Origin of the sequence: Halomonas sp. ATBC28, from assembly GCF_005937175.1 — a bacterium.
Lineage (GTDB): Bacteria > Pseudomonadota > Gammaproteobacteria > Pseudomonadales > Halomonadaceae > Vreelandella > Vreelandella titanicae.
Genome location: NZ_VCQL01000009.1, coordinates 1 through 56,099, shown reverse-complemented (window position 1 = coordinate 56,099; position 56,099 = coordinate 1). Strand labels below are relative to the sequence as shown.

The following is a 56,099-nucleotide window of genomic DNA, read 5'->3' as shown; positions in this document are numbered from 1 at the left end:
CAGCAAAGCACGAATGTTTGAGGGGCTGATCGACTTTATTGAAGAGAGCATTTTTGCCCGCATCACGCGTATTTTAGAAGACGTTCCCGACGCTACCTCCCGCTGCGGCACCATACTCGCGCTGCTGCTGGGCTTTGCTGAGAAAAATCCTGGCCTGGCACGAGTGATGGGCGGCGACGTACTCACCGGCGAAACCGCACGGCTACGCCAGCGGGTCAACCAGCTGTTTGAACGCCTGGAAATGCAGCTTAAGCAGATTCTGCGCGAAGCCGAACTGCGTGAAGGCCTACGCCCCACGATTCCGGCCTCTGCCGCTGCCAATTTGTTAGCGGCCCAGGCGGAGGGGCGAATTTCACAGTATGTGCGCAGCGACTTTAAGCGCTTGCCCACCGAACATTGGGAAGATCAGTGGTCGCTGCTGTCGGCCCACTTACTGCGCGCCACGGCACAGCCTGCTTAGGCTCGCGTGCTGGCTGCACAAAAAGCCGGCTCCTTTAACGGGAGCCGGTTTTTTTAATGCTGAAAAGCCACAAATTGTGCATTCAGCGTGGTCTTAGGCGACCATTTCCTCACCCATTTTCTGACGCAGCTTTTTCATGGCATTTTTTTCGAGCTGGCGAATACGCTCCGCGCTGACGCCGTAGACGTCGGCCAGATCATGCAGCGTCTCTTTGCTATCGGCTAACCAGCGGCGCTGGAGAATATCCCGCGAGCGCTCATCAAGCCCTTCGAGGGCAAGCTGCAAACGGCGCGTCGAGTCTTCCTCGAAGTTGCTATCTTCCAACTGCGTGGCAGGGTCGGAAGCGGAATCATCCAGGAAGTGCACCGGCGCTTGATAGGTGCTCTCTTCATCATCGCCTGCCGGAGCATCATAGCCTGCATCGTAAGACGACAAGCGCCCTTCCATATCGCGCACGATCTCGGGCTTAACGTCGAGATCTTTGGCGATGGCGTCCACTTCGTCGTTGTTCAACCACGCCAAACGCTTCTTCGCACCGCGCAGGTTAAAGAACAGCTTGCGCTGGGCTTTGGTCGTGGCAATCTTAACGATCCGCCAGTTGCGCAGCACAAATTCGTGAATTTCTGCTTTAATCCAGTGCACGGCAAACGAAACCAGACGAACGCCCTGGTTCGGATCGAAGCGCTTGACGGCTTTCATCAAGCCAACGTTACCTTCTTGAATCAAATCCGCTTGGGGCAACCCATAGCCCGAATAGCTACGCGCGATATGCACCACAAAGCGCAAATGCGACAGTACCAAACGACGAGCGGCTTCCAGATCGCCTTCATCATAGAGGCGATAAGCGAGCTCACGCTCTTCATCGGCCGTTAATACCGAAATTCCATTGACTGCGCGGATGTAACCGCCCAGATCGCCGCCGGGCGAAAGCTGCCCCACCGGTAGAAGACTAGTGCTCATGTGCAGGTGGTCTCCCCTGTAACCCATCGTGGTTGACGTAGCACGTTATCAATAACCTATTACAAAACCGTGATACTAATTCAGTCATACACATTCAGTCATACACATTCAGTCATACACATTCAGTCATACACATTCAGTCATACGAATGTCTGCGATACTGAGACCTTAACGCAAGCATAAAGTTCGCAGGTTAAGCATTACCAGCAGTATCGCATTAGCTGCTTAGAATTCATCAATTATCTTGGCCGAATACTCGAAAGGTGACGAGTCACCGCCAACCAGGCACCCAACCAACCTAGTAGTGTACTGCAAGATAGCAGAATTGTAGAGCCTGTCACGTCGAGTTGAGGTAAAGAAAAACTCGCCCCGTAACTTGCCGCCAGAGCGGATACCGGCAGGGAAAGCCAGTGATTGCCCAGACCTAACAAACCCAGTGCCAACAGCCCACCGCCTAAGCCATACCAAGCACCGCTGTATAGGAAAGGCCGTCGCACAAAGGCATGCGTGGCGCCAATGAGCATCACGACTTCAATTTCCCGGCGACGACTCTCCACCGAGAGACGAATGGTATTACCGACCACCAGCAGCACGCCTAAACCAAACAGCACCCCTAGCGCCAGCGCTACACGGCGACCTAGCTCGGCTAAGTTTCTCAGCCGCTCTACCCAGGCCAGGTCAAGACGCACCTCATCCACCCCAGCGAGCGCTTCAAGACGGGCGGCCAACTGCTGCATGGCAACTGGATCAACGCTTTCTGGGCGTACCACCATACTGATAGGCAGCGGGTTACTCTCCAGCCCTGCCAAGGCATCATCGAGCCCCAGCGACTGCTGGAACTCCGCCATACCCTGCTCGGCGCTGATCAGCTGGGTTTCGAGCACGCCCGGTTCCGCGTTGACCGCCTCCTCGATACGCAGCGACTGGGCATCATCAGCACTCAACTCCAGGTAGACCGTTAGGGTGGCGCTCTCATCAAGCTCTGCATCCAGCAGGCGGGCACTATCCAGGGTTAGCCACAGCGCCGCAGGCAGTACCAGTGCAATAGCGATCGCCAGCATGGTCAGGAGATTACCCAGCGGATAGCGTATCAAGCGCTGAAAGCTATCCCACCCCATACTGCGGTGATGGCGCCCCCATGCCCGCAGGCGGCTGGAAAAGCGCGTTTGCTGCGACCTGGCGCCCCGCTGTGGCGCTTGGGCTTTCTCAACCGCTGGTTTAACAGCGGCTTTGCGCGGCGTTTTTAATGCTGCTCCCTGACGACGCTTGGGTGTCGCGGATGACCTCATACCGCCCCCTCATCGGCTACCAACCTGCCGTCGCTTAAGCGCAGGATGCGGTGGCGCAGTCGGGCAATTAGGGCCAAATCGTGACTGGCGATCATCACCGTGGTACCAATCCGATTAAAGTCCTCAAATAGCGCCATGATATCCGCCGAAAGCTGGGGATCCAGATTGCCCGTCGGTTCATCGGCAAGCAGTAGCGCGGGCTTATTAACCACCGCCCGGGCAATGCCGACCCGCTGCTGCTCGCCGCCGGAGAGCTCTATGGGCAACGCCTTTTCACGATGCAGCAGCCCCACTTTATCTAACGCGGCACGCACACGGCGGGCGGCTTCCCGAGGTTCAACCCCTTGAATCTCCAGCGGTAGAGAAACATTGTGAAAAATGCTGCGATCAAAGAGCAGCTGATGATCCTGGAAAACCACGCCAATTTGGCGCCGATAGAACGGCACTTGGCTGGCATGCAGCTGGGCAATGTCGTGCCCCGCTACGACGACGCGCCCACGGCTAGGTTTCTCAAGGCGCATGATTAAGCGTAGTAGCGAGCTTTTCCCCGCCCCGGAGTGACCGGTAAGAAACACCATTTCGCCCCGGGCAACCCGAAAGTTAAGATGTGCCAGCGCTTCAAAGCGTCCACCGTAGCGTTTTCCCACATGCTCAAAGGCGATCATGCGCTGGCATCGTCCCCTTGGCGGTCAAATAGCGCTTGGACAAAATCATTGGCCTCGAAGGGGCGCAGATCGTCGATACCCTCCCCCACACCAATAAAACGAATCGGCGTTTCCAGCTGTTTAGCCAGCGCGAAAATAATCCCGCCTTTGGCGGTGCCGTCCAGTTTGGTTAGCGTGATCCCGCTGACCGGCACGGCGTCGTTAAAGGTGCTGGCCTGGGAAATCGCGTTTTGCCCGGTGCCCGCATCCAGCACCAGCATCACTTCATGAGGCGCGGTGTCATCTAGCTTCTGCATCACCCGGTGGACTTTTTTCAGCTCTTCCATCAGGTGGCTTTTGTTATGTAGCCGTCCGGCGGTATCGGCGATCAGTACATCAACACCTCGCGCAGTGGCGGCCGCTACCGCGTCATAAATCACCGAGGCGCTGTCCGCGCCGGTGTGTTGGGCGATGACCGGCACCTTGTTGCGCTCGCCCCAGACTTTGAGCTGTTCGACAGCGGCGGCACGGAAAGTGTCACCGGCCGCCAACATAACGCTTTTGCCTTCGCGCTGAAAACGCTGGGTGAGCTTACCAATGGTGGTGGTTTTACCCACGCCATTAACACCCACCACTAAAATAACAAACGGCCCCTTGCCCGCCTTTTCCAGTACAAGCGGTTTGGCGACCGGCGCCAGCATGGCGGACAACTCTTCTTGCAGGCCACGGTAGAGGGCTTCTGGGTTGTTCAACTCTTTGCGCGAGACCCGCGCTTCCAGGCGACCAATAATCTCGGTCGTCGCATCAATGCCCACATCGGCCATTAACAGCTGCGTTTCCAGATCTTCCAGCAGTTCGTCATCAATCTGTTTTTTACCTAAAAACAGATCGGCGATGCCATCGGTTAAATTGGCACGGGTTTTCCCCAGGCCTGACTTGATACGCGCAAACCAGCCTTTCTGGTCGCTTTTGTCAGCCACCGGTTTCTCTTGCAAGGCGGGCGCGGGCGTCAGCTCTGGCTCTGGCTCTGGCTCTGGCTCTGGCTCTGGCTCTGGCTCTGGCTCTGGCTCTGGCTCTGGCTCTGGCTCTGGCTCTGGCTCTGGCTCTGGCTCTGGCTCTGGCTCTGGCTCTGGCTCTGGCAAAGTTTCCGGCGCTTCTGAGGTCTCTTCAACAACGTCAGTGGAAGTCTCGGGCGTTGCAATGTCCATCTCATCGGCTTGCTCTTGAGGCTGCTCCTTTAACTGCTCCTCCTGCGCCTGCTTGTCTTGAGGCGCCTGTTGCGGATCTTGCTTATTCTTGCGTTTAAAAAAACCAAACATGAGTGTTACCCGACATAAATAGTGGACATTAAGGTTATGCTAACACCGTAACCCAAGACTTTGGATAAACAGCCCGCTACAATCCGCTTTATGACACGACAACGCCCCCCTCGATCCTCTACATCCCGCCGCACACCTGCTCAGCGGGGTGGTCAACAACTTGGCAAACCCGTTGGTAAGCCACTTGGTAAGTTACGCATCATCGGCGGTGAGTTCCGCCGCCGTCAGTTGCCGGTGCTGGATAGCCCAGGCTTGCGTCCAACCCCAGACCGCGTGCGTGAAACGCTGTTCAATTGGCTCGGCCAACAGCTTTACGGCCAGCAGGTACTCGACCTGTTCGCAGGTACCGGTGCGCTAGGCATTGAAGCGGTGTCTCGCGGCGCCTCCTGGGTCGATTTTGTCGAGCGCGACCCGCGGGTAGCGGCGCAGCTGTCGACCAATCTGGCATCGCTCAATATTACCGCAAGCGCGGTGCATGTTAACGATGTTCAGACTTATCTGACGCGCCCAGCCAAGCCCTATACGCTGGTCTTTCTTGACCCGCCTTTCCATCAGCAGTTGGCCGCGCCCTGCTGTTCGACATTGGAAACTAGTGGCTGGCTGGATAACGAGGCAATGATTTACCTGGAAACCGAGACATCGCTGGCTCCCAAGGTGCCCGCCAACTGGCTATTGCACCGCGAAACCCAGGCGGGCGAAAGCACTGCGCGGCTCTATCAACGTCAAGCACCGTAAACAGCGCTTGCCGCCACGCGGCGGTGGCGTTACGCTCGCCTCATTCGTCCCTACTGACAAGCTTTGTGCTTGTTTATTTGGGTGCCTTTTTATGACCTATTTTGGGTTTTCGTTTTTACGCTAGGGAGAGATACATGAGTCTGGAGCTATTTAATCAACTTGAGCAGAAAGTCACCGACACTGTTGATGCACTGGAGATGATGAAACTGGAAAATGAAGAGCTGCGCGGCGAAAACGCCAAGCTGAAAGAGGAGCGCGAAGAGTGGGAGCGTCGCCTCAACAGCCTGCTCAGCAAGTTCGACAGCCTCGAAACCTCCAGCACGCCTTAGGCTCAGGATAAGTGCGCTGCTGCCCTAAAGCACCAGGGACATCAGCAGCGCATCCTCACGCCCGGCGGCGGCTTGCGACGATAGCGGTGGGTAGTAGCCTTTGCGCCGTCCGTCTTCGCTAAACCCGCAGCGCTGGTAGAGCCGGATAGCGCTAAGATTACTCACCCGCACCTCTAGCAGCAGCCGCTCGCTCAGCCAGCCGCGTGCGGTGGACAGCACGACCTCCATCAACGCCCGACCTGCTCCACTGCGTCGCTGCTCTGGGTGTACCCCAATGGCTTGTAGTTCCGCCTCAAACGGCAGTCGCGCCACAATGGCGTACCCTAACAACTGCTCATCCTGCCACCAGCCCAGTACACAGGTATCCTGGCTGCCCAACGCTGCCAGCATTTGCGTCTCAGAAGTACCGCTCTGCGCCCGGTACTCAAGCGCAATCAGTAGGGCTAGGTGCTCAACGTTGAGTTCAGTGATCATCCGTTGCCTGCTGAGCACTTTCTAACTGAGTGCCCACTGCCTGAGCGCCAGTCGCCTTATCGGCTTCCCACTGCTGGCCTAACGCCTGCAGCGCTGGCCAGAGGTCGCGCTTACTATGACTACCGTCGAGGAGCGCCCCAAGTGAGGGGCCCTGCCATAAGGGCAGCGAAAGCGTTTGGCTGTGACCTTCAGCCACGTTCAGTATGCGCTCCAGCGGCGCTTGTTCAGCTCCAGATTCGGTATCAGGCTCGGCTTCCAACTCACCCCACCAGAGTAATCGCTCTAACCGCCACCCCTGTCGGCTCGCGCTTCCAGCGATAAACGCCGCCAAGCCCTCGCGGGCTTCGTCCAGGGGATCCTCCACCGCAAAGGCGTTGGCCATTTGCGGCCAGGTGAAGTGGCTCACTTCCGGCAACGCTCCACGCTGAATGCCCGCGGCCTGTAACAGGTTGGCCAGTAGCTGCTGCTCAAGCGGACTCATTTCCCCCGCCTGCAGCACCATCCAGCAGCCCTCAAGACAAACGCAGGAGAGCGCGAACTTAAGCGGTTTGGCTGGCACGGTTTCCGCGCTGGAAGTCGCCGTCTCCGGGTTGGCAATCGCCGGCTTATTTTGGCCCGACTTGTCCGCACGCTGCTTGTCTTGACCCAGCAGTGCCCGCACCGCCGAGGGTGAGGCAATGGCTTCGCCTGAGGCCTGGGGGTCGGAAGATTGAAGTTCGGACGGTTGAGGTTTGGACGTTTGCCGCTTGGGCGCAGGGGCGTCGTCCAGCAATGCCTGTAGCCGCTCCCGAGGTGGCGTAGGGGCAGGCGTCGAATCCTCCCACTCGCAGGCCTCGGTGGGCAGCGCATTAGGCAACTGGTACTTCGCGGCCCAGGCGGTAATACCCATGGCGTCCAGGTAGTGGCGCCGAGTAACTTCTTGATTCACTTCCCGCCGCCGCGACAGTTGGGTGAGTTCGGGCGTTCACCGCCGCGTGCCTGCCACTCGCTGGGGGTATAAAGATGCAGCGCTAAGGCGTGCACCGGTCCGGAAAGCTCATCGGCCAACAGCGCATAAATTTGCTGGTGACGCTTCACCGGCATCATGCCGTCGAAGGAGTCACTCACTAGCGTCACTTTGAAGTGGGTTTCAGAGTTCGCGGGCACGTTGTGCATGTGGCTTTCGTTTTCAACCTGCAGCACGTCCGGCGCAAGTGCCGTTAACTTCTGCTCAATCTGTGTCTGCAGCGTCATAAGGTTCTCCTTGAGAGATCACAAACCATTTTATTGTACGCGCTTACTGGCCCGCAGACGATGCCCGTCGAGCGTGTAACGCACGCCTTGCCAGCGGCATACGCGCCACGCTTGCCAAGAGCGCCAGCAGCGTGGTCGCCGCCCCCAGCCAGAGCGTTACCTGTACCGGCCAGCCTAGCGCCAATGCAGCACCGACTAAGGCCACGCCAAACGACTGCCCGACGGTACGCGTGGTGCTCATGACGCCAGAGACGTTGGAACTGCGCTCCGGTGGCAGACTACCCATCATTTCGCGATTGTTGGGTGGCTGGAACAGGCCAAAACCAATACCGCATAGCGCAGTGCGCCATAGACTTCCCGCCACGCCGGTCGACTCATCGACCAGCGCCAGCGCAATCAGGCCAATGATAAGTAGGCCAAGCCCCGCGCTGGAGAGAATACTGGGATTAATACGGTCGGCTAAGCGCCCCGCTACAGGGCCAACGAACATGATAGCCAGTGGCCAAGGAGTGAACAGCCAAGCGGTTTCCAGTGGCGAAAAACCCATCTGCTCCTGGTAGAAAAACGACAGCGCTACAAACGTAAGGCCCTGACCTATAAAGGCAAGCCCAGAGGCCGATACCGCCAGTGTAAAGCGCAGCTCGGCAAACACGCTAAGCGGCAACAGTGGATACGGCGCACGACGCTGACGCGCAATAAACCCAGCACAGGCCAATACTGCCAACAGTACCCAGCCGCCGCTTTGCCAAATCGGCGCGGCGTGGCTCACGGCGTCCATGGCAATAAAGAAGCTGGCCAGCATAACGATCGAGAGCAGCGCCCCAGCCACATCAAAACTGCCTTTGCGTGGCTCTTCTCGGGGCAGCGCACGCTTGGCGAGCCATAACGAGCAGAGACCCAGCGGCACATTTAGCGCAAACAGCCAGGGCCAGTCGGCAAAGGACAGGATTACCCCACTCAGCGTGGGCCCTGCCGCGTACCCACCGGCCACCACCAAGGCACTCAAGCCAAGGGCGCTGCCCAAGAGGCGCGAGGGGAAAATGGCTCGATAGAGCGATGGGCCAATCGATAGTGTGGCCGCAGCACCTAGCCCCTGAAAGGCACGAAATACCAGCAACGTTTCTAAATTGCGTGATAGTGCTGCCCCTAGCGCGGCCGCGACAAAGGTGGCCAGTCCAAACAGGTAGAGCCTGCGACGTGTGATCAATTCACTAATGCCCGCAAACACGAGCAAAAAAGCCGCACAAACAACCTGAAACAGGTTGGTAATCCATACCGCTCGGGATGCCGACACATTCAAGTCGGCGGCAATAGTGGGCAGCGCCAGGTTGATCATGGTGGTATCGACCACCGCCATCAAGGTACCGGTCACCAGCGCTAGCACAGCAAGGGCGCGTTCAGGCCCAGGCAGGCCATCGTCGCCGGGGCGGGTTTCAAACAGTCGCATGCAAGCGTTCCTAGGCAGGAGAGATCTTAAACGAAACGGCCAACGCGAAACGATTAAAGACACTGCGTCTAAAGACACAGCGTTAAAAACGATGAAACCGGCCTAAGCCGGTTTCGAAGTGCGCTATTTAACAGTGTGGCATTTCACAGTGCACTAGCGGGCTGTTACCAGCCAAACGCGCAGGCAAACACTGGGCTTACGTAGTACTAGGCTTGCCTAAATACTAGCACGCTAACGGCTAGTCCTGCTCACTATCGAGCAGTAACGCATCATCGACTTCTGAGATTTCCAGCGCCGTTTCGTCGTCTAGATCAATGGCCAGGTAGCTGTGCTCGACGCGCACAAACTCCTGGAACAATGCCCAGTCGAGTTTATCCGGCCACTGCCGTTCGTCCTCTTCCCAAGCGCGCAGCTCAGTCTCGAGAATTTCCACGTAGCGGTCGCGCACAAAAGTTTCCAGCGCTTCCGGGGTATCCATCTCTGGAATCAGGTAAATGGTACTTTCACGTTCGACGTCGTCCAGGGTCAGGTCGTCGTCTCCCATGGTGGGTTCCAGCGCGTTGATCCAGTCCACAAAGGGCTGGGTCGGCCTGACGCTCAGTGCGGAGCGGTTAAGCAGTTTCATGGGATTCTCCTCGCCGTCGAAACGTTGACCATTATGGGCGCTATAACGCGCCCTTACCAACTTTTCATCCGTTATCGTAGCGTGTTAGTCCACTTCAGGGCGCATCGCCGGGAACAGCAACACATCGCGAATCGATGCGCTGTCGGTGAACAGCATCACCAAGCGGTCAATACCGATGCCTTCGCCCGCGGTGGGCGGCATGCCGTACTCCAAAGCACGCACGTAATCTGCATCGTAGTACATTGCTTCCAGGTCACCGGCATCTTTTTCCGCGGACTGGGCACGGAAGCGCTCCGCCTGATCTTCTGCGTCGTTAAGCTCCGAGAAACCATTGGCGATTTCGCGACCACCGACAAAGAACTCAAAGCGGTCAGTAACGAAGGGATTGGCGTCATTACGCCGGGCAAGCGGACTCACTTCAGCCGGGTATTCGGTGATAAAGGTCGGCTGGTCGAGCTTATGCTCGGCAACCTCTTCGAATATCTCCGTTTGCACCTTGCCCAGGCCCCAGCTCTCTTTGACCTTGATGCCCAGTTTCTCGGCGGTTGCCCGCGCCGCTTCCAGCGAATCCAAATCGCTGTCGGCAATGCCGTCTCCATGATCAAGAATCGCCTGACGTAGCGTTAAGCGGGCAAAAGGTTTGCCGAAATCGTAGCTCGCGCCCTGATACTCAATCACTGAGTTACCGAGCACTTCTTCAGCGGCGGTGCGCAGCATCGCTTCGGTCATATCCAGCAGGTCGCGGTAATCCGCATAGGCCCAGTAGAACTCCACCATGGTGAACTCTGGGTTGTGGCGCGTTGATAACCCTTCGTTGCGGAAGTTGCGGTTAATCTCGAACACTTTCTCAAAACCGCCCACCACCAGACGCTTGAGGTAAAGCTCTGGCGCAATACGCAGATACATGTCGATATCCAGCGCATTGTGGTGGGTAATGAACGGCCGAGCCGCCGCTCCGCCGGGGATCGGCTGGAGCATCGGTGTCTCTACTTCCATAAAACCACGCGCTTCAAAGAAGCGGCGCATGGAGCTGATGACCGCTGCGCGGGTTTCAAACACCTTGCGCGACTGCGGATTCATGATCAGATCCACATAGCGCTGGCGATAGCGGGCTTCCATATCGGTGAGGCCGTGAAACTTGTCCGGCAGCGGGCGCAGGCTCTTGGTGAGCAGCTGCGCCTCTTTCATCATCACGTACAGATCGCCCTTGCCGGATTTATGCACCGGCCCGTGGGCAGCGACGATGTCACCGATATCCCAGCTTTTAACGTCTTCCAGCACGTCGGCGGGCAGGCCCTTTTTATCCACGTAGAGCTGGATTTGCCCGGCCACATCTTGAATGACGATGAAGGGGCCACGTTGACGCATCACACGACCCGCCACAGCGGCGTGGTGATCCAGCGCTTCAAGCTCGGCCTTGTCTTTATCGCCGAAGGCATTTTGCAGCTCGACGGTTAGGCTGTCGCGGCGAAAATCATTGGGAAACGCACTCTTTCCCTGCTCAGCGGCGCGCTCACGGCGAGCAGTCAACTTGGCACGGCGCTCGGCGATCAGGTGGTTTTCGTTGTCTGCAGGAGACGCGTCTTGGTTAGCCATGGGGCACCCTGTTCATGTTCAAACGCTAAAAAAATTACAAACCTTGCTTCAAGCTGGCGACGATAAATTGATCAATATCCCCGTCGAGCACTTTATCGCAGTTGCTGGACTGCACGCTGGTGCGCAAATCCTTGATGCGCTGATCATCCAGCACGTAAGAGCGAATCTGGCTTCCCCAGCCGATGTCAGCCTTGGAGTCCTCGGCCTCCTGCTTGGCGGCGTTGCGCTTTTGCATCTCGTGTTCCCACAACCGCGCTTTCAACTGCTTCATGGCAAAATCGCGGTTGGCGTGCTGGCTGCGTTGCCCCTGGCAGGCCACCACGATACCGGTCGGCTCGTGGGTAATCCGCACGGCCGAATCGGTGGTGTTTACGTGCTGACCGCCCGCGCCGCTGGAGCGGTAGGTATCGACGCGCAAGTCCGAGGGATTAATCTCTACCTCGAAACTGTCGTCAATTTCCGGGGACAGGAATACCGAGGCAAACGAAGTATGCCGACGGCCACCGGAATCAAACGGGCTTTTACGCACTAGGCGGTGCACGCCGGTTTCAGTACGCAGCCAGCCGAAAGCGTAATCGCCCTGGATATGCACCGTGGCCGACTTAATGCCCGCCACTTCGCCCGCAGAGATTTCGGTGATATCGGCTTTGAAGCCGTGACTCTCCGCCCAGCGCAGATACATGCGCAGTAAAATATTGGCCCAATCCTGAGCTTCGGTGCCACCAGAGCCGGACTGAATTTCCAGGTAGGCGTTGTTCTGATCCATTTCACCGGAGAACATGCGCCGAAACTCAAGCTTTTCTAACGCCGCCTGCATGCTGTCCAGCTCTTTGCACACTTCTTCGACGGTGCCTTCATCCTCTTCCATTTCTGCAAGCTCTAGCAGATCCCGGCTATCGCCAAGGCCCTGCTCAAGTTCATCAATGGTGGCCACTATGGCTTCGAGGGAGGCGCGCTCTTTGCCTAACTTCTGCGCGTAGTCTGGATCGTTCCAGACATTGGGGTCTTCCAGTTCGCGGGTGACCTCTTCTAGCCGATCTTTCTTCTCGGCATAGTCAAAGATACCCCCTAAGAACGTCTGTCCGCTCAGACAGGTCCTTGAGCTGGTTGTGAATCGGATTGGTTTCCAACATGGGATCGCCCTAGCTTGGTCTACTCGGATCGTACAGAGGTGTATCGATCAGAAAAGCGCATAGTGTAACGAAAGCCGACACGCCCCGCATCCAATGGCCTGCCACTAGGCAATAAAAAACCCGGCATGCGCCGGGTTTCATTGGGGTTTGGCTCTTTAGGGCTTAAAAGCGATAGGTTAACTGAGCACCAAAACCGTGAGCTTCGTTTTTGTAGTCGGCTGAGTAGGAGGCCCCGCCAACCGGCTGGCCACCCGTGGCCTGGCTGGCCAGCAGGTCGCTACGATCCTGCTCAACAAAGGTGCCGCGCTCTGACAGATAGGAGTAGGCAACATCGACAGTCAGGTCAGGCGTTGGGCTCCATCCTGCCCCCAGCGAGAAAATACGCCGATCATCGGAAGGAATACGTACGCTACGATCCTCATCATTGGTCGGCGTCATGTCTAACGTAACCCCAGCACGAAGCGCCAATGTCTTGGTTAACTGGTACTCGCCGCCAGTGGCAAACGCCCAGGCGTTTGAATAGTTCTGAAACTCTTGGGTAATCGTATCGCCTTGGCTGCCGGTAACCAAAATTTGATCAAAGTGGCTCCAACGCACCCAGGATGCACCGAACATCAGCTTGAGACGGTCAGTCATTTGCTGGGTAAGCGAGAAGTTAACCGTCTCAGGGGTGGTCAAATCCAGGCTAGCAGTATCTGAGCGAACGACATTACCCAGGGGATCAGTAGCGCTAAAATCACCTTCCAAGGTGTAGTCTACTTTCGAGCGGTAAGTCAGCCCCAGGGTGGTTTCAGGTACTGGACGATAGATTACGCCTAAGTTATAGCCCCACGCTTCGTCGTCACCATCAACCCGCGAGTCGATGTCGGCATCTGGGTTAAAGGTGGCCTCACTGGGTACTTGTCGGCGTAGTTCGCCTTCCACACGGTTGTAAGTAATCCCCGCGCCTACTGACCACTGGTCATTAAAGCGGTAAGAAACCGTCGGCTGTGCACTGACCACCTTGACTTCGGTGTAGTCGCCAAAGTAGCGACCCTGGAAATCATCTTCATAATCGGTTTTTGAGCCAAAGGGTGCATACACCCCAAACCCGAACGCCAGTTGATCGGTCACTGGGTGCGCATAGAAAGCAAAGGGGATCGGCGTACCTGGCACCATATCGCCATCATTCCCTCCAGGAATGCTACCGACGGGGATCTGATTGCCATTTGGCGCGCCGCCAAGCGCGACCCCAGAGTCGATATAGCGAGAAGCTTCGACATTAGAGATGTCAGTATTCACGTTTAGATACGTGCCACCAACGGTCACCTGGGCACGGTCTAAAAACGACATACCCGCTGGGTTACCGTACACAATGGTTGCATCATGGATGTTAGAGCTTCGCCCGGCATGGCCATAGCCCTGCCCACTCACGCTCTGCTCGTTAATTTGATACCCGCCCGCGTGGGCTTGGCTGGCAAAAGCGGCCGTAATGGCAGCAGCCAGGGTGAGCTTATTAAATTTATTATTCATAGTGGGCCTCTCTTCCCGATGATCCAGTGGATACCGACGATCCACCCTCTTTATTTTTACATGACTGTTTTCTCGCAACTGAGCCAAAGGTTCAAGGGCAAACGTTCGTTTTATTTTATTTTTGGCTTATACATTAGTCGCACGGTCGTTTTAAATCAGTGTTTTAGTCATTTCAGCTTACTGAGCCAAGAGGCCTTGACCTATGGGTTACCCATAGGTTCTACACTAAATAACCACTATTTAACCGGTCGGGAGAACAGGCCATGAAAGTTACTGAGCTTGCCAAACGGGGCGGTGTTACCGCTGAGACCGTGCGCCACTACGCTCGTGAGCAGCTACTTGCCCCCCAGCGCCATCCAGATAACGGCTATCAGCTATTTTCAGATACCGACCTAGAACGTCTGCGGTTTATTCAGCGGGCGCGCAAATTAGGTTTTAGCGTGGCTGAGATTCGCGACATTCTGACCCACGCCGACCAAGGCGACTCTCCCTGCCCCTTGGTACGCGACTTACTCGCCAGCCGCCTGCCGCAAATCCGCGCACGCATTGCCGAGTTGGAAGCGCTAGCCGAACGAATGGAACAGGCCATGGAGAGCTGGCAGCAAATGCCCGACGGCTCCCCCGACGGCCACAGCGTGTGCCGCCTGATTGAGAGTTTTCCTGACGCCACGCCTACCAAGGAGACCCCATGAGCGACGCCTCTACCGAAACCTCCTCAAACGTGAGCCCTGCCAATGGAGTCACCACGCGAACTATTCCTGGCATGAATTGCCAGGGCTGCGTCAAGCGTATGCGCGAGGCAGTACAAAATGGTGACCCAAGTGCCGACGTGATCGGCACGCCTAGCGAAAAACGCCTAGAGGTTGTTTCATCGCTAACCGACGCCGAGCTTGATCAACGCTTGACCGAGGCGGGCTATCCGCCCGGTGAAGCAGCTCTGGAGGAAACAGCCCCAGACGCGGCCAATACGCAGCCAGAAACCGCGGCACACGCTGATGCCGAAGCTGAAAAAGCCGCAAGTGCTCATTCCCATTCTCAAGGGCAAGGCACAAAGCAGCGTCTGGCGATTAGCGGGATGACCTGCGCCAGCTGCGTTAAGAGCGTGCAGAAAGCACTAGAGCGAACTGAGGGAGTCGACACCGCCAGCGTCAATTTTGGCACCCACTCCGCCCAGGTGTTTGGCAGTGCAAAGACCCAAGCGTTAATCGCCGCCGTTGAGTCAGCTGGCTATGGCGCCGAACCGATTGTGAATATGCGGGAAGCAGAACGCACTCGTGCAGAGCAGGATGCCAAGACTTACCAAAAACGGCTGCGCGGCAGCGCGATCTCGCTGGCACTGGCGATTCCGCTGATGCTCAGCATGCTTTTTTTCCATCCCCACCCGATGGGCATGGGGCGTCTCTACTGGCTGGTGATCGGCTTGTTAACCTTGGGTATTTTGGCCTTCCCAGGACGCCACTTTTTCGTCAACGCCTGGAAGCAGTTTAAGCATCGCCAAGCCAATATGGATACCCTGGTGGCCATGGGCACCGGCACCGCCTGGCTCTACTCCATGGCCGTGGTGCTGTTTGCGCCGTGGCTGCCAGAAGTCGCTCAGGGGATCTATTTTGAAGCCTCAGCCATGGTGATCGGGCTGATTCTACTCGGCAATGCCATGGAGCTACGTGCCCGGGGCCGCACCAGCGATGCGCTAAAGCGCCTGCTTGATCTACAGAGCCGAACAGCGCGGGTGATTCGCGACGGTCACGAGCAGGAGATTGAGATTGATGCGGTGCGCGCTGGCGACCACGTACGAGTACGCCCCGGCGAGCGTTTACCGGTGGATGGAGACGTCGTTGAAGGCCAAAGCCATATCGATGAGTCGATGCTTACCGGCGAGCCACTCCCCATCACCAAAAGCACGGGGGATGAAGTCAGCGCTGGCACGGTGAATGGCAAAGGTGGCTTGATCTATCGCGCCACGCGGGTGGGCACCGACACTCGTCTGGGGCAGATTACCGAACAGGTAGCGAGCGCCCAAAACTCGCGTCCACCGATTGGCGAGCTAGCCGACCAGGTCTCCAGCGTTTTTGTGCCTGCGGTAATGATCATTGCCGTATTGACGGCCCTGGTGTGGTTTAACCTAGGGCCCGCTCCCCAAGTGATCCATATGCTGGTGACGGCGACCACCGTGCTGATTATTGCCTGCCCCTGCGCGCTGGGTCTGGCGACACCGATCTCGACCATGATCGGCGTCGGTAAAGCGGCAGAGCATGGGGTGCTGGTACGCAGCGGCGAGGCGCTGCAAACCGCTAGCAAGCTGACCACGCTAGTAGTCGATAAAACCGGCACGCTCACCCAGGGCAAGCCCAGCGTCACTGATGCGCAGATGTTTGGCGTAGAGCAATCCACCGCGCTGGCATTGGTGCACGCGCTGGAACGCAGCTCCGAGCACCCATTGGCGGCGGCGTTAATGACCTATGCGGATGAACACAACGCCAACCCTGCCGAGATTAGTGGTTTCGACAGTGTGACCGGTGGCGGGGTAAAAGCCCAAACCACCGACGGCAAAGCGTTACTGCTGGGCAATGCGCGTCTGTTAAGCGAGGCCGGTGTGGATCTCAAGGCCGGTGAAGAGCAGGCCCACGCTCTAGAGGAGCAGGCCCGCACGCTGGTGTACTTGGCGGTAGATGGCAAACTGGCCGCCCTATTTGGCATCAGCGACCCGCTTCGCCACGACACAGTGGCCGCGATCAAGCGCCTGCAAAAAGACGGCTTAACCATCGTCATGTTGACCGGCGATAACGAGCACACCGCCAGGGCCATTGCCCAGGAAGTAGGCATTGATGAGTTTCGGGCAGGGCTGTTACCCGAGGACAAGCACGCCGAGATAGAGCGTCGTCAGAAGGCGGGAGAAATCGTTGGCATGGTGGGCGATGGCATCAATGATGCCCCGGCGCTGGCCAGGGCGAACGTGGGCTTTGCCATTGGCCAAGGCACCGATGTGGCGATTGAGAGCGCGGGCATCACGCTAATGCGCGGCTCGCTGCACGGGGTGGCATCAGCGATAGAAATCAGCCGCGCCACGCTGCGCAATATCAAACAGAACCTGGTGGGCGCCTTTGGCTACAACCTACTGTGTATTCCCATCGCGGCAGGGGTGCTCTACCCGCTAACCGGTATGCTGCTTTCACCGATGATAGCGGGCGCTGCCATGTCACTCTCTTCCATCACCGTTGTGAGTAACGCCAACCGCTTGCGGCTATGGAAAACCAGCCAGGAGGACGCCTCATGAGCTTATTGATCAACTTGGCAGGCCTGGGGCTCATTGCACTGATAGTGTGGTGGTTCTGGCTTGGCTAAACGTTTTTAGCTCACTCCAATATATCGCCCTGGCTTATGGTTCAGGGCGATAATCAGGTTGAGCGTCAGCGCCCCTAGTACCGAATAGCCCACGCGATCCAACGGTAGTTGGGTCAGGGCTACCAGCAGGATAACGCCATCAATCGCCAGTTGAACGTAGCCTGCGCACAGGCCGTGTTGATCCTGCAAGTAGAGCGCGAGGATATTGATACCGCCCAGGCTGGTGCGGTGGCGAAACAGCATCAGCATGCCGATGCCCATCAGCGCGCCGCCCATCAAGGCGGCGTAGATTGAGGGCACGTTGGCAAACTGCACCCAGCCTTGGGTTAACTCTGAAAACAGCGATACCAAGCCGATGGCGGCAAAGGTGCGCAGGGTAAAACTCCAGCCCATCCGCTTCACCGCCAAGTAGTAAAACGGCAGGTTAATGGCAAAAAAGTACACCCCAAAGCCCCAGCCGGTAATACTGCTGGTGATATAGCTCAACAGCAGCGCTAAGCCTGCAGTACTGCCGGTCAATAGCACCGCATGGGTGTAAAAGGTCACTCCCAGCGCTACAAAGAACGTGCCCAGCAGCATCGCCATCACATCTTCATAGGGGCGATGCTGATCCTGGGGTAAATCTTCCACGCGCATAGGGCGTCCTTACTTAAATTGCCAGTAGATGATGCGATGTACAGCTTAAATTGGGCTGGCGTGTTCGACCATCAACTGCAGCGTCTCGCGGCCGCGCCAGCGGTTACGGTTAAGCTTATAAGCACAGTGCAGTGTATCCCCCACGTTAAACCCAGGCAGTTCCCCTGGCGTTAAGGCACGAAACCAGATGGCTTTGCAGGTCACCGGGCCAGTGGAGAGTTCCAGCATCAGGTGCGCGCCGTCAGCACCCACCGGGCGCAGCGCCTCGACAATAAAGCGGCCTTCAAACAGCGGCGGATCAAACTCCCGCCCATAGGGCCCAAGGGTTTCTATCTCTTGCAAGGTGGTCAGCGAAAGCTGTGCCGTGGAGAGCTCACCATCCGTCCATAGGCGCGGATAGAGCGTTCGTCCCTCCAGCTGTTCGCCTACGGCCCTCAAGAAAGCCGCTTTAAAGGCGTCAAGCTGATCCCGTGGCACGCCTACCCCTGCCGCTCCACTATGACCGCCAAAGCGTGGCAGCGCCTGGGGAGCAAGCTCAAAGGTGCGCTGTAGGGCATCCCGCAGGTGCAGCCCATCAATCGAGCGGCCAGAGCCGGTTAGCATGCCTGGTGCCGAGGCTTGCGTTAGCACCAACGCCGGGCGCCCGTAGGCCTGCACCAATCGCGAGGCGACGATACCCTGTACGCCGGGGTGCCCGTCTTCAAGCAGCACCACCACGGCGGGCTCATCGGCATCCAGAGCTGCCGTGGCAAGAGTGCGCGCCTCGGCGGCCATATCGGCCTCAATCGCTTTGCGGGACTGGTTATCCTGATCCAGAACGTCGAGCTGGCGATTGGCGACCCCATCGTTCTCGGCCAGCATAAAGTGCAGCGCCGCGTAGGGGTCGTCCAGCCGCGAGCGGGCATTAATCCGCGGCCCCATCTGAAACGCTAACGTCTCGGCGTTAAACGGCACACTGTCAGCGCCTAAGCGCGTGGCCATAGCGCGCCAGCACGCCGCATCCATACGATTGATCAGTTTTAACCCTTGATTGACCACCGCGCGGTTGGCGGGGCTGCCGCCCAGGGAGACACAGTCAGCCACGGTGCCCAAAGCTACGTAGGAGAGCCAGGGCGACAGCTTGGGCGTCGACTCTGATAGCGCTCCCCACTCAATCAGAACGCCGCGGGCGAGTGACATCAACAGCCACGCCACCATACAGCCAGCGATGGTTTTGTCGGGATACTCACAGTCATCACGGGTAGGGTTAACACAGGCGAATGCCGAGCTTGGCGGCCCCTCACTGGGCAGGGCGTGGTGGTCGCTGACTACCACGTCGATACCTGCCGCTTTTAATCGCGCGATACGCGGCTCATCAGAGCTGCCACAATCGGCGGTAATCACCAGGGTCGGAAACGGCTTTTGAGCCAAGGTGCGCTCTACCAGCGGTAGGCTAATCCCATAGCCGTCGTGAATACGGTGGCCAATCAGGCTATGTAGCTTGCCCTCTGGCACCCCAAACAGCTCCACCAGCGTGCGCCTAATCACCACGTGGGAGGTAATGCCATCCACGTCGTAGTCGGTGAGAATGCCGATGGCCTCACCCTCTGCCACCGCCTGAGCGATACGTTCGGCGGCGCGGCGACCGTCGGCCAGTTTCTCCGGGTGGGCCAAATAACGCAGGCTAGGTGCGATTAAAGGGAGCAGCTCACCGCTGTAGCCCGGCAAGCGCGAGGCCAGCAAACGCGCCTGCAGTTCGCTTAGGCCTTCCGCCTGAGCGCGGGCATAAAGCGCCTCATCCACTGGACGAGGCTCTAAGCGCGGCCCGGTCTTGCTAGACGACAGCGTGCGATCGGGTAAATCAGTCACTGAGGCCATTAATACGTCAACGCCGGTTTTCCGCAACGTACTGCTGCACGGCGGCAAGTTCCGCAGGGAGCACTGTGTAGCGCTCTTCGCGCTCAATCAGGTCTTCCATATGCGGCGGCAGTGGCACGCCCAGGAAGCCCGCCTTCACAACGGCCTCGGCGAATTTAGCCGGGTGCGCAGTGGCGAGGGTAATCATTGGCGTTGACTGATCTGCCCGGGCACGCTCGGCAGCACGATAGCCGGTGGCGGTGTGCGGGTCGAGCATTTCACCAGTGCGTTTATGGGCGTCGCGAATCACTTCCAGAATCGTCGCATCGTCCACGCTGTAGCTGGAGAACTTCTCGCGCAGCTTGGCCAGCGGCGCATCGGCCAGCGCCGTGGGTTCCTGCTGGAAGCGCTCAAGCAGCGCCGCCACGGCCAAGCCATCGCGGTCGTAGGCGTCAAACAACAGGCGCTCAAAGTTAGATGACACAACGATATCCATGGAGGGCGCTAAAGTAGCCGCTAGCTCTTTTTTGGAGAAGTCGTTGGCGGCCAGCGTGCGGTGCAGAATGTCGTTGGCGTTGGTGGCGATGATGAACTGCTTCACCGGCAGGCCCATTTTGTAGGCCATATAACCAGCAAACACGTTGCCGAAGTTAGCCGACGGCACGCAGAAGCTCACTTCACGGTGCGGCGCACCCAGCGCAACGCCGGAGGCGATGTAGTAAACGATCTGCGCCATAATGCGCGCCCAGTTGATCGAGTTCACCGCGACCAAGCGAGTACCGTTGAGGAACGACTGATCGGCAAAGCTGGCCTTGACCATCGCCTGGGCGTCATCGAAATTGCCTTCGATGGCAATATTGAAGACGTTATTGGCCAGCACCGAGGTCATTTGTCGGCGCTGTACTTCCGAGACCCGGTTGTGCGGGTGCAGGATAAAGATATCCAGGTTGTCGCAGTGGCGACAGCCTTCAATCGCCGCCGAGCCGGTATCGCCAGAGGTCGCACCCATGATCACCGCACGCTCGCCACGCTTTTTCAGGAAGTGGTCGAGCAGGCGGCCGAGCAGCTGTAGCGCTACGTCTTTAAATGCCAGGGTCGGGCCGTGGAACTGCTCAAGCAGGAAGTGATTGGCATCCAGCTGTTTGAGCGGCAGCACGGCGTCGTGATTAAAGGTCGCGTAGGCCTCGGTCACGATGTTGCGGAAGGTCTCGTCGTCGATCTCACCGTTCACAAACGGCTTCATCACCCTAAAGGCGATTTCCGCATAGGAGAGCCCGGCCATGTCGGCCAGCTCTTCCCGGGAGAACTCAGGCATTGTTTCCGGCACATAGAGGCCGCCGTCGCTGGCCATACCGGTGAGCACCACTTCTTCAAAGGAGAGCGCGGGCGCCTGCCCGCGCGTGCTGATATAGCGCATCTAGGCTTACTCCCCTTCACTCAAGCTTTCCACGCGAATACGCGTGACGGGGCCCGCAATATCGGCCATGGATTCGATTTCGCGAATCGCTGCGTTCATCTGCTTCTCTTTAGTACGGTGTGTGAGCAGAATGATCGGCACCAGCTCGCCTTCGGTCGCCTCTTTCTGAATCAGTGCCTCGATCGAGATGCCCTGCTCAGATAGAATCGTGGCCACCCGCGCCAACACGCCGGGGCGATCCACCGCCAGCAGGCGCAGGTAGTAGGCCGTGATGATATCTTCCATCGGCATGATGGGCAGTTGGCTGACATCTTCGTCGATGCCGCTAAACGCCAGGTACGGCACCCGGTAGCGGTGCTCGGTGGAGATATCCCGCGCCACGTCGAGTAAATCGGCCACCACCGCTGATGCAGTCGGCTCGGCGCCGGCGCCAGCGCCGTAGTAGAGCGTCGGCCCTACCGCGTCGCCCATTACTGCAATAGCATTTTTTACGCCATGAACATTGGCCAGCAGGCGCTCTTTAGGAATCAGCGTGGGGTGAACCCGCAGTTCCAGGCCTTGATCGGTACGCTTGGAGATACCCAGGTGCTTGATCACGTAGCCAAGGTTGTCGGCTTGCTCGACGTCTTCCGCAGTAATCCGTGAAATGCCTTCGGTGAAGGCTTTCTCGAACTGCAGCGGCACGCCGTAGGCAATCGAGGCCAAAATCGTCAGTTTGTGTGCCGCATCGATACCTTCCACGTCAAAGGTGGGGTCAGATTCGGCGTAGCCTAGCGCTTGAGCTTCCGCGAGCACGTCCTCAAAGGCGCGGCCTTCATCGCGCATATGGGTAAGAATATAGTTGCCGGTGCCGTTGATAATCCCCGCTACCCATTCAATGCGGTTGGCACCCAAGCCTTCGCGCAGCGATTTGATCACCGGGATGCCGCCTGCGACTGCAGCTTCGAATGCTACGATGACGCCCTTTTCGTGAGCGGCTTTGAAGATTTCGTTGCCGTGCACCGCAATCAGCGCCTTGTTGGCGGTGACCACGTGCTTGCCGTTTTCAATGGCGGTGAGCACCAGCTCGCGGGCGATATCGTAACCGCCAACGAGCTCCACCAGGACATCCACATTGGGGTTGGTCGCGACTTCAAACACATCGGAGGTGGCATTGATGCCGGTAATATCGCAGTCAGGATGAATACTGCGGTGAGCAACCTGCTCAATCACAATAGGGCGGCCAGCACGACGCGCAATATCATCAGCGTTGCGAGTCAATACGTTAAAGGTGCCGCCACCGACAGTACCTAGACCACAAATACCTACTCTTACCGGTTTCAAAATACTTCCCCTTTCGTGTTGTGCACCTGGTGGTGCTGGCCTTAATTACGGTTTTGAATTCGATCTTAAAGACCGTGCCTCAGCGCTTTGTATTATCTTTCAATGTGACGTCATTCGTCATCTAAGCCTAACATGGCAAAGAGCCGCTCGGGGGGCACAAAGCCCGGCACCAGTTGCCCATTGGGCAAAATAATTGCTGGCGTGCCCTGTACACCCAGCGCCTTACCCAGATCATACTGCTCCGCCACAGGATTGTCGCAGTCTGCTGCGCTGGAAATAGTCTCGCCCTCTTTGGCTTGAGTCATCGCTTCACTGCGATTATCCGAGCACCACACCTGCTGTAGCATGGTGGCAGCCTGGCTGCCCATACCCGCACGGGGAAAGGCCATATAGTGAATGGCGATACCACGCTCATTCAACTCCGGAATGGTGTCGTGTAACCGCGCGCAATAGGGGCAAGTAGGATCGGTAAATACCGTCACTGTTGCTTTCGGTTCTTCGGCACCGCGGAAGATCACTAGCTCACTCTCAGGTACTGCCGCTAGCGCATCTGCACGCTCTTGATTCTGCTCTTGCTCGGTTAAGTTGACCAACCCGTCGGGTGCATTTTCATATAGGTCACCGACCAGGAAGTGGCTGCCGTCTGCATTGGAGTAGAAAGATTCGCCGTTCTCCAACCGCACGTGATAAACGCCATCCATAGGCGTTTCGGTGACCGCTTCCACGGGCATCGACTGGCCATTGACGCTAAGTGTTTCAGCCAAACGATCTGCCACGTCGTCAGCCTGTGCAGCGGAAGGTAGCAGGCTGGCAGTTAGCAAACACGCCAGCATCGAGGAAGGTGTCAGTAAAGGTAGTGTTACAAAACGGCGTTGACGCATCATCAATTCAACCTCGTGGGTGATGTTCAGCATGTAGGCTTTCCAAGCGCGCCTGGGCTACATGGGTATAAATTTGGGTCGTCGACAGATCGCTATGACCCAGCAGCAGCTGTACGACCCGCAAATTGGCCCCATGATTCAATAAATGGGTGGCAAATGCATGGCGAAGCGTATGGGGCGACAGTGGCCGGGTAATCCCTGCCGTTATGGCATGCACCTTAATCCGGTGCCAAAACGTTTGCCGGGTCATCGCTTTGTCACCCCGCCCAGGAAACAGCGCGGGGCGTGTTGGGTCGCTCATCAGCGCCAACCGTGCAGTCTGCATATAGTGCGCCAGCCAATCTGCGGCCTCTTCGCCCATGGGAACCAAGCGGTCTTTATCGCCTTTACCACGCACCCTAACCACGTTTTGGCGCAGATTGACCGCATTACCAGTGAGCCCTACAAGCTCTGATACCCGTAAGCCACAGGCGTACAGCAGCTCCAGCATGGCACGGTCACGAACCCCCAAAGGAGTCTCCGTATCCGGCGCCAAGAGTAGGCGCTCAACCTCGTCCTCTTCCAAGGTATTAGGCAAGCCGGGTATGACCCGCGGTAGTTTGATATCAGTCAGTGGGTCACTTTCCACTTGGTTGTTTAAACGCCCCCAACGGTAGAAGCTGCGCAGCGTCGACAGCAGCCGGGCATTACTGCGCAGTTGATACCCCTCCTCCCGGCGACTGGCCAGCCACTCACTGAGGCGCTCCGGCGGCGGCGCCAGAAGGGCTTCACCGTGGCTCTCCAGGTGGCTCTGCCAGGCGGTTAAATCACGCCGATAGGCGGCTAACGTATGATCGCTGGCGCCCTGCTCAAGCCAGAGAGCATCTAAAAATGCATCGATAACGCTCATACGTTAGTCACCTCAAGCCGCTTTTGTTGAGCGGATAAACAAAACCCCGCCCCGCAAAGCGGTGACGGGGTCTTGGTATCCGGGCGCGACGCCTGTTCGAGAACAGCGTGCGCCCGAGGAGCAGTGGCGTTTAAGCCAGCTTTTCCTTGATACGTGCAGAACGACCACTGCGCTCGCGCAGGTAGTAAAGCTTGGCTTGACGCACGTCACCGCGACGCTTGACTTCGATAGAGTCAACCAGCGGGCTGTAGGTCTGGAAGGTACGCTCAACGCCAACGCCGTGAGAAATTTTACGCACGGTGAAAGCGGAGTTCAGGCCACGGTTACGCTTACCGATGACTACACCTTCAAACGCCTGCAGACGCTCGCGAGTACCTTCTTTTACTTTTACCTGAACGACAATGGTGTCGCCGGGGGCAAAGGGAGGAATTTCTTTGCCCATTTGCTCAGATTCGATCGCCTGGATCACTTTGCTTTTACTGCTCATCATCATACTCCTGAATAACGTGTTGGCTTGACCGCTCAATCATGGGTGGCGGAAGCCGTGATCCCGGCGCTCGAAACGAGCTACGCGGGAGTCGTTATGGGTGACACAGGTGCGCATACGCCCTGCACCGCCGCTCTGGCCTACTCAGTTTTAGCTGACAGAGCGTGTTCTTCGATAAACTCGTTCAACAGCTTACGCTGTTCGGCATCTAACGGCCGCCCTTCCAACAGGTCTGGACGACGCTGCCATGTACGCCCGAGTGACTGCTTTAACCGCCAGCGCTTGATGGCTGCATGATTACCGCTTAACAGCACATCCGGCACTTGGCGCCCGTCGATGACTTCTGGACGGGTATAGTGCGGGCAGTCTAACAGACCGTCATTAAACGAGTCTTCGATAGCGGAATCCTGATGACCCAGCACACCGGGAATCAGCCTTGCCGCTGCATCAATCAGCACCATCGCTGGCAGCTCACCGCCGCTCAACACATAGTCGCCAATCGACCACTCTTCATCGATGTCACTCTCCACCACGCGTTCATCAATGCCTTCATAGCGCCCTGCCACGACCACTAAAGGCCCGGCGGAAGCCAGTGCTTGAACGCCCTGCTGATCCAGCTTACGCCCCTGGGGCGAGAGGTAGATCACCGTCGGCACTAAGCCGGTGGCTTTCTGCGCCCGTTCCCGGGCGGCAAAGATCGCTGCGCGCAGGGTGTCGACTTTCATCAACATGCCTGGACCACCACCATAGGGGCGGTCATCGACGCTGCGGTGGCGGTCAGTGGCATAATCCCGCGGGTTCCAAAACTCCAGTGCAATACGCTGTTTTTCTACCGCTCTGCCGACCACACCCTGTTGCGTGAGCGCGTCGAACATCTCAGGAAACAACGACACTACACCAATCCACATTGCAGGCACTGCTGCTTCGCTCGCCGTTTCCGGCGCGTTGCCACTATCCAACTCGGTTGAGTCGGTAGATGCATCATTGCTCAAACTGTTCATAAGTTTGGTCAAAACTCAGGATCCCAATCGACGACCATACGGCCCTCTTGGGAACTGATTTCGATAATGACGTCGTCTGGCAAAAATGGCAGCAGTCGCTCGCGCTTGTCGATTGACTCTGAATCGCCGCGAACCACCATGACATCGTTGGCGCCGGTTTCAAACAGGTAGCTTACCCGTCCTAGCCGTTCGCCGGCCTGAGTGAAGACCGCCATGCCTTCAAGCTCATGCCAATAATACTCATCGTCGGAAAGCTCAGGCAGCGCCTCTTTGGGCATCAAGATATCCGTTTGGGCTAATGCTTCCGCCGCACTACGGTCATCGACCCCTTCAAGCTGCACCACAAGTCCTTTGCCCTGCCGACGCCCTTGAACAATGCTTATGCGCTTCAGGGTTTCACCTTGGCGCACCCACCATTCCGGGTATTCAAGAATGCTGTCCATTGGGCTAGTGTAGGAGTACACCTTGAGCCAACCTTTCACCCCATAAGGGCTAGTCAGCTTGCCTAGCACCACATGCGTGTCGTCAGTTTGGCTTATTTCAAAACGCGTCATCGACGACCTCAGCTACCCAGCACTCACTTTCTCACACAATAAGTCTCAGACAACAAGACTCAAAATCAGGCTTAGGCCTGTTTGCGTGCTTCTTTTACCAGCTCAGCAACACGACCAGACAGCTGGGCGCCTTGGCTCTGCCAGTGAACAACGCGGTCTAGGTCAACGCGCAGACGCTCTTCCTGACCACGGGCAACCGGGTTGAAGAAGCCGATACGTTCGATGAAACGACCGTCGCGAGCGTTACGCGAGTCGGTAACGGTCAGGTGGTAAAAGGGACGCTTCTTGGCGCCACCACGGGCCAAACGAATGGTAACCATACGATAACTATCCTTCGGTTGAGGTTACGAGAGTGTGTTTATAGCGCTAACCGCTATCGGAACACTCGTCGTGCTGTTTTCTTGGCGCTAAACTGGCACACGACCACATAAAGCGGCTTGCATGACCTTTTTTAACACCATTAAGGCCTTCATTGAGCGCTGCTACTGCTACGTTTTGACGTATTTGGGCAGCACCCACGCATGAAGAGGCCGCATTCTACGCAAATGCGCCCGGCTTGGAAAGCCTGACAGCCAGAAAACTGATAGGTCGTCAACCTCACCAAGCGCATCAGTACGTTACTATTGGCGTCTTAGCGCCGCGGCAATCCACCGGGGCCGCCCATTCCACCGGGCCCACCTGGGCCGCCGCCACCCATCATGCCGGACATGCCACGCATCATTTTCTGCATGCCGCCCTTCTGGCCTGCTTTCTTCATCATTTTCTGCATCTGCTTATGCTGCTTAAGCAGGCGATTGAGGTCAGGCACTTGCAGACCGGCCCCCGAGGCAATGCGGCGCTTGCGCGAGCCATTGATAATGTCGGGCTTGCGGCGCTCTTTAGGCGTCATGGAATTAATTAGTGCTTCCAACTTGCCCAGCTCTTTCTCGGGACCAGGGCCTTGAGCCATCTCAGCCATCTGCCCCATACCCGGCAACTTGCCCATTAGGCCACCCATACCGCCCATCTTCTTGAGCTGCTGGAGCTGATCGCGAAAATCTTCCAGGTCAAAGCCATCACCCTTCTTGACCTTTTTGGCCAACTTCTCGGCTTTGGACTTATCGACGGTGCGCTCGGCTTCCTCGATCAGCGACAGCATGTCGCCCATCCCCAGGATGCGCGAGGCGACTCGGTCTGGGTGGAACGGCTCCAGGGCGTCGACTTTTTCACCGACACCCATAAATTTGATCGGTTTACCGGTAATGTGACGCACAGACAGCGCCGCACCGCCGCGAGCATCACCGTCCGCTTTGGTCAGAATCACACCGGTTAGCGGCAGCGCTTCGCTGAACGCCTTGGCGGTATTGGCAGCGTCCTGGCCGGTCATGGCGTCGACGACAAACAGCGTTTCCTGAGGCGAGACCGCTTTATGCAGTGCCTGGATCTCCGCCATCATGGCTTCATCAATCGCCAGTCGACCGGCGGTATCAATCAGCACCACATCGTGAAACTGGATCTTGGCGTGCTTGATGGCCGCTTCGGCAATCGCCACCGGCTGCTGGTCAGAGCGCGAGGGGAAGAAGTCCACTTCGACTTCTTTGGCCAGGGTTTCGAGCTGATCGATCGCTGCCGGGCGATAAACGTCGGCAGACACTACCAAGACCTTCTTCTTCTCGCGTTCGCGCAGGTAGCGGGCCAGTTTGGCCACAGAGGTGGTTTTACCCGCACCCTGTAGGCCGGCCATCAATACAACGGCGGGGGAACCCTTAAGCACAAAGCCGTCGTTGGCTTCGCCCATAATCGCTTCCAGCTCTTGCTGGACGATTTTGACGAACTGCTGGCCTGGCGACAGGCTTTTGGATACTTCCTGCCCGACCGCCCGCTCGCGCACGCGCTCAATAAACTCCTTGATGACCGGCAGTGCTACGTCGGCCTCAAGCAGTGCGCGGCGTACTTCGCGCAGGGTATCTTTAATATTGTCGTCGGTCAGGCGAGCCTGACCCTTGATCGACTTTAACGTCTGGGAAAGACGCTCACTTAGATTCTGGAACATGGGGCCTCTCTGCCTCCGTCACTGCCGTCGGCGCGCACGCCCTGGACTCATTAGTAAAAAGATTATACGCGCTCATGCTTTGAGTCTCCATGGGCGAGTGCCAGCGATCCTGCCTGGGCAAGCTGACGCAAGGGCGCTGTTAACCCATCCATGGGCGCTACTTTCGCCATCCATGGCGAAAGACCCTTGCTTACAGCTTTCCCTGGCATTCCTGCATACTTACTCCGAGTCTTTAACTATTTTCATGCGTTTACCCCGCTGGGCGACGCCGCTTGGATTAGTTATAGTAGTTGGATAGATTCTCGTCGTAATCACACTTAATTCGTTTATTTATTCACCGCAACGCGCTGCAAGGCGCACGGATAGCATCATGCAGGCGCTACCTTTCGCCACGATTGCTTTTGTTCTTTATGTTGCCGCTGCCATTTGGCAAGGCATGACGCTGTTCCGGCGTGTGCCGCCTCGCCAGGGCATGGTGCGCCTGCTCGCTGTGCTGGGCTTACTGCTGCACATTCCTGTGGTGGTCAAATTAGTCGGCCAATCCCCTGGCCTACTGCCCGGCTTTACCACCAGCGCCACATTGCTGATGGCGGTTGCGGTCAACGTCGTGCTAGTTGCCAGCCTTTTTAAACCGGTGCTTAACGCCGGGATTGCACTCTTCCCGCTGGCGGGTATTGCACTACTCGCCGCCACGTGGCTGCCGAATCAGGGCGGCCATACCGGGCTTACACCGGGCATTTTATTGCATGCGATAAGTTCAGCGCTGGCGTTTGCCGTGCTGGCGATTGCCGCCGTCCAAGCGGTGCTGGTCGGCCTACAGAACCAGGCGCTGCGCCACCATCATATTCGCGGCATTGTGCAGTCGCTACCGCCGCTCACCACCATGGAGCGGGTACTTTTTGAACTGGTGTGGGCGGGCATTATCCTGCTGACGCTCTCCATCGCGAGCGGGCTTATTTTCCTGGACAATTTCTTTGCCCAGCACTTGGCACACAAAACCGTACTCTCGCTACTGGCCTGGATAATCTTCACGACCCTGTTGGTTGGTCGTTATCGCTTTGGTTGGCGCGGCATGCGTGCCGTGCGCTGGACACTGGGCGGTTGCGGCCTGCTGGTGCTGGCCTACTTTGGCAGTAAGTTCGTACTTGAGGTTGTACTCAATCGATAGCGGCTCAACCGCTACCGCGGGCGTTACCACGCCTTTGGTTGTCTTGACACACTACTCGCTACCTTCTACAAATCGAGCCTAATCCGCCACAAAGGACTTTTCGACTTGAGCGACGACTTCCCCCTGGGGTTACTGTTCGGCCTGCTAGCCTTACTGATACTGCTTTCTGCGTTTTTCTCCAGCTCTGAAACCGGCATGATGTCGATTAACCGCTACCGCTTGAGCCATCAAGCCAACAGCGGTGACCGCAGAGCCAAACGGGTCATGCGCCTGCTCACCCGCCCAGACCGCCTGATTGGCGTTATCCTGATCGGCAACAACTTCGTCAACAACCTGGCGGCCTCAATTGCGACCATTATCGCCATTCACTTCTTCGGCGACGTATCTGGGCCTGCAATCTCTACTGCTCTGTTGACCATCACGATTCTTATTTTTGCCGAAGTAACGCCGAAGACCTACGCCGCGATTAAACCCGAGCGGATCGCCTACCCGACCTCCTACGCCCTTGAGCCACTGCTAAAGCTGCTTTACCCGCTCGTATGGCTGGTTAACGTGATGTCTAACGGCCTGCTCCGGTTGGTGGGCGTTAAAAGCGTTGATAACGGGGGCGATAGCCTGACCCGTGATGAGCTGCGCACGGTGGTTCACGAAGCGGGCACGCTGATCCCCTACCGCCACCGGGCAATGCTGCTATCTATTCTCGATCTTGAGAACGTCACCGTGAACGACATCATGGTGCCACGCCACGAAGTGCTGGGTATCGACCTGGATGATTCGCTCGAAGATATTTTGACCCAGATTCGCACCAGCCAGCATACCCGGCTACCGGTTTATAAAGGTGATATCAATAATATTATCGGCATGCTGCATCTGCGCAACGCGGCACGCTTTCTCTCCCGGGACGAAGTTACCAAGGCATCGATTGTTCAAGAGGCACGGGAGCCCTACTTTATTCCCGAGTCCACACCGCTCCATACCCAACTGCTCAACTTTCAAAAGCAGAAACGGCGCATCGGCATTGTGGTGGATGAGTACGGCGACGTAGAGGGCTTGGTCACCCTGGAAGATATTCTGGAAGAGATCGTGGGCGAGTTCACCACCGATGTCTCTGAAGATGAAGAGATTCACCAGCAGGACGACGGCAGCCATGTGATTGAAGGCACCGCCAATATTCGTGAGATTAACAAGATGCTCGGCTGGCAACTGCCTACCGATGGCCCCAAAACGCTCAATGGATTGATTCTTGAGCATCTTGAAGCTTTCCCAGAAGGCCCAGCATGCCTACAGATCGGCAATATGCGCATGGAGATTCTGGAGATCCGCGATAATCTCATTACCTCGGCGCGCTGCTGGCAAAAGCTGCGGACGCCACGCCGCTAATCAGTGATAAGCGAGTTAATGGCGGTTGGCCAGATCCTGATCAGCCGCTGCCTTTAGCGCCCTAACCCGCGCTTCGAGAAACCGCCGCAGCGCTATGTCATCGGCGTCCAGACGGTTGAGCGGGGGCCCAAAGTGCAGGCTCACCGGCGCCCGAAAACGCTTAGGGCACTTCTTTAGCGCCTTGCCATCATGGTGAGATGTCCACGACCCCCACAAGCCTGCTAACCCTGCCGGAACCACCGGCACATCGTCCCTGGCGAGAATAGCCTCTAGGCCACGCCGAAAGGCGTGAATTTCGCCATCAGGGGTCAATCGCCCTTCAGGAAAGACCATCACAACCTGCCCCTGGCGCAGCGCTGAGCTCACGTCATCCAGGGCGCGCCTCAGGGCGCCGGGGCTGCGGCGTTCAGACTCAATAGGGATTGCACCAACCAGCTGAAACCACCATTTAAGCCAAGGCGAGTCAAAAATCGGTTGATCCATCACAAAGCGCAGCGGTCGGGGGCTAGCACCGCCTAGCACCAAGGCATCCATAAAACTGACGTGGTTACACACCACCAGCGCGGCCCCCTGCTTGGGGATATGCTCACGCCCATGCACCTGTAACCGGTAGCAGAGGCGCATTGAGACAAAAATCAACCAGCGCAGCGCCTGGCGAGCCGCATTGACCCACCCACTCACGTCGCCGCCTCACGATGGCGTAGGCCCGCCAGAATGGTACTCATCAGTTGATCCAGCAGCTCATCTACTTTTAATTGCTGACCCTGCCAATAGCCCAATCGCTCATTAAGCCCTAGCTGGACTAACCCATGAACGCTGCCCCACAGCGTACGCCCTAAACGGCGGGCTTCGAGATCATCCAGCGCTGGCTGGTAGGATTTAAGCGACGCTTCTACTTGGGTAAACAGCGCTTCGATCAAATCGCTCTGGCGCTGATCAAGCTCACCTTCTTGGGCCAGCGGGTAATCAAACAGCAGTTGCCAGCGGTAACAATCCTGCTCGGCGAACCGCCAGTAGGCACGCGCCAGCGAACGTAGCCATGGCTCAGGGTCATCGTCGATCAGGCTGGTAATGGTGTGCTGTAAACGCGCCAAGGTTTCCACATTGACGTGCTGCAATAAATTATTGAAGCTGCCATATAGCTTCAATAGGGTGCTGGGGGCACAGCCGACCTCTCTGGCCAGGGCACGCAGTGAGAGACCATGGACTGGCTGCTCAGCCAACCACTCATCACAAGCGTGCATGACCTGCGCATGGAGGGCATCGGGCGCATGCTGTCTAGGACGGGCCATGGCAATCTCTTAAGGTCAACGGCAAACAAGAAGGAAGCCTCACTGCGCTTTAGCGGGAGCAAGGGATAAGATAGGATACCTTACATCGAACACTGTTTTCGACACTAAAACGCTACATTTCGTGCTTTATTGCGCGCAGTCCCCCGCCATCCAGGTACACTTCCACGACGATTCTGCTTAAGGAGATAGCTATGACGGGGCGATTGCATGTGCAAAATTTACCGCTGACCCGCTTATTGCCAACGCTAGCCACTCCTGAACCGTTGATTGAGTCGCCTAATCTAGCGCCTCGTCGGCCCATTTCCGCTATTCGCTTAGAGCAGGGGCAGTACCGGCTCTCGTCGCTATTCTGGGGCCTGACGCCACCCTGGCTGGAAGTGCTGGATCATGCCCCCCACTGCGCCCGGGCGGAAACCCTTGAATCACGGGCGATGTTTCGCGATGCCTTTAGCGCTCGCCGCTGCGTTATTCCGGTAAGCGGTTTCTATGTATGGAAAACCCAGCCCCGCAGCAAGCAACCCTATTTGGTGACCCAGGTATCCCGGGCGCCGTTGCTATTGGGCGCACTATGGTGCCGCTACCACACCACGTTAACGGCGTTTACCGACTCTGCCGCACTGATCACCGTGCCCGCCAACCTGCTGTTATCGCCGTTAACCGACCGCCTGCCGGTCACTATACCCAGCCATGCGTTATCCGCCTGGCTCAACCCAGACACCGATACCGAAACGCTTAATTCACTGCTAGCACCCGCACCATTGGAACTGTTGGGCGCTTTTCCGGTATCTAAACATGTCAATAATCCCGCCTACCAGTCACCGGCCTGTGCCCATCCTACCGGGTCGATGCTGCGTTGGGCTGTGTCACAGGAGCTGTAATGTTGCGATCCACTTGCATAACCCGCTGGCGTGTTTTCCCACAGTGCGCAGTGATTGGCGTTATCGCCAGCATCGCGTTAACACCACTGGCCTTCGCGGCCACCGATGACGCCGTTGCCGACGCCATTGCTGACACAGTCACCCCGATCATTAGCCCCTATGACAGCCGCGACTACCGGGTTTTGACGCTCGAGAACGGCCTCAATGTGCTGCTGGTCAGCGACCCGGAGGCGGACAAGGCGGCGGCGTCGATGAATGTGCAAGTAGGCAGCGCCCAAGATCCTGATGACCTTAAGGGGTTAGCACACTTTCTAGAGCATATGCTGTTTTTAGGCACCGAGCCCTACCCGGAATCTGATGCCTACCAGCGCTATATTTCCAATAACGCGGGCTCTCACAACGCCTTTACCGCGCAGCAGGATACCAATTACTTCTTTGATATTGAGCCATCGGCACTGCCGGGCGCGCTTGACCGTTTCAGCGAATTTTTCCTCTCGCCGCTATTTAACGCCGACCACCTGGAGAGCGAACGCAATATCGTTCACTCGGAGTACATGGCGCGTATTCGTGATGAGTCCCGTCGCGAAAACGATGTGCTCAACCAACTGCTCAACCCTGACAACCCCACCACCGGATTTGCCGTGGGCAGCCGGAAAACCTTAGCCAGCCCGCCAGAAGGCGAGGCAACGCTACGCGAGCGGGTCATCGATTTCTATCACCAGCATTACGACGCCAATGTAATGAATCTGGCGATTGTGGCGCCACAACCGTTGAACCAGTTGGAGGAGTGGGTAGCCGAGCGCTTTGCCGATATTCCCGACAACGACTTAAGCGTGCCGACGATTGACGCGCCGCTGGTTGATTCAGACACGCTACCCCGCTATATCGAGCGCCAGTCGCTGCAGGATCGTCGACAATTACGCTTCTACTTCCCAGTACCCGACCCCACTGACGACTACCGAACAAAGCCGACCCAGGTAATCGCCCACCTGCTTGGCGATGAAGGTGAAGGTAGCCTGTTAGCGGTACTGCGCGATGCAGGACTGGCCGATGGGCTTTCCGCCGGTGTGGGGCGCGGCGATGGCAACGAAGCACTATTCACTATCTCCATCAGCCTGACGCCCGCAGGCGCCGAACGCTTGGACGATATTGAAGCCACCCTGTTTGCCGCCATTGATCAACTGCGTAATGATGGCCTCGCCGAATGGCGCTACGAAGAGCAGGCAAAACTCAATGAGCAGGCCTTCCGCTTTCAGCAGTATGGCGCCCCACAGCAGGAAGCCACTCGCCTTTCAATGAGCCTATCCCGCTACCCGGTAGAGGACGTACAGTACGCGGCCTACCGTATGGATGGCCCCGATGCAGAACGCCAGCAGGTTTATCTTGACGCGCTAACGCCGGACAACATGCTGCGCTTCTACTCAGCACCGGATATCGAAAGCGACACTGTCTCACCTTGGTTCAATACCCAATGGGACGAGCAAGTGCCCGAACAGCCGGGCCAGCCCCTGAGCGGTTTGGCACTCCCGGGGCCCAACCCCTTTATCGCCAGTGACCTGACGCTGTTGGAAGGCCAGGATGAGCGCCCCAGCCTACTGGTCGAAACACCATCGTTTACCGCTTGGCACATGCAGGATGAGCGCTTTAACACTCCCACAGTTGAGTGGCGGGTCAGTCTGCAAAGCCCCACCGCCAGCTACTCTGCCCATGAAGCAGTGCTCACTCGGCTACTCGCCAGCTGGCTTAACGACAGTTTGAATGAATCCCTCTACCCAGCGTGGTTGGCAGGGCAGTCGTTTAGCGCTTATCCCCACGCCAGGGGCATGACACTATCGTTCTCAGGCTGGCGTGATGGCCAAACCCCGCTGATTGAACAAGCCCTAGAGCAATTAGCGCACGCAGAAATTACCGACAGCGCTTTCGAGCGGGTGCGTTATCAGCTGCAGCGCGAGTGGCGCAATGCGCCCCAAGCATCGCTCTACGGTCAAGCTAGCCGCACGCTGGGCGAAGCCCTACTCACACCACAATGGTCTACCGCTGAACTTCTCGCCGCCAGCGAGCGCTTTGACAGTGGTCACCTGGAAGATTTTCGCCAGCGCTTTCTAGATAACCTGTACGTCGATGCCATGGCGGTGGGCAACCTGGACGCTGACCTGGCGCGTGAACAAACACAGCTGATGCGTGCCAGGCTAAAACCGCGGTTAAACCGCGACGATATTGCTAACCTCACCCCACTTGCAGCAAGTGATGAGCACAGCGTGCTGCACCCTCACAGCTCTCGGGATGAGTCCTTGGTTCTGCGCTATCTGCAAGGCCGCGATCAGACGCCAGAGGAACAAGCCACCACCGCGGTGATCGCCCAGTGGCTGGAAACACCGTTCTACCAGCAACTGCGCACCGAGCAGCAGCTCGGCTACATCGTGAATGCCGGCTATTCGCCGCTGCTCGAAGCGCCAGGGGTTGCCCTCATGGTGCAATCACCCGACGTGGATAGCGGCACCATTGCCGAACGCATGGATGTGTTTCTTGATGAGGCTAACCAACGACTTGAACAACTCAGCGACGCTGACTTAGTGCCTTATCGCCAGGCAGTTCACGACCAGTTGCGCCAGCGCGATACCAGCCTTGCGGGCATGGCCAACCGCTATTGGCAAGCCACCGCGTTGGAAGACGTGCGCTTTGATCGCCGCGACCAACTGGCCGAACTAGTGCTGAACGTTAGCCTTGAGGATATTAAGGCCCTATGGCCATCGTTGCGCGAGCACACCCTGGATATTCGCTTTAATCCGGGCGACGAACCCAGCGATGTCAGCGATTATCGTGAAGAGCGCTCCCCCCTGCCCAAAGTGCGTGATGACAATGCGTAAAGAGAACTCCCTACAGGAGTGACCTAAACGGGTACCGGCTCAGGCGTCAAATGCTTGAGCCGGCATCATGGCTTCCACGAACATCACCAGCTCTTCCAAAATCTGCCGCTCGCGATCAGTAAGGGTTTGCTGATTGTACTGAGCGATTTCCCGCGCAAACGCCTTGAGGGTAAAGCCCGCCAGGGCCGGATCATTGATCCGCATCCAACGAAACGCTTCCCACTGCTCGCGCTCTTCACCTTCCAACGTGTCGGGGTAATTGCGTGCACGAAAGCGAAACAACATCTCTTCCAAGCGCGGATCCTGAAACGCAAAGCGCTGCCCTACCAAATCCCACGGCTCCATCTCTCGCACCCGCTCCATCTGCTGACGGTCAGCAGCCGAGAAGAAACTGCCTGAGTAGAGCATTAGATCAGGGTCTTGTGGCGCATCGTCGTAGCCTGCACTAAACACCTCTGCGATCTTAGCGACAACACCGCTGGCATCACGCAGGGCTTTCCAGTGCTGCCGACAAGCCGCCACATCCAAGCCTAAGCGCGCAACGATGGTGCCATATTCACCCTGCTGAGGCCCCTCAACATCTTTCAAAGCACTGGCGGGAAACACCACCGGGCAACGGTTGATATGAATCACCTTCAGCGGAATACGCGCCTCGCCTTCGGATAAATCCTGCTGACTGACAAACACGCGCTCACGAATCTGCTCCGCCGACATACTCAGCATATCGCTGGGATCAACGCTCAAATCGTAAACGATCACCCCATTAGGATTTGTCGGGTGTTCGGCCAGCGGCATGACTAACGCACTACAGCCCCGGCTGGCGGGATAACGACGGGAGATATGCAGCAGCGGTTTGGCGTTGGGCAGGTCCAACTGCTTAGCCACCGCGCGCTTACCACGCAGACCGAGCAAATAGTCGAACAGCTTCGCATTGCGCGCCTTGAGCAAGCGGGCCAACGCGATCGTGGCCCGTACATCAGCTACCGCATCGTGGGCACCCTCATGGGCAATGCCGTTAGCTGCAGTTAAGTGCTCAAGCTTGAAGCTGGGTGCGCCGTCTTCGCGCAGCGGCCACTCAATGCCATCAGGACGCAGCGCATAAAAGGCGCGCACAACATCGATTAAATCCCAACGGGAATTGCCGTTTTGCCACTCACGGGAATAAGGGTCGAGCAAATTGCGGTAAAACAGATGGCGGGAGACTTCGTCATCAAAACGCAGGCTGTTGTAACCCACCACGCAGGTGCCCGGCTCACTCATATGGCGCTGAATCTCGCCCGCGAATTCTGCTTCGGGCAAACCATGGCGTTGGGCTTTTTGAGGCGTAATACCGGTAATCAAACAGGCGGCAGGATGAGGCAGGTAATCATCGGCGGGCTTGCAGTAGAGCTCGATCGGCTCGCCGATCTCGTTCAGGTCAGCATCAGTGCGCAGGGCTGCGAACTGTGCGGGCCGATCGCGACGCGGATCCGCCCCGAAGGTTTCATAGTCATGCCATAGAAAACTGGCAGGGGCAGCATTGGGTGGCGCCATGAACAATCACTCCGCTGGGCAGTTAAAAGCCCAAGCCTAGCACACCCGCCACCCCTTTCGCCGCGTCTTCAGCGCTTAGGGTTAGCTTTTGGGGAGCGTAACGTTTAGTTCAAGCACTGAGCAGTTGTCTTCGCTGTCCAAGGAAATTTGAATGGCGTCGTCATCCACATGGACGTAGCGACGGATCACCTCAAGCAACTCGCGCTCAAGCATCGGCATATAGTCGGGCTGCCCGCGCTGGCTACGCTGATGCGCCACAATAATTTGCAAACGTTCTTTGGCTACCGAGGCGGATTTTCTGCGCTCACGCTTCAAGAACTCAAGCAGTTTCATCGACGACCTCCCCCGAACATACGGCTGAGCAGGCCTTTGCGTTGCATTTCATGAAAACGCAGCGGCATGTCTTCGCCGAGCAGGCGCGATACCGTATCGCTGTACGCTTGACCCGCATCGCTGGAGATATCGTGGGTGACGGGCACACCCTGGTTAGAGGCACGCAGCACGGCCTCAGACTCAGGAATCAAGCCCAGCAGGTTAATCGCCAAAATTTCGCGGATATCGTCGAGCGTCAGCATATCGCCGGAGGTTACGCGCTCGGGATTATAGCGGGTCACCAACAGGTGCTCTTTGATAGGGTCTTCGCCCTGTTCGGCACGTCGGGTTTTAGAAGCCAGCAGCCCCAAAATACGGTCAGAGTCACGCACTGACGAGACTTCCGGGTTGGTGACCACAATCGCCTCGTCGGCAAAGTACATGGCCAACTGCGCACCACGCTCAATACCGGCGGGTGAATCGCAAAGAATGAAATCGAAATCTTCTTTCAATTTCTCCAGAATCTCCGCGACCCCCTCTTGGGTCAAGGCATCTTTATCACGGGTTTGAGAAGCTGGCAAAATAAACAGATTCTCGACGCGCTTATCACGAATCAGCGCTTGGTTAAGCCCCGCTTCACCTTGAATCACGTTGACTAAGTCATACACCACGCGTCGTTCGCAGCCCATGATCAGGTCGAGATTCCGCAGGCCCACATCAAAATCGATTACGACTGTTTTTTTACCGCGCAGCGCAAGCCCCGTAGAGATGGCTGCCGCGCTAGTGGTTTTACCGACCCCTCCTTTACCAGAGGTCACTACAATTATCTTGGCCAAGAGTCACTTCCTTCTTGAAGTCGTTCATCGCGAGCGCGAGTCAGCCGGCGCTCTGCGCATAACGGGAACGTCAATGTCATCAACATGCCATACTGTAACGGATAGCGCCTTCGGCGTCGCTAGGCATGAAGCACCAACGCAGCCTCATACAAATACCTTAGCTCAGTGGCTTAATTTCAAGCTGTTCTTTTGTAAAGTGAACTTCCGCGGGTCGCCCCAGAAGCTGTGCATCAATATCTTCAGAGCGTTTGTAATTGCCTGCCACTGAAAGCAGTTCAGCCTCCAATTCGCGGCAGTAAATACCCGCTTGGGTATTGCCATGAATACCCGCCAACGCACGGCCACGCAGCGCGCCATAAACATGAATACTGCCAGCGGCCAGCACTTCTGCACCGGCATTCACCGCCCCAATCACCACTAAATCTCCATCAGAGGCGCTTACTTGCTGCCCCGACCGCACGGTACCGCGATAAAGCCGCGTAGCGAGCGTTGGCGCTTCCGCCTCACTCAGTTCCTCCTCACGGGCAACTTCTTGTACCGGCGAGCTGTTCACACTTTCAAGCACCCGGGCACGGCCCTCTGCCACCGGCGGAAACCACCCTAACCCCAGCGCCCAGGACGATTGGCGAACCGGCTCGGTGCCACCGCGTACGGCCACCGGCAACAGCTTGTGGTCACGGCACACGGCACAAATGCGTTCAAGGGCTAAGTGGGGTTCATCGAGTTTTTCCACGCTGAGCACAACCGGTGTATGCTGAAAGAAAGCGGGAGACTGGGAGAATTTGCCAGCCAACTGCTGTCGGATTTGCTCCGGATCAGCACTACTTAGCTCCATGACGGTCATCGGCAACATGCCCCCTTTGAAGGTAAAGGCCACTACGGCACTATCCACGTTAAGGCTCATGGCCGAACTCCCCGTCATGTTCAGATAAGATATAAGGTAGCGTACTATCACGCATTTCGTCGTCTAGAAACACTGTAGTCTAAAAACAGTGTGGTCTAGAAGCAGTGTGGCCTAGAAAATAGACGTTTATCACACCATAGTAAGGCCAAGCTAAGCGACAGCGCCGGTGACTGCAACCACTGAGCCGCTTTTTTCATGCTACGCATTTCATACTAGCAGGATGATTCATGCACGGACTGTTAAGACGACTGTTCGCACCTCGGTGGCAGCACCCTGACCCCGAGGTGCGCCGTCAGGCCCTCCAGCGATTGAACCCTGAGCAAGCAGAGCAGCGCCAAGCGCTGCAGTCGCTCACTCAAGATAGCGACAGCCAGATTCGCCTAGCCGCGCTGCTAGCCCTGGATGACTGCGCAGGTCTGGTCGACGCTTACTCGCACCACCAGCAGGATGAGGCCTGGTTTAATGCCGTTTGCCAACGTCTCAGCGGGCGTGAAGGCCATACCGACTTGCACCAACGCCAATCCTTGGTGGAACAGATCGAAGAGCCGCGGATACTGAGCGCGGTTGCCCTGCAGGGTGACAATCTTAATCTACGCTTGACCGCACTGAGCAAACTGGGCGATGAGAATGATCTGATTCAGCAAGCTTGCCACAACGGCGTGGCTGCCGTTCGCCACCAGGCTGCCGAACGCATTGAGGGCGAAGAGGGACTAAAACGGTTGTTAAAAGAGGCCCGCCGCGACCGTCAGGTGGTGCGTTTGGCACGGGAACGCCTCAACCGCTTGCGTAGCGACGCCCAGTGGCTGGAAGCAGAAGCGCAGCAACGCGAAACGCTCCTGAATCAATTAGAGCAGCACGCCCGTGCGCCTTGGGAACCCCTCTATGGCGGCCGCTTTCGCCATCTTGAACGGCAGTGGGAACAGTTGAACCAGCCGCCAAGCGTGGAGCAAGAGCAGCGCTTTCATCAAGCGGTGCTCAATTGCCGCAAGACGCTTCACGACCACGAAACCCAGGAGCAGGCGCGCCAGCAGAGCGACGAGCGCCGTGAAGAAGCCGAAAACACCCGCGAACAGCTGCTTGAAGGCATCGAAGAAACCCTTGATGGCCTGCGCCACGCCTCAGCCATGACCGTGCAGGATATCGACAGCCTGCGCGCCCAGCGCCAACTATTAGGCCAACGCTGGCAGGCGCTTTCTGATATCCATCCGCCCAGTGAGACCATGCGCCAGCGCTACACGTTGGCGATTCATCACTACGACCAGTGCTTAGAGGCATGGCAGCGCTGGTGCGCGGCAAGCGCCCCCATCGAAACCGCATTGGCCAACGGCGACCACGCTACCCTCGCCACGCTGATGAGCGAATGTCAATGGCCGGATGCCTTAACGCCGCCCGCGCTGCTCGGCCGTGCCCAAGCGGCTCTCAACGCGGAAAATACCGCCCCCTCGCAGCCGATAGAAGACAACGCCACCCTAAAAGCACATGGCGCAGAACTCGACACCTTTGAGCACTTGTTAGAGCGCGGCGCCTTTAAAAGTGCCAGCCGTCTGCATCAGCGGCTAAAGCCGCGCATTGAAGCGCTGGAAAGCCCAGCCGCTCAACCGCTCAAAACGCGCTTAAAGCACTTAGCCGCCCGGCTCGCGGAATTACGCGATTGGCGGGGGTTTGTCGCCGGGCCAAAGCGCGAGCAGCTATGTGACAGCATCGAAACCCTCGCGAATGACCGCCATATGGCGGAAGAAGCACTTGACCGCCACCATCGCCAACTGGTCAAAGAGTGGAAATCACTGGGAGATGCGGCGGCTAACCGCGAACAGTCTGCTCGTTTTCGCAGCGCCTCGGATCGCATCCACGAACGTCTCGCCCCTTGGCGAGACCAGCTCAGCGAAGAGCGTGAGGCAAACCTTCAAGCCCGCGAAGCGCTGTGCGATCAGCTGGAAAACCTGCTGGCTCAGCCCGCCGAAGACGCCGACCCCGATGTGCTACGGCAAATCCGCGACAAAGCGCGCCACCAGTGGCGACACTACAGCCCCGTTCCCCGTGAACGCTCCGAGTCCGTTGGGCGGCGCTTTGGTGTCATTCGCCATCAGCTACAGGCGTTGATCGATCAGCGCGCTGAAACTATCGCCGCGCAAAAACGGGATCTGATCAGCCAGGTGAGCGCGCTGCGCAGCGACGAAAGCCAACCTCTTGCACAGCGCATTCACTTGACCAAACAGCTGCAGCAGCAGTGGCGGGCCCTGGGCCGGGCACCCAAAGGCGAAGAGCAAACGCTGTGGAAAACCTTCCGCCACGAATGTGATCAACTCTTTGCCCAGCGCGATGCGCATAAAACTGAGCAGGCAGCGCGCCAGCAACAGCAGCTTGATGAGATGCAAGCCCTCATCGACGAAATGGATAGCTGGCAGCCGATTGAGGCGAGTGAGTCGGCCACGTTGGAGCGCTTTATCGAACAAGCCAATCAACTTGAGCCGTTGCCACGCAATCGGCGCAGCGAAGGCATGCAGCGGCGGATGAGTGGCATCGTGCGTGCGCGCAGAGAACGCTTAAACCGTCTGGCGGTTGCCGATACAGTTCAACAGTGGCATGCGATCATGCCATTAGTGAGCGCTCACTTGACTGCCGACCAGCGCTACCTCGACGAAGGGATCCCAAGCAACGTGGACGCACAAGCGGCTCTCGGCACTTCACTGCCTACCGCCTTTAATGAGGCGCATAACGCACGCAATCAACAGCGCCATAGCGTAGCGGTACCGCTATCAGACGCTGATCACACTCGCATCGCCGACTCCCTCGCCAGACTGAGAGTGCACCTCTCGATGCTGGCCGTGGGTAGCGTGCGGCAGAGCGATGAGCCGCTGCGCTTGGCGATTCAGGTAGAGCGTTTGAATGAAGGCTTCAATCAAGAGCGCAGCCGTGATCAAGAAGTGGTCGACATCCTGGTCGCGCTATTGGCGCTAGGGCCAATGCCAGCCACGCTATGGGACACTGAAGTAGAAGAGCTGGATAACCTGCTTAGCCGACTAGCGCGAGTCCCGCTACCTTAAGCGTTAGCAAGAAAACGGGAGGCTTATAGCCTCCCGTTTGCGCTCTCCTCTTGGGCTAATCACTAGCCCATAAACTGACCACCGTTGATATCGATGTTCGCACCGGTGATAAATCCTGACTCCTTATCGGCTAAGAAGGTAACCAGTCGACCAATCTCCTCTGGCGTGCCATAGCGCTTCACCGGGATTGTTTCCCGGATTGCTTCGCGCACTTTTTCTGGAATATTCATGATCATATCAGTGGCGATATAGCCAGGCGATACGGTATTGACGGTAATCCCTTTGGTCGCTGTTTCCTGTGCCAGCGACATGGTCAAGCCATGCATACCGGCTTTCGCCGCCGCGTAGTTGACTTGGCCAAACTGACCTTTACGGCCGTTGATGGATGAAATATTAATAATTCGACCATAGCCATTCTCAAGCATCATCTCAATGACACTTCGGCAGGTGTTAAAAACGCTGTTGAGGTTGGTATCAATCACTTCGTACCACTGCTCGTAAGACATTTTTTTCATGGTGCCATCACGGGTGATCCCCGCACAGTTCACCAACACACTAATAGGGCCATACTTGTCGTGGATTTGGCGGGCTCCTTCCAGGCAGGCGTTGTGGTCAGAAAGGTCGATACCCGACAATTCGATATTGCGATAGCCGTCGGCGTGCTGCGTTTCTAGCCAGGTCTTAGCCTTGTCGGGGTTGCGATAACCCGCCACGACCAGATATCCCGCATCTGCCAACGAACGACAAATTGCCGTACCGATACCACCAGTTCCACCAGTTACCCAGGCGACGGGGGCTTGATTGGCCATTGACTACCTCCCTGAAATGACAAATGACTTGGATCTCAAAGCACGCACATCGCGCCGCAAGCCATTGTGAATAAGCGCGACTGCGCCTGTATTACCCTAGTGCATAATTTTCTTGAACAATGCACCAACGTAAGCTTTTTGTTATGGCTATATAAAGCATAGCTGCACTTACCCCATGTTGCCGCAGGTCATAATCAACGGCTATAAGCCAAACGTGTTAATCACTCTATTGACTTCACCTAAAACTTCTGTAGAATACGCCACACGTTGATGCGGGGTGGAGCAGTCTGGTAGCTCGTCGGGCTCATAACCCGAAGGTCATCGGTTCAAATCCGGTCCCCGCTACCAATATTTTTAAAGGCAGATCAGTTACTTACTGGTCTGCCTTTTTTTATTGCCTAGAGTTCGGTGAGAGTAGTCAGAAAAGCTCTCGGGTTCAGCGTCTCATCCCCCCCTGAAGGCCATCGGTTCGCTTTTATTCTAAAGCCAAAGCCAGCGAATCTCGCTATCCAATACAACAGAGAAAGCCGTTATCGAAAGGCAGCGGCTTTTTTGTGCCTGAACCCTTACACCGCCAGCTGCTCACGCCAGCGATCCCATTCTGGTGTAGATCCAACCATCTCAAACAGATGATCCAAAAAAGCGCTTACCTTGCGGGTGTGCAGCCGACGCTGGGCGTAGAGCACGTGGATATCGCGCCTGCCTGGCACGACTTCACATCGCCACGCTTCGAGCAGAGGCAGCAGTTTGCCCGAGGCCAGCTCATCAGCGATCAGCCAGGTGGGAAACATCACCAGTCCCTGCCCCATTAGCGCGGCACGCACCAGGCTCTCGGCATCGTTGCTATACAGGCTGCCGTCGACTTTGTAAGCAAAGGCTTGCGGCTGCTCGGCATGATGGAAGTACCAGCGCTGACGACCCATTTCACCTTGGTAGAGCAGGCAGTCGTGGTGTTCAAGGTCATCTGGGGTATTGGGCCTACCGCAGCGCTGTATATAGGTGGGGGCAGCAACCACAACGTAGTTCATTGACGCTAGGCGGCGTGCCACCAGCGTTGAATCGGCCAATTCGCCGACACGAAAGGTAATATCGATGCCCTCGCGCACCGGGTCGGTCAGTTGATCGGTTAACATCAGTTCGGCTTTGATCGCCGGGTAGCGGCGTTGAAAGTGATGCAGAATCGGCACGATTTGGCGCTGGCCGAAAGCCACGGGAGCATTGAGGCGCAGCACGCCGCTAGGCGCTGTATTGGGGGCCGTTAGCGCTTCCGTCGCCAGGTCGAGTCGTTCAAGTATCTCGCGAACTTCCTGATAGTAGCGCAAACCTGCCTCGGTCAGCGTCACGGCGCGGGTGTGGCGATAGAACAGTTGCTGACCAAGCGCCTCCTCTAAAGAGGCAATCTGACGCGAAACCGACGACACGGCGCGATGAAAGTGGCGTGCGGTGGCGGTAAAACTTCCTGTCGCGGCGACGCGCTCAAAGATGCGTAGCGCATTGAGATCCATCGAGTTGCTCCTAGTGCAATAAAGATTTGCGATTTTTCCAATTGTAGCAATGATTCTTGGCGACCAGACTGCTTTTCATCGGACACAAAGCACATTTCCACTGCCCGTTCCGAAAATTTTGTCTACAAAAGGAGTTAACGATGCGCAAAGGCACCGCATTAGTCGTCGGCGCGACCGGCATCACTGGTGGCAACTTAGCCAGCTACCTCACCGCTAGCGGGTGGAGTGTCTATGGATTATCTCGTCGCCCCTCTGATCAAGCAGGGGTAATTCCCGTCGCTGCCGATCTGTTAGATCGAGAGGCTACGGCGGAAGCACTGGCGGGGCTACCCATCACCCACGTGTTTTATTGCACTTGGGTGCGGCGCGAAAATGAAAAGGCTAACGTCGAGGCCAACGGCGCAATGATGCACAACTTGCTCGACGCTCTGCAGGGCGCAAGCTTAGCGCATGTCTCGCTGGTGACCGGCACCAAGCAGTACCTGGGTGCCTTCGAGAACTACGGTAGCGGTAAAACCGAGACGCCGTTTCGTGAATCAGCGCCCCGCGTACCTGGCGAGAACTTTTACTACACCCTCGAAGACATCATGTTCGCGAAGGCGGGTCGGGACGGCTTTAGCTGGAACGTGCACCGTCCGCACACGGTCATCGGCTATGCCCGCGGTAACGCCATGAACATGGGCGTGACGCTGGCGGTTTACGCCTCTATCTGCAAAGCAACGGGCAAGCCGTTCACATTCCCTGGCTCGCAGGTGCAGTGGAACGCCTTGACCGATCTAACCGATTCGCTGGTGTTGGCGCGGCAGATGGAGTGGGCGGCGACCACGCCCGGTGCCCACAATGAGGCCTTTAATACGGTCAATGGCGATGTGTTCCGCTGGCGTCGACTGTGGCATGAAATTGGCGAATTCTTCGAGCTTGAAGTAGCCGACTGCCCGGAAACGCCACAACCGCTCGAAACCCAGATGGCCGACATTGCGCCTACCTGGGCCGAGATTGTCGAAAAGAACGAGCTAGTCGAAGCCGATGTCAGCAAGTTAGCCTCCTGGTGGCACACCGATGCCGACCTGGGGCGCGAGCTTGAGTGCGTCAACGATGTCACCAAGTCGCGAGATTTCGGCTTTGATCACTTCCGTGAAACACGCGCGGCGTTTTTCGATCTGTTCGCTCGCCTACGCGCGGAGCGCATCATTCCTTAAGTAATTTCAGAAGCAATTTCAGAAACAATGCCAAAAATAGTAGCTCATCCAGGGCGCCTAACCGCGCCCTGTTTCTGCTTTATCAGGTTCACGTAGCTTGATACCCACTAGCAGTGAGTTTTATTTCCCTCCTCTTCCTTGAATCCACCGGCAAATGCCTGCATATCATGGGGAACTATTGTTCATTTTTTGATGCCGAGTCTACCCATGCAAATTATCGATCCCCGCTCAGGTAAGCCGCTTACGGCGGATACCGGAAGTGCTGACGCTACCGCGCCTAACGCTGAACAAGCGGCGGTGCGCCCTGAAGATGTCATTATCGAGCTCAATGCTGGCAATATTCAGCAGGTGCTTGAAGCGTCCATGCAGGTGCCGGTGCTAATGGGCTGCTACTCGCCGTCCAACGCAAGCAGCAGCACCCTGCTCGCGGTGCTGGAGAAGCTGGTGGTTGAGTACGCGGGCGCTTTCCTGCTCGGCAAGCTCGATATTGAAGCAAACCCCGAAATCGGCGGCCAACTGGGCGTGCGTTCTGTGCCCGATGTGAAGCTGATTAGCCAGGGCGGCTTGGTGGATGGTTTCCAGGGCGCTCTGCCGGAGAAAGAAGTGCGCGAGTGGCTCAATCGCTACTTCCCAGCCCCCGGCGAAGCGCCGCCTACCCCTGAAGAGCAGGCGGAAGAAGCGCTTAAAGCCGGTGACACCGCCGCTGCCCGCGAGATTTATCAAACCCTAATGGGCCAGTACCCAGAGCACTATGCCTACCAGGTAGCCTTCGCACGGGTATTGGTGGCCGAAGGGCGCGGCAGTGAGGCCCGTGAAGTACTCGATAACCTGCCCCCGGAAGAGCGCGACGCGGCACCTGCGCGTGGCGTACGCGCCAGCATCGAGTTTAGCGAGCAGGCACTCTCAGCCGAAGAGATTGCTGCCCTGGGCGATCGTACCGATAGCGAAGCGCAGTACCAGCGCGCCCTGCGCCAAGTGGCCGACGGTCATTATGATGAAGGGCTGGAGGCGCTGCTGGCACTGATGAAGCAGGATCGCGCCTATAATGATGACGCCGCGCGTAAAACGCTGCTGCAGGTATTCGACGCCCTGGGCGCCGACCACCCGCTGACCGTTGCTTACCGCCGTAAGCTCTTTGCGATGCTGTACTAAGGTCTTCTGAAGGCTCTCAATCCTGCTTCAGCAGGGAATCCATACGAGACAGCGCCGCTTCCAGCTGGGAAGCGGTGGTACCAAAGTTAAGCCGCACGAAGCCGGGGCAGCCAAAGGCCGCCCCGTCCGAAAGCGCTACTCCCGCCTCTTTCAGCAACGTCTTGTAGGGCGCCTCACCTAACCCTGCCTCGCGCATATCCAGCCAAGCCAGATAGGTCGACTCCGGCGCACTCCAGCGCACGCCCGGCCAAGCCGCTACGCGTGCCTGCAGCGTCCCACGATGCTCACGTAACACGCTTAACAGCTCCTGGCGCCACGGCTCGCCATGTCGATACGCTGCTTCCGCCGCGACCAAGCCGAGCACGTTGCCATCGGGAAGTAACCCCTTGGTAGCCGCCGCAAAGCGCTCACGCAGTGCGGGGTCGGAAATCACCGCGCAGGCGCTGGTTAAGCCCGCTAGGTTAAAGGTTTTCGACGGTGCCCATAGCGTAATGGTGCGCTTCGCTAATTCAGGAAATGCCGCGGCTAACGGGCGGTGCTGGGCGCCTTCGTCCAATAACAGGTCGCAGTGCAGCTCATCGGAGACCACCCAAAGGTCGTGGCGCTCCACTAGCTCAGCCAGCGCTGCAAGCTCCTCATGGCGCCACACTCGCCCCGTAGGGTTGTGGGGCTGGCACCACAGCAGCAAGCGCGTACGTGGCGTAATAGCGGCCTCCAAGGCATCAATATCGAGCTGCCAAGGCTCATTGGGTGCTGAAGGCGCTGCCAGCATCGCCTGCTGGGGTAGTCGCCCGGTGCGCTTTGCAACCTCTAAAAATGGCGGGTAGATCGGCGCTACCGTCAATACACCGTCGCCTGGCTCGGTCAGCGTTAACGCGGCCAGGTGCAAAGCTGGCACGACGCCCGGCAGCCACTGCTGCCACTCCGGCTGAATGGGCCAGTCATAGTGGTGGGCGCTCCACTGGCACAGGGTTTCTGTTAACGTAGCAGGCACTTCGCCATAGCCATATACACCGTGGGCCACGCGCGCCTGCAGTGCATCAATCACCTCAGGCGGGGAGCGAAAATCCATATCGGCGACCCAAAGGGGCAGTACGTCGTCGCCGTAGCGGTGCCATTTTTGCGATGCCCAGCCACCTTCTGGGTGGCGTCGCTCCACAGGCGTGGCAAAATCGTAGGCCATGAAAAATCTCACTCATTCAATAGGGGTTGTGCCAAGCATGCCGCAAGATGACTTTTATACCAAGATGCGGGCGGGGCTATCGGCGCTGTTGCGGCAATGGCGCTCGCTTGGGCAAGCGAATACGGATCAGCTAGCGCTCATTTTGGCTGAAACAGCACGGGTAGCTAAATTAGGTACACCCGACGCCACGCCCAGCGGCGCCACCCTGGAGCAGTGGAGCCAGGATGAGCTAGGTGAAATGCCGCTATGGGCGCCGCGCACTGCGGTCTTTCTGCTCAATCAAATGCCCGCTCGCCCGACCCCCGATAGCGACGCCGAAGCCTGCGCCTGGGCTTACTGCTGGCTGCGCAACCGTTCGTTTGATTCACTCCAAGCGGCGCAGGAGGCGCTCCCCGCGCACTTGAAAGCGCCCCTAAAAGATGCCCTTGAGGCCGCATGGCGCGACCAGCAAGGCCTGCGTTTGGTTTAATTCATGAGCTCGCAGGCTGACAGTACCCAAACAATAACAGCAAGGAAAACGCCGCATGATTGAAGTCCCTCTCACTTGGCAGCTAGCGAAATTAGGGCTCTCGATCAGCATGGTGCTGGGGCTAGGCGCGATTGCCGTGCGTGCTAGCCCGCGCATGGCGGGCCTGCTGGCGGGCTATCCGTTAGGCACGGCCTTGGCGCTATTTTTTATCGGCTTGGAAATTTCCCCTCAGTTTGCGACCCAAAGTGCGGTGCATACCCTGGCGGGCTTTACGGCCACAATGGCGCTAGGGGCCGGTTATTGGATGGCAGGACGACAGCCGGGCGTTAAAGGTGTCATTGGCGGCGTGGCGGGCGGCTTGGTTGCCTGGCTCGCCGTTAGCACGCTGCTCGCTCAGTTTAACTTCACGCGTTTGAGCGGCACGCTGGTGACGCTATGCGCCATTGCTCTGTTCAGCGGCTTATTTCGCAGCATTACTGATGTCAGGATACCCGCCAGCAGAACGTTTTCGTTACCGGCGCTTGCCGCCCGCGCGGCACTTGCCACGGTGATCATATTTACCATTACCAGTCTGGCCCACTGGCTGCCGCCCGCCTGGGCGGGAACGTTGGCCGCCTTTCCCGTCACGATGCTGCCTTTTTTGCTGATCCTACACCTGAACCATGGGGCAGCGCCGGTGGCGACGGTGATCAAGCACTACCCGATGGGACTTGGCTCGCTACTGAGTTACACGCTATGTGTTTCCTATACTTACAGCACACTAGGGTTGCTATGGGGCACATTGGTCGGCTTCGCTGCTGCCACGCTATGGCTGTTGGGGTGGATGCAACTCATTGCGTGGTATCAACGCCGCACCGCTTGACCAAGCGCTTGCTTGGGTTAATCCTAAACGTTGCCGTTGCGATTACCCCTACTAATAACCTGTTTTTTTAATAACAAGGACAAGCCATGTTTACCCGTACCATTGAGCCCGCCTTTTACGATACTGACGCCTTAGGGCACATTAACAACACCCGCCTGCCAGCGTGGTTTGAGCTTGCCCGAAATGACTTGTTCAAACTCTTTACCCCTGATTTAAACCCCAAGCAGTGGCGCTTGATTATGGCGCGCATGGAAGTCGACTACCGGGCTGAACTGTTTTACGGTCACGATATCGAAATACGTACTTACTTAACGCGATTAGGCAATAGCTCGTTTACAGTCACCCAAGAGGCGCGGCAGCACGGCAAGCTCACTAACCTGGGCCATACGGTTATGGTGCAGTATGACCACCAGGCCAAGTGCGCCATGCCTATTGAGGGTGACCTGCGCGAGGCGCTAATGTCGCACCTTCAAGACGCGCCTGAGCCCGCCTGATCGACGCTGCCCTGCACTACCGGGGCAACAGGAGCCTTATAATGGCAATCCGCTACAACCTCTGGATAGACCCTGACAACGTCGCCCAGCATCGCGCCGTGGAGGCAGACCTTGAGCGCTATTTTATTGAGCGCTTTGCCGACTATCCGCATATCCGCTTGTTTGGTGCCGATCCCTACGATTATGATGCCCCCTTCAATCGCCTTTATGACGTGCTAATGGCACGAGCCGCTGAATACTGTGAGCGGACGTGGTGCTATGTCGCGTCGCCTGAACAGCTCAATCGCTGCTTTTTCCGTGCCGTTGGCCGCTCGACTAAATTTGTTCAAGACGACCGTTCGTGAGAGACCAACCCAATGGTGATACGCACCAACCAAGCGCCTGACGAACGTCAGCTCGCCATTATTGCCCAGCAGCTTGGCCGCGCACCGCGTGGTATCGAAGCGGTAGCCGCCACCGACGGTGAAGGTACACCGCTAGTACTGCGTATGGCGCCGATTGTCGATGGTAAACCCTTCCCCACCCTGTATTGGCTCTGTTCCGATGTTCTGAAAGTTGAGATTTCCCGCATCGAAGCCGTTGGGGTTATCAAAGCGCTCGAACAACGCCTACAGGAAGAGCCTGAATTTCTTGAGGCTTACCAACAGAGCCATCGCGACTATGTGACCGCTCGCTGGGACTATATGAGTAATGCTCAGCGTGAAGAAGTCGCTAAGCTGGGTTACACCAACGTGATGACCGAACGCGGCATTGGCGGCATTAGCAACTGGCATCAGATACGCTGCCTGCACACCCAGTACGCCCACCACCTGTGCGGTGATAATGTGATTGGGCAGTGGATGGATGAGCATCATCAGGTAGACCGCTGTTTACCCTAAGCCCCTTTTAACCTAAGCCTCGTAGTAATCTCGTTTTCTTTTTGGCTACGGTTTTAGTCACGTTCATTTTTTAACGACAGGAAATAAACGAATGGCTCGAATTTGCGTTTATCTTGGCTCCCGTGAAGGTAACAGCCCTGCCTTCCGCCAGGCCACCAATCAACTGGGGCGCACCCTCGCTGAACGCGGCCACACGTTGGTTTATGGTGGGGCACGCGTTGGCCTGATGGGCGAGCTGGCTAACGCAGCACTTGAGGCCGGTGGTGAAGTCATTGGTGTGATGCCCGACCACCTGGTGGAGCGCGAACAGGCCCACTTTGGCTTGAGCGAGCTGATTCGGGTGCGCAACATGCACGAACGCAAAGCCACCATGGCGGCCAACGCCGATGCTTTTATTGCCTTACCCGGCGGGATTGGCACCTTGGAAGAGCTGTTTGAAATATGGACGTGGGGCTATCTAGGCCTGCATGAAAAACCGATGGGGTTGCTGAACATCGACGAGTTCTATTCGCCGCTGCTGACCTTTTTAGACAGCACGGTTAGTCATGGCTTTTTGGCGTCTCCCACCCGCGAAATGCTGCTCGATGCACCGTCCCCCAATGAGTTGCTTGAGGCGCTGGAGGCCCAGCTATAAAACTGGTGAGGGAAGAGTTACTAACGTCCCGGGTGCTCGGTGAGCTTGCGGGTATGCTGATAGGTAAGCTGCAGTAAACGGGCATCTTCACCTGCCCGGTGGCGGTGAATACCCTGTTCGGCGATCAGCGCTTCTTTGGTGTCGCTCCACACTGCCTGCTGCTCTTCGCTAAGCAGAATTCTTAGCGCCTCAAGGCGAAAACGCGGCAGCATACCCGCATGATGGAAGAGCAGCGACAGCCAGGTATTGTCGTACCCCCAACTATCGCTGTACGCCTTACCCAGCTCGCGTAGTTCATCGTTCAGCCAGTGGGCGACCTGGCGTACCGGGTAGCCCTCCTGAATAAGGCGATCACGGGAGATGCCATGCAGCAGTTCAGCCTTGGGATCCCAGTGCGTCCACTCTTCCAGCGGTTGAATGAGAAAAGCACAGCAGCTTCCATCGGCACGGGCGATGCCTACTTCAATGGGGTAGCTGCCGCGCCCAAATCCGGACGCTTCAATATCTAGCACTGTGGGTAGCGTCTCGGACACAACCTTCCTCACTCAATCAAAACGCGGTAACGCTTCATGCGGCGGCCACGCTATTTAGTGCCAGCTGATCCGCCTGTCGCTGCCAGTAAGCCGCACGCTCACCATCTACCGCCAAGCCTAATTCACCCAAGCGATAAGCGCGAGCAAGCCGCTCTGCGGCGAGATAGTGCCCAGACTGGGCGGCGCGTGCGTACCAGGTCACCGCGTAATCTTCACGGCGCGGGTACTGGGCACAGCCATGTTCGTGGATTTGTGCCACCTGGTACTGTGACTTTACATCCCCGGCATGCGCAGCTTCCAGAACGTACCGCGCTCCGCGCGCTTTGTCCTGGGGCGTCTGACTGCGATGAAACAGCATATGGCCGTATACGGAGAGCGCGTCTGGGTGACCCGCTTCCGCACAGCGCTTAAACAAGCGCATCGTTAAACGCTGGGTGCGCGGTGAACGCGGCAACAGCCAGTGATTATGAAACAGCCGTTCAGCTAGGCGAAATTCTAGCCGAGTAAACAACGTTGATGCCTGCAGCATGGCAAACCACCCTGCCTGTCGTCTGTTGGAACCTTGGGCTAGCAGTCACAAAAATAACTGCCAACCACACGAGAAACCGGCCTTTAGCCGGTCGATGGGCTGGCAAGCATACGCCTGCCTTTGCGACGACTCAACCCCATTAATTTGCTGCTTGCAATGAGCCTCGCTAACATGCCATTCATACGCCGTTTACCAGCCTGGTAATGGTGGCTTATCTTGTGGCAATTCCGCCTTAGTAAGGAGATAAAAATGCAAACGCGCCCACTTGGCAGAACCGGCATGGAGGTAAGTCGACTCTGTTTAGGCACGATGACGTTTGGCGAGCAAAACAGCGAAGCTGAAGCCCACGAGCAGCTTGATAGAGCCGTGGCGTTTGGCATCAATTTTATTGATACCGCAGAAATGTACCCCGTTCCGCCCATGGCCCAGACCCAGGGCTTAACTGAGCGCTATATTGGCAGTTGGCTTAAGCAGCGTGGCGCCAGGGACGATCTGATCATAGCCACCAAGGCCGCAGGCCCAGGGCTTGACCATATACGGAGTGGCCCGCGTTTAACCCGTGAGCATATTCATCAGGCCATCGATACAAGCCTGGAGCGCTTGAACACCGATTACGTTGACCTTTACCAACTGCACTGGCCCGACCGTCAAACCAATTTCTTTGGCAAGCTAGGCTACGTTCATAGCGAAGACGAAGATGCGACGCCGCTAGAAGAGACGCTTGATGCGCTGAAAGAGCTGGTTGATGCAGGCAAAGTACGGGCTATTGGGCTCTCTAATGACACGCCCTGGGGCGTGATGCGCTCACTGCAGCTTGCCGATAAGCTAGATTTACCGCGTGTGGCGTCTATTCAAAACCCCTACAACCTTCTAAATCGCTCTTTTGAAGTTGGTTTGGCTGAAATTGCCCACCGTGAAGATGTCGGTCTACTTGCTTATTCACCGCTAGGGTTTGGGGTACTCTCAGGTAAATACCTGAATGGCGCGCAACCACCCAAAGGTCGTTTGACGCTGTATGAGCGCTTCAAGCGTTACACCTCGCCCGAAGCCGAGGCGGCCACCCAGGCTTACGTTGCGCTTGCTGAAAAGCACGAGCTAGACCCTGCGCAAATGGCGCTGGCGTTTGTTAACTCTCGCAGCTTCTTGACCAGCAATATCATTGGTGCGACCACCATGGAGCAGTTGGAAAGCAATCTTGCCAGCGAGAGCCTCAAGCTGGACAACGAAGTGCTAGAGGCAATCGAAGATATTCACCGCCGTATGCCCAATCCCTGTCCTTAAAACAAACAGTCCTTAAAAACAGCCGACTCTCATAAGGCTATCACCGCTATAGCCTCGGCCTTTGCCGAGGCTTGGTATACTGAGCCCACTTATATCAGGCTTTTATTTATCAGGGCACGACCAGGAGCATGCGATGCTGAGCGTTATCTCTCCCGCTAAAACGCTAGATTTTGAAACCCCACCGACCACAGAGCAGGTGACACAACCTGACTTTCTAAAACACAGCCAAGCGCTGATCACTATTTTGCGCGACTACTCGCCCCAGCAAATCAGTGAACTTATGGGCATCAGCGATAAACTGGCGGGGCTGAATGCGGCGCGTTTTGAGGAGTGGCACCCTCCTTTCACTCTGAGCAATGCCAAACCTGCTGCACAGGCTTTTCAGGGCGACGTTTATACCGGCCTGCAAGCAGAAAACTTCAGCGAAGCGGAAAACCGTTACGCACAGTCGCATCTGCGCATACTTTCTGGCCTATATGGCCTGCTGCGGCCGCTGGATTTGATTCAGGCCTACCGCCTGGAAATGGGCACCAAGCTGCCTAACAGTGCCGGTAAGGATCTGTATGCCTATTGGAAGCCCATCCTGGCACCTGCACTTAATGAAGCCATTGCAGAAAGCGGCTCCAACGTGCTGGTTAATCTCGCCTCGAATGAGTACTTCAAAGCGGTAGATACCAAGCAGCTTAATGCCCGGATCATTACGCCGGTGTTTAAAGATGAGAAAAACGGCACCTTTAAAATCATCAGCTTCTACGCCAAAAAAGCGCGTGGACTGATGAGCGCTTGGCTTATCCAGGAACAGGTCAACGATCCAGATGAACTCAAGGCGTTCGATGTGGCAGGTTATCGTTTCGATGCATCGGCATCCCAGGGGGATACCTTCGTTTTCACTCGTAAAGAAGCCGATCGCTAAAGCGAATGGCCTAATAGAAACGTACGGGGCGTGACGCGCGCGGCTTCAAAAAGCGCTGGTGCGCCTCTTTGAACAGCGCTGTATCGCAACGGTGAAGCCACTCATAAGCCACCATATCTGCCGTCACCGCCACAGCACCGCTCGCGCAGGCGCGCTCACGGGCAAACGCAGCCTCTTGCGGGCGTCGGCTGGCAGAGGCGTCGCTCAGCCAGTACAACTCGTAGCCTGCCTCTAATAGCCCTAAACCCGTTTGCAGCACGCAGATGTGCGCTTCTGTTCCACACAGTATAATCTGTGTTTTACCCGTTGCGTTTAGCGCTTCACGAAATTCAGTTTCCGCCATGGCCCCAAAATGCTGTTTCTGCCAGAGCTGATAGTCATTTAGGCAGGCAAGCAGTGACGCTGAGGCCCCCCCCAGTTTTTCTGGAGACTGTTCGGTTAACCATACCGGCACCTCAAGCAAGCACGCCATTTCGCCTAGCCAAGCCGCCTCGTTAACGGCTTCTTGACCGCCATCGATCACCGGCAGTAACCCTGCCTGGAAATCGACCATTAACAGCAAGCTTTTATCGCGTTGTAGTAGCACGTTGCCACCTCATTTTTATCGTTATTTAGGCTAACCATAATAGACGCGATACAAACAATAAAGCAGCCGCTTTTCAGCGACTGCTTCGGTTAACTCATCAAACAAATGCTCGGCCTAGTTCTCGGCTGCCTCTTCCATATCTTCGCCGAGCTCTTCCATGCTCTCACCGGCATCTTCTGCGGCGTCATCAATGTTTTCACCCGCTTCTTCAGCAGGGCCTTGATCGTCACAAGCGATCAGTCCGCCCGCCATCAAAGCCATAAATAGAGCGATTGCTAACTTCTTGGCTACTTGCGTCGTCATACCTTTTCTCCTCCTGAGATTTTACTTCTGGGTACGTGCAGCATAATACTAGATGCTGCGTGGCAACAATACCATGTTAAATGCACAAGCTATTGTTATATATGGCATAAAACACCAGAAAATCGCACGTTAGTGTGAGGTGTGAGCAGGGTATTCGTTAGATACCCCTACACCAACGTTTTCTACTCACTATTCCCCCTCTCTCCTCACTCTTTACCCCTCACGCCCATGCAAAAAAAATCCCCCAAGGCATCAGCCCTGGGGGATTTTTCATAATAAGTGCCTGACGATGACCTACTCTCGCATGGGGAGACCCCACACTACCATCGGCGCTAAGCGGTTTCACTTCTGAGTTCGGCAAGGGATCAGGTGGTTCACGCGTGCTATGGTCGTCAGGCGTA

Annotated in this window: 56 protein-coding genes, 1 tRNA gene and 1 rRNA gene (1 of these 58 running past the window's edge); 21 read left to right on the top strand and 37 right to left on the bottom strand. The window is 57.0% G+C overall.

Annotation, left to right across the window (positions count from 1 at the left end; all coding sequences use genetic code 11):
* A protein-coding gene (gene slmA / locus E0L35_RS11910; protein ID WP_022520209.1) for a nucleoid occlusion factor SlmA crosses the window boundary here: on the top strand, positions 1-460 show its 3' portion. 149 nt of this gene lie to the left of the window's left edge; only the last 460 of its 609 coding nucleotides appear in the window; its start codon lies off the left edge, out of view; it ends in the stop codon at positions 458-460.
* A 93-nt stretch (positions 461-553) separates the two neighbouring features.
* Here the strand turns inward: slmA and rpoH are convergent, their stop codons facing one another.
* The 4 genes from rpoH to ftsY form a co-directional block, all read right to left on the bottom strand.
* Positions 554-1,420: an RNA polymerase sigma factor RpoH gene (gene rpoH, locus E0L35_RS11905; RefSeq protein ID WP_022520210.1), complete on the bottom strand. Its 867-nt coding sequence runs from the start codon at positions 1,418-1,420 to the stop codon at positions 554-556.
* 239 nt (positions 1,421-1,659) lie between these two features.
* On the bottom strand, positions 1,660-2,709 hold the full coding sequence (gene ftsX / locus E0L35_RS11900; RefSeq protein WP_022520211.1) for a permease-like cell division protein FtsX: 1,050 nt from the start codon (positions 2,707-2,709) through the stop codon (positions 1,660-1,662).
* Entirely contained in the window at positions 2,706-3,374 is a 669-nt protein-coding gene (gene ftsE / locus E0L35_RS11895; RefSeq protein WP_022520212.1) for a cell division ATP-binding protein FtsE, read from the bottom strand. The genes ftsX and ftsE overlap by 4 nt, the downstream gene beginning before the upstream one ends.
* A complete protein-coding gene (ftsY, locus tag E0L35_RS11890) occupies positions 3,371-4,672 on the bottom strand; it encodes a signal recognition particle-docking protein FtsY (protein WP_138800388.1) in 1,302 nt (433 codons plus the stop codon). The genes ftsE and ftsY overlap by 4 nt, the downstream gene beginning before the upstream one ends.
* 90 nt (positions 4,673-4,762) lie before the next feature.
* On the opposite strand from ftsY, the gene rsmD reads away from it, so the two are divergent.
* Together rsmD and zapB are read left to right on the top strand one after the other, a co-directional pair.
* Positions 4,763-5,407, top strand: coding sequence for a 16S rRNA (guanine(966)-N(2))-methyltransferase RsmD (gene rsmD, locus E0L35_RS11885; protein ID WP_022520214.1), 645 nt, complete (start codon positions 4,763-4,765; stop codon positions 5,405-5,407).
* 134 nt (positions 5,408-5,541) lie between these two features.
* Entirely contained in the window at positions 5,542-5,736 is a 195-nt protein-coding gene (gene zapB / locus E0L35_RS11880) for a cell division protein ZapB (RefSeq protein WP_022520215.1), read from the top strand.
* Positions 5,737-5,760: 24 nt separating this feature from the next.
* Here zapB and rimI read toward each other — a convergent pair whose 3' ends face one another.
* The 8 genes from rimI to E0L35_RS11840 all read right to left on the bottom strand — a co-directional run bounded on the left by rimI (position 5,761) and on the right by E0L35_RS11840 (position 13,756).
* Positions 5,761-6,210 carry a ribosomal protein S18-alanine N-acetyltransferase gene (rimI, locus tag E0L35_RS11875; RefSeq protein ID WP_022520216.1) on the bottom strand — a complete coding sequence of 150 codons (450 nt, stop codon included), beginning with the start codon at positions 6,208-6,210 and terminating at the stop codon, positions 5,761-5,763.
* Complete coding sequence (locus E0L35_RS11870) at positions 6,200-7,138, bottom strand: hypothetical protein (protein ID WP_138800387.1); 939 nt, start codon at positions 7,136-7,138, stop codon at positions 6,200-6,202. The genes rimI and E0L35_RS11870 overlap by 11 nt, the downstream gene beginning before the upstream one ends.
* A complete protein-coding gene (locus E0L35_RS11865) occupies positions 7,135-7,443 on the bottom strand; it encodes a BolA/IbaG family iron-sulfur metabolism protein (protein ID WP_022520218.1) in 309 nt (102 codons plus the stop codon). The genes E0L35_RS11870 and E0L35_RS11865 overlap by 4 nt, the downstream gene beginning before the upstream one ends.
* Positions 7,444-7,486: 43 nt before the next feature.
* On the bottom strand, positions 7,487-8,890 hold the full coding sequence (locus E0L35_RS11860; protein ID WP_022520219.1) for an MFS transporter: 1,404 nt from the start codon (positions 8,888-8,890) through the stop codon (positions 7,487-7,489).
* A 238-nt stretch (positions 8,891-9,128) separates the two neighbouring features.
* Positions 9,129-9,515: a hypothetical protein gene (locus E0L35_RS11855; protein WP_022520220.1), complete on the bottom strand. Its 387-nt coding sequence runs from the start codon at positions 9,513-9,515 to the stop codon at positions 9,129-9,131.
* Between the two features lie 84 nt (positions 9,516-9,599).
* Positions 9,600-11,111: a lysine--tRNA ligase gene (gene lysS, locus E0L35_RS11850; RefSeq protein WP_022520221.1), complete on the bottom strand. Its 1,512-nt coding sequence runs from the start codon at positions 11,109-11,111 to the stop codon at positions 9,600-9,602.
* A 34-nt stretch (positions 11,112-11,145) separates the two neighbouring features.
* Positions 11,146-12,244 (bottom strand): peptide chain release factor 2 gene (gene prfB / locus E0L35_RS11845; protein WP_138800386.1). Its coding sequence is split into 2 segments (ribosomal slippage): positions 11,146-12,168 and positions 12,170-12,244, totalling 1,098 coding nucleotides; the frame shifts between segments, so codons are not numbered across the junction.
* A 162-nt stretch (positions 12,245-12,406) separates the two neighbouring features.
* Positions 12,407-13,756, bottom strand: coding sequence for an outer membrane protein transport protein (locus E0L35_RS11840; RefSeq protein ID WP_022520223.1), 1,350 nt, complete (start codon positions 13,754-13,756; stop codon positions 12,407-12,409).
* Between the two features lie 263 nt (positions 13,757-14,019).
* Here E0L35_RS11840 and E0L35_RS11835 point away from each other — a divergent pair, with 263 nt between their 5' ends.
* Positions 14,020-14,448 carry a MerR family transcriptional regulator gene (locus E0L35_RS11835; RefSeq protein ID WP_138800385.1) on the top strand — a complete coding sequence of 143 codons (429 nt, stop codon included), beginning with the start codon at positions 14,020-14,022 and terminating at the stop codon, positions 14,446-14,448.
* Complete coding sequence (locus tag E0L35_RS11830) at positions 14,445-17,030, top strand: heavy metal translocating P-type ATPase (protein WP_138800384.1); 2,586 nt, start codon at positions 14,445-14,447, stop codon at positions 17,028-17,030. The genes E0L35_RS11835 and E0L35_RS11830 overlap by 4 nt, the downstream gene beginning before the upstream one ends.
* 74 nt (positions 17,031-17,104) lie before the next feature.
* Here E0L35_RS11830 and E0L35_RS11825 read toward each other — a convergent pair whose 3' ends face one another.
* The 11 genes from E0L35_RS11825 to ffh all read right to left on the bottom strand — a co-directional run bounded on the left by E0L35_RS11825 (position 17,105) and on the right by ffh (position 28,154).
* Positions 17,105-17,734, bottom strand: a complete 630-nt coding sequence (locus E0L35_RS11825; protein WP_138800383.1) for a YitT family protein — start codon at positions 17,732-17,734, stop codon at positions 17,105-17,107.
* Between the two features lie 45 nt (positions 17,735-17,779).
* Entirely contained in the window at positions 17,780-19,591 is a 1,812-nt protein-coding gene (locus E0L35_RS11820; RefSeq protein ID WP_138800382.1) for a DHHA1 domain-containing protein, read from the bottom strand.
* 7 nt (positions 19,592-19,598) lie between these two features.
* The gene (gene thrC, locus E0L35_RS11815; protein WP_138800381.1) at positions 19,599-20,987 is read right to left on the bottom strand and encodes a threonine synthase; all 1,389 of its coding nucleotides are present in this window, start codon (positions 20,985-20,987) and stop codon (positions 19,599-19,601) included.
* Between the two features lie 6 nt (positions 20,988-20,993).
* Positions 20,994-22,310, bottom strand: coding sequence for a homoserine dehydrogenase (locus E0L35_RS11810; protein ID WP_009288268.1), 1,317 nt, complete (start codon positions 22,308-22,310; stop codon positions 20,994-20,996).
* Between the two features lie 110 nt (positions 22,311-22,420).
* Entirely contained in the window at positions 22,421-23,224 is an 804-nt protein-coding gene (locus E0L35_RS11805) for a DsbC family protein (protein ID WP_138800380.1), read from the bottom strand.
* A complete protein-coding gene (gene xerD, locus E0L35_RS11800; protein WP_138800379.1) occupies positions 23,199-24,080 on the bottom strand; it encodes a site-specific tyrosine recombinase XerD in 882 nt (293 codons plus the stop codon). Before xerD ends, E0L35_RS11805 begins: the two co-directional genes overlap by 26 nt.
* 130 nt (positions 24,081-24,210) lie before the next feature.
* Positions 24,211-24,567, bottom strand: a complete 357-nt coding sequence (rplS, locus tag E0L35_RS11795; RefSeq protein WP_027957738.1) for a 50S ribosomal protein L19 — start codon at positions 24,565-24,567, stop codon at positions 24,211-24,213.
* 140 nt (positions 24,568-24,707) lie between these two features.
* A complete protein-coding gene (trmD, locus tag E0L35_RS11790) occupies positions 24,708-25,475 on the bottom strand; it encodes a tRNA (guanosine(37)-N1)-methyltransferase TrmD (protein ID WP_027957737.1) in 768 nt (255 codons plus the stop codon).
* A gap of 101 nt (positions 25,476-25,576) precedes the next feature.
* Positions 25,577-26,122, bottom strand: coding sequence for a ribosome maturation factor RimM (rimM, locus tag E0L35_RS11785; RefSeq protein WP_071695240.1), 546 nt, complete (start codon positions 26,120-26,122; stop codon positions 25,577-25,579).
* A gap of 71 nt (positions 26,123-26,193) precedes the next feature.
* On the bottom strand, positions 26,194-26,442 hold the full coding sequence (rpsP, locus tag E0L35_RS11780) for a 30S ribosomal protein S16 (protein ID WP_007111767.1): 249 nt from the start codon (positions 26,440-26,442) through the stop codon (positions 26,194-26,196).
* A gap of 311 nt (positions 26,443-26,753) precedes the next feature.
* Positions 26,754-28,154, bottom strand: a complete 1,401-nt coding sequence (gene ffh / locus E0L35_RS11775; protein WP_027957735.1) for a signal recognition particle protein — start codon at positions 28,152-28,154, stop codon at positions 26,754-26,756.
* Between the two features lie 370 nt (positions 28,155-28,524).
* Here ffh and ccsA point away from each other — a divergent pair, with 370 nt between their 5' ends.
* Entirely contained in the window at positions 28,525-29,322 is a 798-nt protein-coding gene (gene ccsA / locus E0L35_RS11770) for a cytochrome c biogenesis protein CcsA (RefSeq protein ID WP_009288264.1), read from the top strand.
* A gap of 105 nt (positions 29,323-29,427) precedes the next feature.
* Positions 29,428-30,702 carry an HlyC/CorC family transporter gene (locus tag E0L35_RS11765; protein ID WP_138800378.1) on the top strand — a complete coding sequence of 425 codons (1,275 nt, stop codon included), beginning with the start codon at positions 29,428-29,430 and terminating at the stop codon, positions 30,700-30,702.
* Between the two features lie 15 nt (positions 30,703-30,717).
* Here the strand turns inward: E0L35_RS11765 and E0L35_RS11760 are convergent, their stop codons facing one another.
* Both E0L35_RS11760 and E0L35_RS11755 read right to left on the bottom strand, forming a co-directional pair.
* Positions 30,718-31,383: a 1-acyl-sn-glycerol-3-phosphate acyltransferase gene (locus tag E0L35_RS11760; RefSeq protein WP_009288262.1), complete on the bottom strand. Its 666-nt coding sequence runs from the start codon at positions 31,381-31,383 to the stop codon at positions 30,718-30,720.
* Positions 31,380-31,994 carry a TetR-like C-terminal domain-containing protein gene (locus E0L35_RS11755; protein WP_027957733.1) on the bottom strand — a complete coding sequence of 205 codons (615 nt, stop codon included), beginning with the start codon at positions 31,992-31,994 and terminating at the stop codon, positions 31,380-31,382. Before E0L35_RS11755 ends, E0L35_RS11760 begins: the two co-directional genes overlap by 4 nt.
* A 191-nt stretch (positions 31,995-32,185) precedes the next feature.
* On the opposite strand from E0L35_RS11755, the gene E0L35_RS11750 reads away from it, so the two are divergent.
* Together E0L35_RS11750 and E0L35_RS11745 are read left to right on the top strand one after the other, a co-directional pair.
* Positions 32,186-32,872, top strand: a complete 687-nt coding sequence (locus E0L35_RS11750) for an SOS response-associated peptidase family protein (RefSeq protein ID WP_133731010.1) — start codon at positions 32,186-32,188, stop codon at positions 32,870-32,872.
* Positions 32,872-35,739 (top strand): insulinase family protein, encoded by a 2,868-nt coding sequence (locus E0L35_RS11745; RefSeq protein ID WP_138800377.1) that lies wholly within the window; start codon positions 32,872-32,874, stop codon positions 35,737-35,739. The genes E0L35_RS11750 and E0L35_RS11745 overlap by 1 nt, the downstream gene beginning before the upstream one ends.
* Before the next feature lie 39 nt (positions 35,740-35,778).
* Here the strand turns inward: E0L35_RS11745 and sbcB are convergent, their stop codons facing one another.
* The 4 genes from sbcB to minC form a co-directional block, all read right to left on the bottom strand.
* On the bottom strand, positions 35,779-37,272 hold the full coding sequence (gene sbcB, locus E0L35_RS11740) for an exodeoxyribonuclease I (RefSeq protein WP_138800376.1): 1,494 nt from the start codon (positions 37,270-37,272) through the stop codon (positions 35,779-35,781).
* 81 nt (positions 37,273-37,353) lie between these two features.
* The gene (gene minE, locus E0L35_RS11735) at positions 37,354-37,605 is read right to left on the bottom strand and encodes a cell division topological specificity factor MinE (RefSeq protein WP_007111776.1); all 252 of its coding nucleotides are present in this window, start codon (positions 37,603-37,605) and stop codon (positions 37,354-37,356) included.
* Entirely contained in the window at positions 37,602-38,420 is an 819-nt protein-coding gene (minD, locus tag E0L35_RS11730; RefSeq protein WP_027957730.1) for a septum site-determining protein MinD, read from the bottom strand. The genes minE and minD overlap by 4 nt, the downstream gene beginning before the upstream one ends.
* Positions 38,421-38,577: 157 nt before the next feature.
* Positions 38,578-39,324, bottom strand: a complete 747-nt coding sequence (gene minC, locus E0L35_RS11725; protein WP_138800375.1) for a septum site-determining protein MinC — start codon at positions 39,322-39,324, stop codon at positions 38,578-38,580.
* A 227-nt stretch (positions 39,325-39,551) separates the two neighbouring features.
* Between minC and E0L35_RS11720 the strand changes: the two genes are divergently transcribed.
* Entirely contained in the window at positions 39,552-42,368 is a 2,817-nt protein-coding gene (locus tag E0L35_RS11720; protein ID WP_138800374.1) for a DUF349 domain-containing protein, read from the top strand.
* A 62-nt stretch (positions 42,369-42,430) separates the two neighbouring features.
* Here E0L35_RS11720 and phbB read toward each other — a convergent pair whose 3' ends face one another.
* A complete protein-coding gene (gene phbB / locus E0L35_RS11715; RefSeq protein WP_138800373.1) occupies positions 42,431-43,177 on the bottom strand; it encodes an acetoacetyl-CoA reductase in 747 nt (248 codons plus the stop codon).
* Between the two features lie 271 nt (positions 43,178-43,448).
* Here phbB and E0L35_RS11710 point away from each other — a divergent pair.
* Positions 43,449-43,525: transfer RNA gene (locus E0L35_RS11710), tRNA-Met, on the top strand.
* 218 nt (positions 43,526-43,743) lie between these two features.
* Here the strand turns inward: E0L35_RS11710 and E0L35_RS11705 are convergent.
* Positions 43,744-44,682 (bottom strand): LysR family transcriptional regulator, encoded by a 939-nt coding sequence (locus E0L35_RS11705; RefSeq protein ID WP_009288551.1) that lies wholly within the window; start codon positions 44,680-44,682, stop codon positions 43,744-43,746.
* A 140-nt stretch (positions 44,683-44,822) separates the two neighbouring features.
* On the opposite strand from E0L35_RS11705, the gene E0L35_RS11700 reads away from it, so the two are divergent.
* Together E0L35_RS11700 and E0L35_RS11695 are read left to right on the top strand one after the other, a co-directional pair.
* Complete coding sequence (locus E0L35_RS11700; protein ID WP_138800372.1) at positions 44,823-45,881, top strand: SDR family oxidoreductase; 1,059 nt, start codon at positions 44,823-44,825, stop codon at positions 45,879-45,881.
* Between the two features lie 207 nt (positions 45,882-46,088).
* Complete coding sequence (locus tag E0L35_RS11695; protein ID WP_027957665.1) at positions 46,089-47,033, top strand: tetratricopeptide repeat protein; 945 nt, start codon at positions 46,089-46,091, stop codon at positions 47,031-47,033.
* Between the two features lie 16 nt (positions 47,034-47,049).
* Here E0L35_RS11695 and E0L35_RS11690 read toward each other — a convergent pair whose 3' ends face one another.
* Positions 47,050-48,216 carry a PatB family C-S lyase gene (locus E0L35_RS11690; protein ID WP_138800371.1) on the bottom strand — a complete coding sequence of 389 codons (1,167 nt, stop codon included), beginning with the start codon at positions 48,214-48,216 and terminating at the stop codon, positions 47,050-47,052.
* A 37-nt stretch (positions 48,217-48,253) separates the two neighbouring features.
* Between E0L35_RS11690 and E0L35_RS11685 the strand changes: the two genes are divergently transcribed.
* From E0L35_RS11685 to E0L35_RS11660, 6 genes are all read left to right on the top strand, one after another.
* Positions 48,254-48,685, top strand: coding sequence for a hypothetical protein (locus E0L35_RS11685; protein ID WP_022520367.1), 432 nt, complete (start codon positions 48,254-48,256; stop codon positions 48,683-48,685).
* Positions 48,686-48,740: 55 nt separating this feature from the next.
* On the top strand, positions 48,741-49,547 hold the full coding sequence (locus E0L35_RS11680) for a hypothetical protein (protein WP_009288548.1): 807 nt from the start codon (positions 48,741-48,743) through the stop codon (positions 49,545-49,547).
* A gap of 86 nt (positions 49,548-49,633) precedes the next feature.
* Positions 49,634-50,041, top strand: a complete 408-nt coding sequence (locus E0L35_RS11675) for a thioesterase family protein (RefSeq protein WP_027957662.1) — start codon at positions 49,634-49,636, stop codon at positions 50,039-50,041.
* A 41-nt stretch (positions 50,042-50,082) separates the two neighbouring features.
* Entirely contained in the window at positions 50,083-50,385 is a 303-nt protein-coding gene (locus tag E0L35_RS11670; RefSeq protein WP_007111787.1) for a hypothetical protein, read from the top strand.
* A 12-nt stretch (positions 50,386-50,397) separates the two neighbouring features.
* On the top strand, positions 50,398-50,919 hold the full coding sequence (locus tag E0L35_RS11665; RefSeq protein WP_009288547.1) for a DUF501 domain-containing protein: 522 nt from the start codon (positions 50,398-50,400) through the stop codon (positions 50,917-50,919).
* 91 nt (positions 50,920-51,010) lie between these two features.
* On the top strand, positions 51,011-51,553 hold the full coding sequence (locus E0L35_RS11660; RefSeq protein WP_009288546.1) for a TIGR00730 family Rossman fold protein: 543 nt from the start codon (positions 51,011-51,013) through the stop codon (positions 51,551-51,553).
* 20 nt (positions 51,554-51,573) lie between these two features.
* Here the strand turns inward: E0L35_RS11660 and E0L35_RS11655 are convergent, their stop codons facing one another.
* Together E0L35_RS11655 and E0L35_RS11650 are read right to left on the bottom strand one after the other, a co-directional pair.
* Entirely contained in the window at positions 51,574-52,086 is a 513-nt protein-coding gene (locus tag E0L35_RS11655; protein WP_027957659.1) for a hypothetical protein, read from the bottom strand.
* A gap of 34 nt (positions 52,087-52,120) precedes the next feature.
* On the bottom strand, positions 52,121-52,615 hold the full coding sequence (locus E0L35_RS11650) for a tetratricopeptide repeat protein (RefSeq protein ID WP_009288545.1): 495 nt from the start codon (positions 52,613-52,615) through the stop codon (positions 52,121-52,123).
* Positions 52,616-52,864: 249 nt separating this feature from the next.
* Between E0L35_RS11650 and E0L35_RS11645 the strand changes: the two genes are divergently transcribed.
* Positions 52,865-53,896: an NADP(H)-dependent aldo-keto reductase gene (locus E0L35_RS11645; protein WP_138800370.1), complete on the top strand. Its 1,032-nt coding sequence runs from the start codon at positions 52,865-52,867 to the stop codon at positions 53,894-53,896.
* A gap of 133 nt (positions 53,897-54,029) precedes the next feature.
* Positions 54,030-54,809, top strand: coding sequence for a peroxide stress protein YaaA (yaaA, locus tag E0L35_RS11640; protein WP_138800369.1), 780 nt, complete (start codon positions 54,030-54,032; stop codon positions 54,807-54,809).
* Positions 54,810-54,819: 10 nt separating this feature from the next.
* On the opposite strand, the gene E0L35_RS11635 is transcribed toward yaaA, so the two are convergent.
* From E0L35_RS11635 to rrf, 3 genes are all read right to left on the bottom strand, one after another.
* Positions 54,820-55,395 (bottom strand): isochorismatase family protein, encoded by a 576-nt coding sequence (locus E0L35_RS11635; RefSeq protein WP_138800368.1) that lies wholly within the window; start codon positions 55,393-55,395, stop codon positions 54,820-54,822.
* A gap of 114 nt (positions 55,396-55,509) precedes the next feature.
* A complete protein-coding gene (locus E0L35_RS11630) occupies positions 55,510-55,698 on the bottom strand; it encodes a hypothetical protein (RefSeq protein ID WP_088698775.1) in 189 nt (62 codons plus the stop codon).
* A 281-nt stretch (positions 55,699-55,979) separates the two neighbouring features.
* Positions 55,980-56,095, bottom strand: a 5S ribosomal RNA gene (gene rrf / locus E0L35_RS11625).
* Positions 56,096-56,099: the final 4 nt, after the last annotated feature.

What these genes read in the sequence shown, in the direction of transcription:
- rpoH (WP_022520210.1), bottom strand. Translation starts at nt 1,420, where the DNA reads ATGAGCACTAGTCTTCTACCGGTGGGGCAGCTTTCGCCCGGCGGCGAT.
- ftsX (WP_022520211.1), bottom strand. Translation starts at nt 2,709, where the DNA reads ATGAGGTCATCCGCGACACCCAAGCGTCGTCAGGGAGCAGCATTAAAA.
- ftsE (WP_022520212.1), bottom strand. Translation starts at nt 3,374, where the DNA reads ATGATCGCCTTTGAGCATGTGGGAAAACGCTACGGTGGACGCTTTGAA.
- ftsY (WP_138800388.1), bottom strand. Translation starts at nt 4,672, where the DNA reads ATGTTTGGTTTTTTTAAACGCAAGAATAAGCAAGATCCGCAACAGGCG.
- rsmD (WP_022520214.1), top strand. Translation starts at nt 4,763, where the DNA reads ATGACACGACAACGCCCCCCTCGATCCTCTACATCCCGCCGCACACCT.
- zapB (WP_022520215.1), top strand. Translation starts at nt 5,542, where the DNA reads ATGAGTCTGGAGCTATTTAATCAACTTGAGCAGAAAGTCACCGACACT.
- rimI (WP_022520216.1), bottom strand. Translation starts at nt 6,210, where the DNA reads ATGATCACTGAACTCAACGTTGAGCACCTAGCCCTACTGATTGCGCTT.
- E0L35_RS11865 (WP_022520218.1), bottom strand. Translation starts at nt 7,443, where the DNA reads ATGACGCTGCAGACACAGATTGAGCAGAAGTTAACGGCACTTGCGCCG.
- E0L35_RS11860 (WP_022520219.1), bottom strand. Translation starts at nt 8,890, where the DNA reads ATGCGACTGTTTGAAACCCGCCCCGGCGACGATGGCCTGCCTGGGCCT.
- E0L35_RS11855 (WP_022520220.1), bottom strand. Translation starts at nt 9,515, where the DNA reads ATGAAACTGCTTAACCGCTCCGCACTGAGCGTCAGGCCGACCCAGCCC.
- lysS (WP_022520221.1), bottom strand. Translation starts at nt 11,111, where the DNA reads ATGGCTAACCAAGACGCGTCTCCTGCAGACAACGAAAACCACCTGATC.
- E0L35_RS11840 (WP_022520223.1), bottom strand. Translation starts at nt 13,756, where the DNA reads ATGAATAATAAATTTAATAAGCTCACCCTGGCTGCTGCCATTACGGCC.
- E0L35_RS11835 (WP_138800385.1), top strand. Translation starts at nt 14,020, where the DNA reads ATGAAAGTTACTGAGCTTGCCAAACGGGGCGGTGTTACCGCTGAGACC.
- E0L35_RS11830 (WP_138800384.1), top strand. Translation starts at nt 14,445, where the DNA reads ATGAGCGACGCCTCTACCGAAACCTCCTCAAACGTGAGCCCTGCCAAT.
- E0L35_RS11825 (WP_138800383.1), bottom strand. Translation starts at nt 17,734, where the DNA reads ATGCGCGTGGAAGATTTACCCCAGGATCAGCATCGCCCCTATGAAGAT.
- E0L35_RS11820 (WP_138800382.1), bottom strand. Translation starts at nt 19,591, where the DNA reads ATGGCCTCAGTGACTGATTTACCCGATCGCACGCTGTCGTCTAGCAAG.
- thrC (WP_138800381.1), bottom strand. Translation starts at nt 20,987, where the DNA reads ATGCGCTATATCAGCACGCGCGGGCAGGCGCCCGCGCTCTCCTTTGAA.
- E0L35_RS11805 (WP_138800380.1), bottom strand. Translation starts at nt 23,224, where the DNA reads ATGCTGAACATCACCCACGAGGTTGAATTGATGATGCGTCAACGCCGT.
- xerD (WP_138800379.1), bottom strand. Translation starts at nt 24,080, where the DNA reads ATGAGCGTTATCGATGCATTTTTAGATGCTCTCTGGCTTGAGCAGGGC.
- rplS (WP_027957738.1), bottom strand. Translation starts at nt 24,567, where the DNA reads ATGAGCAGTAAAAGCAAAGTGATCCAGGCGATCGAATCTGAGCAAATG.
- trmD (WP_027957737.1), bottom strand. Translation starts at nt 25,475, where the DNA reads ATGTGGATTGGTGTAGTGTCGTTGTTTCCTGAGATGTTCGACGCGCTC.
- rimM (WP_071695240.1), bottom strand. Translation starts at nt 26,122, where the DNA reads ATGACGCGTTTTGAAATAAGCCAAACTGACGACACGCATGTGGTGCTA.
- rpsP (WP_007111767.1), bottom strand. Translation starts at nt 26,442, where the DNA reads ATGGTTACCATTCGTTTGGCCCGTGGTGGCGCCAAGAAGCGTCCCTTT.
- ffh (WP_027957735.1), bottom strand. Translation starts at nt 28,154, where the DNA reads ATGTTCCAGAATCTAAGTGAGCGTCTTTCCCAGACGTTAAAGTCGATC.
- ccsA (WP_009288264.1), top strand. Translation starts at nt 28,525, where the DNA reads ATGCAGGCGCTACCTTTCGCCACGATTGCTTTTGTTCTTTATGTTGCC.
- E0L35_RS11755 (WP_027957733.1), bottom strand. Translation starts at nt 31,994, where the DNA reads ATGGCCCGTCCTAGACAGCATGCGCCCGATGCCCTCCATGCGCAGGTC.
- E0L35_RS11750 (WP_133731010.1), top strand. Translation starts at nt 32,186, where the DNA reads ATGACGGGGCGATTGCATGTGCAAAATTTACCGCTGACCCGCTTATTG.
- E0L35_RS11745 (WP_138800377.1), top strand. Translation starts at nt 32,872, where the DNA reads ATGTTGCGATCCACTTGCATAACCCGCTGGCGTGTTTTCCCACAGTGC.
- sbcB (WP_138800376.1), bottom strand. Translation starts at nt 37,272, where the DNA reads ATGGCGCCACCCAATGCTGCCCCTGCCAGTTTTCTATGGCATGACTAT.
- minE (WP_007111776.1), bottom strand. Translation starts at nt 37,605, where the DNA reads ATGAAACTGCTTGAGTTCTTGAAGCGTGAGCGCAGAAAATCCGCCTCG.
- minC (WP_138800375.1), bottom strand. Translation starts at nt 39,324, where the DNA reads ATGAGCCTTAACGTGGATAGTGCCGTAGTGGCCTTTACCTTCAAAGGG.
- E0L35_RS11720 (WP_138800374.1), top strand. Translation starts at nt 39,552, where the DNA reads ATGCACGGACTGTTAAGACGACTGTTCGCACCTCGGTGGCAGCACCCT.
- phbB (WP_138800373.1), bottom strand. Translation starts at nt 43,177, where the DNA reads ATGGCCAATCAAGCCCCCGTCGCCTGGGTAACTGGTGGAACTGGTGGT.
- E0L35_RS11705 (WP_009288551.1), bottom strand. Translation starts at nt 44,682, where the DNA reads ATGGATCTCAATGCGCTACGCATCTTTGAGCGCGTCGCCGCGACAGGA.
- E0L35_RS11700 (WP_138800372.1), top strand. Translation starts at nt 44,823, where the DNA reads ATGCGCAAAGGCACCGCATTAGTCGTCGGCGCGACCGGCATCACTGGT.
- E0L35_RS11695 (WP_027957665.1), top strand. Translation starts at nt 46,089, where the DNA reads ATGCAAATTATCGATCCCCGCTCAGGTAAGCCGCTTACGGCGGATACC.
- E0L35_RS11690 (WP_138800371.1), bottom strand. Translation starts at nt 48,216, where the DNA reads ATGGCCTACGATTTTGCCACGCCTGTGGAGCGACGCCACCCAGAAGGT.
- E0L35_RS11685 (WP_022520367.1), top strand. Translation starts at nt 48,254, where the DNA reads ATGCCGCAAGATGACTTTTATACCAAGATGCGGGCGGGGCTATCGGCG.
- E0L35_RS11680 (WP_009288548.1), top strand. Translation starts at nt 48,741, where the DNA reads ATGATTGAAGTCCCTCTCACTTGGCAGCTAGCGAAATTAGGGCTCTCG.
- E0L35_RS11675 (WP_027957662.1), top strand. Translation starts at nt 49,634, where the DNA reads ATGTTTACCCGTACCATTGAGCCCGCCTTTTACGATACTGACGCCTTA.
- E0L35_RS11670 (WP_007111787.1), top strand. Translation starts at nt 50,083, where the DNA reads ATGGCAATCCGCTACAACCTCTGGATAGACCCTGACAACGTCGCCCAG.
- E0L35_RS11665 (WP_009288547.1), top strand. Translation starts at nt 50,398, where the DNA reads ATGGTGATACGCACCAACCAAGCGCCTGACGAACGTCAGCTCGCCATT.
- E0L35_RS11660 (WP_009288546.1), top strand. Translation starts at nt 51,011, where the DNA reads ATGGCTCGAATTTGCGTTTATCTTGGCTCCCGTGAAGGTAACAGCCCT.
- E0L35_RS11650 (WP_009288545.1), bottom strand. Translation starts at nt 52,615, where the DNA reads ATGCTGCAGGCATCAACGTTGTTTACTCGGCTAGAATTTCGCCTAGCT.
- E0L35_RS11645 (WP_138800370.1), top strand. Translation starts at nt 52,865, where the DNA reads ATGCAAACGCGCCCACTTGGCAGAACCGGCATGGAGGTAAGTCGACTC.
- yaaA (WP_138800369.1), top strand. Translation starts at nt 54,030, where the DNA reads ATGCTGAGCGTTATCTCTCCCGCTAAAACGCTAGATTTTGAAACCCCA.
- E0L35_RS11630 (WP_088698775.1), bottom strand. Translation starts at nt 55,698, where the DNA reads ATGACGACGCAAGTAGCCAAGAAGTTAGCAATCGCTCTATTTATGGCT.